Here is a 56,586-nt window from a genome sequence, read left to right on the forward strand (position 1 = left end):
CAGTGAAACGCCTTCGCGCCGATGATAGTGGACGGACGTCTGTGAAAGTAGGTCATCGTCAGGCTTTTATTCCGCAAAACCCCACAGGTAACCCTGTGGGGTTTTGTCTTTTATAGTGAGAACCCAAGGTGTTCGTGATATTAGGTGATACCTGATATCACTTGAGTAGTTGGGTGTTCGTTGCAGTGCTGAAGCAGTACCCAGAATTCGAGCGGTTGATGAGTCAGGCAACCCCTCAAGCAGTTACGCTTGACGACCATAGCAAGGTGGTACCACTCCTTCCCATCCCGAACAGGACAGTGAAACGCCTTCGCGCCGATGATAGTGGACGGACGTCTGTGAAAGTAGGTCATCGTCAAGCTCTTATCTCGCAAAGCCCCGCCGGTTCCCGGCGGGGCTTTGTTTTTGTGCCTTTGCCGCATGAAATTCGGCGCAAAAATTCGTGCGTCAACCTTCGGCAATCAGGCTGTGAGCCGCGCCAATGTTGAATGTGCACAAATAACAACGTCCGTGGGCGGGCGGAGTTTGTGCGGTAAGATTGACCGAGTCAATTCGTTGGAGCGTTATCGTGAGTGATCCCCAGACCCCTGTGCCCGGTACGACGTTAGACCTGCGCACGCTGACCCACGTGGCTTATGGCTTGTTCGCCTTGGGCTTCCTGACGAGCGGAATTCTGGGCATTGCGACGCTGGCTGCGGTTGTGCTGATGTACCTGAAGCGCTCCGATGCGGCCGGCACGGTATATGCCGCCCACTTCGACTGGATGTTGCGCACGTTCTGGTGGGCGATGTTGTGGCTCGCCATCAGCGGCATCGCGGTGTATATCTTCATCGGCTGGATCGGATTGATCGCGACGGTAGTGTGGGTGTTGTACCGGCTGATCAAAGGTTGGCTGGCGTTGCTGGAAGGCAGTGCACCAACCACGTACGCTTGACCTGTACAGCACGTTAAAAAGGCCGGCATATCGCCGGCCTTTTCATGTCTGCGCGTCGGGCATTCACTGATGCGTAAGCGTTTGCTGTGCGGCGCGTATCAGGCATGCCCTGCCGACCTTGCCGCTCATCCGTGGGGTAGGGCTCGGGATACGTCCATGCGTGCGGCTGGCGCCTCTTCTATGAGCCTTGCGAGCGCTCGTGCATACGGGGTGCATGCGCCACAAGTGGAGGGCGGTTGCCTTTCGCAGGCTGTAGCCACGAACCGCTTGAAAGGCAGCTTGAAAAGGCGGCTTGAAAAGACGCACTCAGCTTGCCGATCATGGAAGTTGATCGAATGGATATCATGCGGGAATTTGCCGTCTCCAAAGAACATGGAGGACCGGTTTGCGCGAAGGGTTGCGCTGAAAAATAGCGCTTGCGCGAAGAGGGTTGGGCTAGCCCGGCGGTGAGCCAGGGCGTCGCGACAATTCAGTAGGCAGGGACGTACGGGGTACGCCCTTTGCCTGCTTACTTCAGATGTGCGTTGACCAGTTTGGTCAGTTCGAACATCGTGACCTGATCCTTGCCAAAGATCGGAAGCAGCTTGGCATCGGCGTTGATGTTGCGCTTGTTGCTGGCATCTTGCAGGTTGTGCTTCTTGATGTATTCCCAGATCTTCTTGGTGACCTCGGTACGCGGCACGGCTTCCGAGCCGATGACAGCGGCCAATTCGGCGCTGGGGGTCAGGGGCTTCATGAATGCAGCGTTCGGCTTGCGCGCGGTCGCGGGTTTGGAGGTTGTGGCCATAATGCGGCGCTCCTTCTCTGGCTGTTGGAAAAATTGTCCTGCGGCCGGAGCATAACGTGTCTCTCTCGTAAAGACAAAGGCATTTATCCTCTGTAGCAACTAAAATGGGCGCACCGTCCCCTCTATCACGTCATTCTGTAACCTCCTATGTACGCACGATCTCCGTTGGAATCAATTCGGCTTTTTCATGACGAGTTGACAGCGCTGCGGCGCGATTTGCATGCACACCCTGAGCTGGGCTTCGAAGAAGTCCGTACCTCCGGGATCGTGGCCGGCGCGCTTGAGGCGCTGGGGATTGAAGTGCACCGTGGCATCGGAAAGACCGGTGTGGTGGGCGTTATCCGTGGCAAGCGTTGCGACAGCGGACGCATGATCGGCCTGCGCGCCGACATGGATGCGTTGCCCATGACGGAGGACAACGACTTTGGCCACAAGTCCACCAAGCCGGGCTTGATGCACGGTTGCGGTCATGATGGCCACACAGCAGTGTTGATCGGCGCGGCAAAGTACCTGGCGCAGACGCGCAATTTCGACGGTACGGCCGTGCTGATTTTTCAGCCAGCGGAAGAAGGGCGTGGCGGCGCACGTGCCATGCTCGAGGATGGCTTATTCGACACCTTTCCGTGTGATGCGATCTATGCCTTGCACAACTGGCCGGGACTCCGGCCCGGCACCATCGGCATCAATCCCGGGCCGATGATGGCGGCAGCAGACCGCTTCGAAATTCAGATTACGGGCCGGGGCGGCCATGGCGCACATCCGTATCAGACGATTGATCCGGTGACGATTGCCGGGCAGATCATCACCGCGTTGCAGACCATCGTGTCGCGCAATGTGAACCCGCTGGATTCGGCTGTGGTGTCGATCGGGTCCATGCAGGCGGGCCATCCGGGTGCGATGAGTGTGATCCCGCGCGAAGCCAAGCTGGTTGGCACGGTGCGCACGTTCCGAAAATCCGTGCAGGAGATGGTCGAGACGCGCATGCGCGAGTTGGTCACTGCCATCGCCAGCGCCTTCGGCGGCACGGCCGAACTCATTTACGAACGCATCTATCCTGCGACCTTGAACACGCCGCAGCACGCGAATCTGGTGGCCGATATCGCCACCGAGATGATCGGCAAGGAAAACGTGGTACGTGACTTGGTACCCTCGATGGGTTCCGAAGATTTTTCCTTCATGTTGCAGAGCAAGCCCGGCGCGTACTTCCGGCTGGGCCAGGGCGGCGCCGAGTCCGGCTGCGTGCTGCACAACTCGCATTTTGATTTCAACGATGCGGTCATTCCCCTGGGCAGCGCGATGTTCTGCGCGCTGGCAGAACGGGGCATGCCGCTGGCAGATTAAGAAGCCTTTCATGTCTACTCAAAACACGACTCAGCTCACCATCACCCGCCCCGACGACTGGCACCTGCACTTGCGCGATGGCGCTGCACTGGAAGCCGTGGTGGCGGATACCGCGCGTCAATTCGCACGCGCCATCATCATGCCGAACCTGAAGCCGCCGGTGACGACCACCGAGCAGGCGTTGGCGTATCGCGGCCGCATCCTGGAGGCGCTGCGCAAGGCAGGAGGAAACCCGGATGGTTTCACGCCGCTGATGACGCTCTATCTGACCGACAACACGTCCGCCGAAGAAATCTTCCGCGCGCACGAGTCCGGCCAGGTCTATGCCGTGAAGCTGTACCCGGCGGGCGCCACCACCAACTCGGACGCTGGCGTGACCGACTTGCTGGGCAAGTGCACGAAGGCGCTCGAAGCGCTGGAGAAGTGCGGCATGCCTTTGTTGGTGCACGGCGAAGTGACGGACCCGGCGATTGATGTGTTCGACCGTGAAGCGATTTTCGTTGAACGCGTCATGAAGCCGTTGCGCCGCGCATTCCCGGCGCTGAAGGTGGTGTTCGAGCACATCACCACGAAGGAAGGCGCGGAGTATGTGCGTGACGCCGAAGGGCCGATCGCCGCGACGATCACGCCGCAGCATCTGCTGTACAACCGCAACGCCATTTTCCAGGGCGGCGTGCGTCCGCATATGTACTGCCTGCCGATCCTCAAGCGTGAGACGCATCGCCTGGCTTTGGTCGAGGCGGCCACCAGTGGCAGCCCGCGCTTTTTCCTGGGCACCGACAGCGCACCGCACGCGCGTGGCCTGAAAGAGCATGCTTGCGGCTGTGCGGGTTGCTACACAGCGCTGCACGCGATGGAGCTCTACGCGACTGCGTTCGACGCCGTTGGCAAGCTGGACAAGCTGGAAGGCTTCGCCAGCTTCCATGGCCCGGACTTCTACGACCTGCCGCGCAACACCGGCACGTTGACGCTCGTGCGCGAGACTTACCAAGTGCCCGACGAGCTGGCATTCGGCAACACGACCCTGGTTCCGCTGGCGGCCGGCGAAGCATTGGCCTGGCGCGCTCATTGCTGAGCACCGGGCTTGCGCTGAAAATGCGCGGTCGACAATGAAAAACGGGGTGGACGGCAAGATGCGGTCCACCCCGAATTTTTTGCTATGTCGCAAAGCGTCTATATATATAGACGACCCACATAGACGACCTACATGACAACCTACACAGGCGTCCTACATAGACGACGGCTTCAAAGCGTGCCGTCGCGGCGTGCTTCCAGCAATTCCCAGCGTGCAAACTTCTCTTCCAACTCGCTTTCCAGCTTGGCGAGTTCACCGTTGATGCGTTCGACTTCCGCAGGGGCGTCGCGGTACAGGCTGCCGTCGGCCAGCTTGCCTGCGAGTTCCGCCTGCTGCGCTTCGAGCGCGGCGATGGCGTCTGGCAGGCCTTCAAGTTCGCGCAAGTCCCAGGCGTTTATCTTGGTGGCCTTGGCCGGCTTGGGGCGGGCAGCCTTGGCGCGCGCGGCGCTGTCGTCGGCTGGCTTGGCGGCAACGTCGGCGTCCTCGGCCGGAGCTGCCGGCGCCGGGCGTTGGGCGACCCATTCGTCGTAGCCGCCGACATAGTCGCGCCAGTGTCCGTTGCCCTCGTAGGCAATGGTCTGGGTGACGACGTTGTTCAGGAACGCGCGGTCGTGGCTGACAAGCAGCACGGTGCCGGCGTATTCCTGCAGCAACTCTTCAAGCAGTTCCAGGGTTTCGATGTCCAGGTCGTTGGTGGGCTCGTCCAGGACCAGTACGTTGGCGGGGCGCGCGAATAGGCGGGCCAGCAGCAAGCGGGCGCGTTCGCCGCCGGACAAGCTGCGCACCGGCGAGCCGGCGCGAGCGGGCGAAAACAGGAAGTCGCCCAGGTAGGTCATGACGTGCTTGCGCGTGCCGCCGATTTCAACCCATTCGCTTCCCGGGCTGATGATGTCGACCAGCGAGGCGTTTTCGTCCAGCTGCGCACGCATCTGGTCGAAGTACGCAACGGCCACGTTGGTGCCCAGGCGCGTGGTGCCGGTGTCCGGCTGCATTTCGCCCAGAATCAGCTTGAGCAAGGTGGTCTTGCCCGCGCCATTGGGGCCGATGATGCCGATGCGGTCACCGCGCAGGATGGTGGTGGTGTAGTCGTCCACCACGACCTTGTCGCCGAAGGTCTTGCCGACGTGTTCGAGTTCGGCCACGAGCTTGCCGGACCGTTGACCTTCGGCCAATGCCAAGGACACATCGCCGATCCGTTCGCGGCGTTCGGCGCGCTGGACACGCAGGCTTTCCAGGCGGCGCACGCGGCCCTCGTTGCGGGTGCGGCGGGCTTCGACGCCCTTGCGGATCCAGACTTCTTCTTGCGCCAGCAGCTTGTCAAAGCGAGCCTGTTCCAGGCGCTCGGACTCCAGCCATTGCGCCTTGCGCTCTTGCCATTGCGAGAAGTTGCCGGGAAAGCTCAGCAGGCGGCCGCGGTCGAGTTCGACAATGCGGGTCGTGACGGCATCAAGGAAGCGGCGGTCGTGGGTGATGATGACCGCGGCGCCGCGCCAGCTGCGCAGCATGTCTTCCAGCCAGGCGATGCCATCGAAGTCGAGATGGTTGGTGGGCTCGTCCAGCAATAGCAGATCGGGCTCTTCGACCAGGGCGCGCGCCAAGGCGACGCGCTTGCGGGTGCCGCCCGACAAGCCAGCGATCTGCGCATCCGCGGGCAGGCCCAGCTTTTCCAGCATGGAGCGCACGCGGGAGGGGCGCTGCCAGTCTTCGTGGTCGCCTTCCACATTGCAGACCACATCGAACACCGTGGCATTTTCGTCCAGTTCGGGCTCTTGTTCGACCGTGGCGACACGCAGTCCTGAGTTGCGGGCGATGTCGCCGTCGTCGGGCAGGGTGCGGCCATCGAGCAGTCTCAGCAGCGATGACTTGCCGGCGCCGTTGCGGCCAATAAGGCCGATACGTTCGCCGGCCTGGATGGCGAAATCGGCGTGGTCCAGCAGTGGGTGGTGGCCGTAGGCCAGCTGGATGTCGGTAAGGGTGATGAGAGTTGCGAGGGCCATGTAGGAGTTCGTGTGTGCGGCGTCTAAGCGGATCAGCGCGTATTGTCGCCGAAACCCCGTAAAGCTGTTTGACGACACTTCTGGCGCGCGCCACGGGGACAGAGCAGTGACCTGTAATAGAATACGAACCGCAAGGCGGGTCGGGCGATCGCGGTGGATGCGAATCCATCGAGGAAGGTCCGGACTCCATAGGGCAGGGTAACGGCTAACGGCCGTCCGGTTGCGTCTTCGGGCGCGGCTGAGGAATAGGGCCACAGAGACGAGACTGGGAAGCGGGCGTGCATGGCACGCACAGGTACGGCCATCTCCGTATCGCGCCCTTCGGCAACGAAGGGCGGCGTCGCAGGGTGAAACGCGGCAACCTCTATCCGGAGCAACATCAAATAGGCATGCGTGCGGCCCTCGGGTCGCGAAGGGCGGCTCCGTCCAAGCATGCGGGTAGGTGGCTAGAGCGGCTCAGCAATGATCCGCGCAGAGGAATGATCGTCCGCCAGGGCAACCTGGTGTACAGAATCCGGCCTATAGACCCGTCTTGCATCGAATTTTCCACGCGCGAGTTAGCCGGGCCGGGAGCCCGGCTGGCCTTGGCCGCGTCCGGCGCCTCTGCTTCCCCAATTTTTTCGCAGCCTATCGCGGCAAGGTCGGCGGGAAGCCTCGTCACTACGGGCGATACGGCCTCACGTAAAACAATGCAAAGTCATCCTTAGGCGCTACTTCTGAAGAAGGACTTGTAGAGTGTGCCGCAACCTCCTGATTTATTAGGAGGTTTTTCTTTTTGCGGATTTACATATTGATCTAAGTCCTTGTTGTGATTGAAAAAATTGCAACCACGCGCTTGACCGCCCCTGTGCCATACCGTAGAGTGGGAAATAGTAGGAAATTGTGCAATTAAGTGGGGTAAAAGTGGTGTTTCAGGGAAGCAGCGCGCTCACGCTGGATGCCAAGGGACGGATCTCGATTCCGACTCGGCATCGTGACGCGCTGATGTCGCAGGCCGATGGTCGGCTGACCCTGACGCGCCACCCTGACGGCTGCTTGCTGGTGTACCCGCGGCCGGAGTGGGAAAAGAAGCGCGAACAAATCGCCGCTTTTCCCATGACGGCTCGTGCGTTGCAGCGGCTGTTGCTGGGCAACGCTCAGGACGTCGAACTGGATGGCTCCGGCCGGGTCCTTATCGCTCCTGAACTGCGCAACGCTTCCGGTATGACGCGCGATGTGATGCTGCTCGGTCTGGGCGCGCACTTCGAGCTGTGGGACGCCGCTACTCTGGCCAGCCGCGAGGCTGAGGACTTGGCCAAGGGTATGCCGGATGTGTTGAACCAGTTTTCGTTCTGAAAAATTTATGGAATTCGAACATCGGCCCGTTCTGCTGGAGCCGACGGTGGACGCACTATTGCTGCCCGATTTCGGCGGCAAGGGCGCGACACGGTCGCACACGCAGACCGAGCCGGATACGGCTACGCGGGCGGAACGCGGTGTGTTTGTCGACGGCACTTTTGGCCGCGGCGGGCACAGTCGCGAACTGCTTGGGCGTTTGGGCAAATCTGCGCGGCTGGTGGTGTTCGACAAGGACCCCGAGGCGATCGCGGTAGCCAATGCGTTGGCGGCGGCGGACCCCAGGGTCACGGTTATTCATGGCGGCTTTGCCACCATGGCAGAAGAATTGCAGCAGCTCGGCATCGACAAGGTTGATGGCGTGATGCTGGATCTGGGCGTTTCGTCGCCTCAGATTGATGACGCAGAGCGTGGCTTCTCGTTCATGAGAGATGGCCCGCTCGATATGCGGATGGACACCACTCGTGGTCCCACGGTGGCGGATTGGCTGGCGCAAGCCAGTGTGGATGAGATGCGGGAGGTCATAGCGGATTATGGCGAAGAACGGTTTGCTTTTCAGGTTGCAAAGGCGATTGCTGCTCGCCGCGCAACAAGGCCGCTGCGCACCACGCTCGAGCTTGCCGAGTGCGTCGCCAGCGCCGTCCGCACGCGCGAAAAGGGGCAGCATCCGGCCACACGCACCTTTCAAGCTCTACGGATTTACATCAATCGGGAACTCGAAGAGCTCGCGCGCACCCTCGCGGCAGCTCTAGACCTGCTTGCCCCAGGGGGGAGGTTGGCGGTGATCAGCTTTCATTCGCTTGAAGACCGCATGGTCAAGCAATGCATCGTGGCGGCGGCTCGTCCGGCCGCCGCGCATGCACGCCTGCCGCTGCGCGAAAGCGAAATGCCCCAGCCCGTCCTGCGTTCCCTGGGCCGTGTTCAGGCCGAAGACGATGAAGTCTCCGGCAATGCCCGCGCCCGCTCCGCTGTCCTGCGCGTTGCCGAACGCACCGAAACGCCGCTGCCCCCCGAGGGCGGTTTCGCGTTTGTGAAGATCGGCTCGCTGCCCGGCAGCGACCTGGCTCCGCCGCCTCGGCGCGGCGGCAAAGGGGGGCGGCGCTAATGGGTCGTGTCAACCTGATCGTTGCGGCTTTACTGATGCTGTCGGCCATTTCCCTGGTCACCAGCCGGTATCAGTCGCGCCAGCTCTTCGTTGAGCTGGGACGCGATCAGGCGCAAGCGCGCGACCTCGAAACCAATTGGCGCCGCCTGCAGCTCGACCGCGCCGAACTCGCCCGCAACGCGCGGGTGGACGTCATTGCACGTGACGGCCTGAAGATGATCCCCATCGTTCCGGACCGCACGCTGTACTTGAATCAAGCGCCCGTCTCCGCAACCGGAGGCGCGCAATGAAACGCGTTCCCTTCTTCGACAACCCCGTACTGCGCGGGCAATTGCCCACCTGGCGCGCACGCCTGGTCCTGATCCTGCTGTTTGGCGGGTTCACGGTGCTGGCTGGCCGCGCGCTGTTTCTGCAAGGGTTGTCGACGGAGTTTCTGCAGCAGCAGGGTGAACGCCGCTACGAACGCACGCTGACGCTTGCCGCCACACGCGGCAAGATCACGGATCGCAATGGCGCCGTGCTGGCGTCCAGCGTGCCGGCGCGCGCTATCTGGGCCATTCCCGAAGACGCCAAGCAAGGCACGCCCGCGCAGATGGACGCGCTGGCCAAGTTGCTGGAAACGCCCGTGGCCGATCTGCGCCACCGCCTGGTCGACGAAGACAAGAACTTCGTCTACCTGAAGCGTCAGGTCGCCATGGATGTGGCCGACAAGATCAAGCAGCTGGGCATGCCGGGCATTCATCAGCAGCCCGAGACCCGCCGCTATTACCCGGACGGCGATGTGATGGCCCACGTGGTGGGTTTCAACAGCGTCGAAGATCAGGGGCAAGAAGGCGTTGAGCTGACCTTCAACCAGCAGTTGCAAGGCCGCCCCGGCAGCCGCCGCGTCATCAAGGACCGGCTGGGCCGCGTCATTGAAGACGTGCAGGCCGTCACGTTGCCGGTTGATGGCCGCGATCTGCGCCTGTCCATCGATACCCGCTTGCAGTACCTGGTGTTCAAGGAATTGAAGGACGCCATGGACAAGCACCAGGCCAAGGGCGCTACCGCCGTGGTCGTGGACGTGCACACGGGCGAGATTCTGGCGCTGGCGAACGTGCCGACGTTTGATCCCAACAAGCGCGAGTCCTTCCACGGCTCCAAGCTGCGCAATCAAGCCATTACCGATACGTTCGAACCCGGCTCGATCATGAAGCCGTTCACCGCCGCGCTGGCGTTGGACCTGGGCCGCATCACGACGTCGACCTTGTTCGAGACCGGCAATGGCCGCTTCTCGTATCAAGGCAGCACGATCAGCGACGTGAGCCGCAACGGTACGCTGGACGTGGCGGGCGTGCTGCGCAAGTCCAGCAACATCGGCATGACGATGATTTCCGAGAAGCTGGATTCCCGCGAGATGTGGGATCGCTTCACCGAATTGGGCCTGGGTCAGGCGCCCCAAGTGGGATTCCCCGGCGCGGCCCCTGGCCGCCTGCGTCCGTGGGACCGCTGGCGCCTGATCGAAAAGGCGACCATGGCCTACGGCTATGGCCTGTCTGTGTCGCTGTTGCAAGTGGCGCGCGCCTATACCGTGTTTGCCCGCAATGGCGACATGGTGTCGCTGACGCTGGTCAAGCGCGACAGCGACCCCACCAGCGTCAAGATCTACACGCCCAAGACCACCGCCATGGTGCGCGCGATGCTGGAAGCGGCGGCTGGCCCCGAAGGCACGAAGGCTGCTCAGGTGCAGGGCTATCGCGTTGCCGGCAAGAGCGGCACCGCGCGCAAGATCGTGGATGGCAAGTACAGCATGCAGCGTTACCGGAGCTCATACGTGGGCTTCGCTCCGGTGTCTGACCCGAAGATTGTCGTGGCGGTGTCCATCGACGAACCCACGGTTGGCGGTTATTACGGCGGCGCCATTGCCGCGCCCGTGTTCTCCCACATCGTGGGGGGGAGCTTGAGGCTGATGGGGGTGCGGCCGGACGCGCCTTTTGAATCCACGATTGTTGCTGGTCTCAAGGAGCCAGGCAGATGAGCGCCAAAGGCTTCCTCTCTACCCCTGTCGCCACGGTTGCTGAAACCGTGGCGTGGTTGCATGCGCGCGTCTCATTGACCGCGCACCTCAAGCTGGACTCGCGCGATATCGAGCCGGGCGATGTGTTCGTCGCCTGCCCGGGCCTGTCCAGCGATGGACGTCTCTATATAGATAAGGCGTTGGCGCTGGGCGCCAGCGCCGTGCTGTTTGAAGCCCCCGCCAACGACGCCATCCAGACCGCCGCGGCCGACACGCCGATGCTGCCGGTCACCGGCCTGCGCGCCTTGCTCGGCGAGCTGGCTGACACGTGGTATGGCCGCCCGTCGGCTGCGCTGGCGGTGGTGGCGGTAACGGGCACGAATGGCAAGACCTCGTCGGTGCAATGGATCGCGCACGCGCTGAGCCGCAACGACAAGCCTTGCGGCACCATCGGCACCTTGGGCGCCGTGCTGCCCGATGGCCGTACGCTGGGCGGTGACCTGACCACGCCCGACGTGCTGACCGTGCACCGCACCCTGGCCGCCATGCGCGACGCGGGGGCGCAAGCCGTGGCGATGGAAGCGTCGTCGATCGGTATTGAACAAGGCCGCCTGGACGGTGTGCGTGTGGCGCTGGCCGCCTTCACGAACCTGACGCGCGACCATCTTGATTATCACGGCACGATGGAACGCTACGAGGCCGCCAAGGCGCGCCTGTTCAATTGGCCGGGCCTGACCGCCGCCGTCGTCAACGCCGATGATGAAGCCGGCCGCCGCCTGATCGCAAGCATGCCCGCGGGCATGGCGATGGGCTACAGCCTGAGCGACGCGGCTGAGATTCCCGCCGCGATGCGCGCGCGTGATCTTCAGGCCACGTCGCAGGGCCAGATCTTTACGTTGGTGTCGCCGCACGGCGAAGCGCAGATCGTGACGCGTCTGCTGGGCGCGCACAATGTGTCGAACCTGCTGTTGGTGGCGGGCGTGCTGTACAAGCTTGGCCTGCCGTTTGCGCAGATCGCGCGTGAACTGGCCGCGACGGACCCCGTTGACGGCCGTTTGCAAACCGTGGAAACGGTGCCGGTTTCGACCCAGACGCCGGCAGGCCGCGGCGGCCCGCTGGTGGTGGTGGATTACGCCCACACGCCGGATGCGCTGTCGCGTGCGTTGACCGCATTGCGCGCCGTAGCCGTGGCGCGGTCCGGCCGCTTGATCTGCCTGTTCGGTTGCGGCGGCGAGCGAGATCCGGGCAAGCGCCCCGAGATGGGCCGCATTGCCGCAGAGCTGGCTGACCACGTCGTAGTCTCCAGCGACAACCCGCGCACGGAATCTGCTGAATCGATCGTCGAGCAGATCCTGGCGGGCATTCCCGCAGCCGCAAAGGCCGACGTTCAGGTGGATCGCGCACGCGCCATCATGCAGACCATCTGGTCCGCGTCGCCCGACGACGTGGTGCTGCTGGCCGGCAAGGGGCACGAGACCTATCAGGATATTGGCGGCGAAAAGCTGCCTTTTGATGACCGCGAGTGGGCACGGCTGGCGCTGCTGCTGCCGCAGGTCAAGGGCGTGTCGACAGACACCCGCCGCATCGGCACGGGTGAATTGTTCGTCGCGCTGGTGGGCGAGAACTTTGACGCGCACAACTATCTGGATCAGGCCGAAGGCCGTGGCGCATGCGCGGCGGTGGTGGCGCATGCCGTTGGCGACGCCAAGCTGCCGCAACTGGTGCTGGGCGATACGCGCGTTGCGCTGATGCGCATCGGCGCGGCCTGGCGCGCGCAGTTCACGCTGCCCGTGGTGGCCGTGACCGGCAGCAACGGCAAGACGACCACCAAGGAAATGATCTCGGCCATGTTGGCCGAATGGCAGGGCGAGGCCGGCCGTCTGGCCACCGCCGGCAATCTGAACAATGACATCGGCGTGCCGCTGACCCTGTTGCGCTTGCGCACCGAGCACCGCGCGGCCGTCTTCGAACTGGGCATGAACCACCCGGGCGAAATCGCGCAATTGGCCGCCATGGCCGCGCCCACGGTTGCGCTGGTGACCAACGCGCAACGCGAACATCAGGAATTCATGCACACCGTGGAAGCGGTGGCGCACGAAAACGGCGCGGCGATTGCGGCGCTGCCCGATGACGGCGTGGCCGTGTATCCCGGCGATGAACCGTACTCCGCCATCTGGGACGCCTTGGCCGAACCGCGCCGCGTGCTGCGATTTGGCTTGCAGCCCGGCCTGGATGTGTATGCGGAACATATTCTGGCCGATGTCGGCACCACGCGCTGCCGCGTCGTCACGCCCGTCGGCGTGGCCGATCTGGTGTTGCCGGTGCCGGGTTTGCACAACCTGCGCAACGCGCTGGCCGCAATCGCCAGCGCCATCGCGGCGGGTGCGCCGCTGGATTGCGCGGTGCGCGCCCTGGCGGGATTTGTCCCCGTTGCGGGCCGCATGCAGCACAAACATTTGAGTGACGGAACGTTGCTCATTGATGACACCTACAATGCCAACCCCGATTCCGTTCGCGTGGCCATCGACGTGTTGGCGCGCATTGCCGGCAAGCGTGTTTTGGTGCTGGGCGACATGGGTGAAATCGGGGACAACGGCCCCGCCTTGCATGCCGAGGTGGGCAATTACGCGCGCGAGCATGGGCTTGACGCGCTGATCACGCTAGGCGACGCCAGCCAGGCGGCTTCGGCCGCATTCGGTGTTGGCGCGCACGCCTGCGCATCGGTAGACGAAGTGGTTGCCGCCTTGCGCGGTTTGCGCGCGTCCTGCGTATTGGTAAAGGGATCGCGCTTTATGCGCATGGAGCGGGTAGTGACGGCTTTTTCTATGAATGACGCGACGGCGGCCAAGGGGCAGGGAGAGCACCATGCTGCTTGAAATCGCCCGTCTGCTTTCTGATGATGTACGCGCCCTGGGCGTGTTCGAATACATCACCTTGCGCGCCGTGCTGGCGTGCGCGACGGCGTTGCTGATCGGCCTGGTTGCCGGTCCGCATGTGATTCGCAAGTTGACCGAAATGAAGATCGGCCAGGCCGTGCGCGCCTACGGTCCGGAAACGCATCTGGTCAAGACCGGCACCCCCACGATGGGCGGCGTGCTGATCCTTATTTCCATCGCTATCAGCACCTTGCTGTGGGCGGACTGGACCAACCGTTTCGTGTGGGTCGTGCTGCTGGTGACGTTCGGCTTCGGCTGGATCGGCTGGATGGACGATTACCGCAAGGTGGTCTATCGCGATCCGGAAGGCATGCCCGCACGGCAGAAATTCTTCTGGCAGGCCACGATCGGCATCATCGCCGCCGTGTATCTGGCGTTTGCCGTGTCCGCGCCCGCCAACACTGAATTGTGGCCGCTGTTCAAGGCCTGGGTAGGCAGCGGCTTCACGATGGCGTTGCCCACGCGTGCCGACTTGATCGTGCCGTTCTTCAAATCGGTGAGCTATCCGCTGGGCGTGCTGGGTTTTGTGGCGCTGACGTGGGCCGTGATTGTCGGCACCAGCAACGCCGTGAACCTGACCGACGGCCTGGATGGCCTGGCCATCATGCCGACCGTGATGGTCGGCAGCGCGTTGGGCATCTTCGCCTACGTCGTCGGCCGCGTCGACTATTCCAAATATCTGCTGTTCCCGTATATTCCCGGCGCCTCGGAATTGATGGTGCTGTGCGCGGCGATCGGGGGCGCGGGCTTGGCATTTTTATGGTTCAACGCGTATCCGGCGCAGGTCTTCATGGGTGACGTCGGCGCGCTTGCGCTGGGCGGCGCGCTGGGCACCATCGCCGTGATCGTACGCCAGGAAATCGTGCTGTTCATCATGGGCGGCGTGTTCGTGGTGGAAACGCTGTCGGTGATGATCCAGGTGACCTGGTTCAAGTACACGAAGCGACGTTATGGAACAGGTAGACGCATATTCCGCATGGCCCCGTTGCATCATCACTTTGAAGTGGGTGGCTGGAAAGAAACCCAGGTGGTTGTGCGTTTCTGGATCATCAGCATGATGCTGGTGCTGATCGGCCTCTCTACGCTGAAGTTGCGATGAATACGATTGAACCCTCCCGCGCTGACGCGCCGCTCGTCCTGATCCTCGGATTGGGCGAGACGGGTGTCGCCGCCGCTCGCTGGTGCGCCCGATTGGGCGCCCGCTTGCGCGTGGCCGACACACGCGCCGAGCCGGGCGGCCTTGCCGCGCTGCGTGACGCGCTGGCGCAAAGCGATGTGGAATACCGTTTGGGCTGCGACGCGTCCTTTGACGTGGCGTTGCTGGATGGTGTGAACCAGGTGGTGCTGAGCCCCGGCCTGGCGCCCGCGCTACCGCCCGCCGCCGAGCTGCTGCGCGAGGCGAAAGCCCGCGGCATCGAAGTCGTCGGTGAAATTGAATTGTTTGCGCGCGCACTGGCCGATCTGGCCGAGACGCGTGAATACCGTCCGCGCCTGTTGGCCGTGACGGGCACGAATGGCAAGACCACGGTGACGGCGCTCACGCGTGACTTGATCGACGCCAGCGGCCTGACCGTTGTGGCGGCTGGCAACATCAGCCCGGCAGCATTGACCGCGCTGATGGATGCGCTGGACAACGACGCGCTGCCGCAAGTCTGGGTGCTGGAACTGTCCAGCTTCCAGCTGGAAACGACGCAGTCGCTGAAGGCGGACGCCGCCGTCGTGCTGAACGTCACCCAAGATCATCTGGACTGGCATGGCGGCATGGACGCTTATGCCGAGGCCAAGGCGCGCATCTTTAAGATGGCGCGCATCGCCATCGTCAACCGCGACGACCCGATGACGCTGCGCATGGTGCCGACGGTGAACGCGCTGAATGTGCGCACTTTTGGCCGCGACATGCCGGAACTGGTGGGCGATATGGGCCTGGAACTGGGGCAGGGCGTAGCTTGGCTGGTGGCTTCCGAGCCCAGCGATTTCGACGAACCCGCGCCGCCCGTGCGCCGCAAGAAAGATGCGCCCGAACCCGTGCGCGCCAACGGCCGCATGAGCCGCCTGATGCCGGTGGACGCCCTGCGCATCCGCGGCATCCACAACGCCCTGAATGCGCTGGCCGCCTTGCAACTGGCGCGCTGTCTGGACTTGGGCTGGGGCGCCATGCTGCGCACGCTGCGTGAATACGCGGGCGAGCCGCACCGCGCGGCCTTCGTGCGCCAGATTGGCGGCGTTGACTACATCAATGACAGCAAGGGCACCAACGTGGGCGCCACCGTCGCCGCGCTGGAAGGCCTGGGCCAACCGGTGGTGCTGATCGCCGGCGGCCAGGGCAAGGGCCAGGATTTTTCTCCGCTGATCCCGGTGGTGTCGCGTCATGCGCGCGCCGTGATGCTGATCGGTGTGGATGGCCCCGAAATTGGCCGCGTGCTGGCGCCGACGGGCGTCAACTGCATCACCGTTGAATCGTTGCATGATGCCGTGCGCGGCGCAGCCGAATTGGCGCAGCCTGGCGACGCCGTGCTGCTGTCGCCGGCCTGCGCCAGCCTGGACATGTTCCGCAACTACCCGCATCGCGGGCAGGTGTTCGTGGAAGAGGTCGAAGACCTGGCCCGCGACCGTGGAGAGGTGGCATGAGCCTGATCGCCGATCTCACCGCCAGCGTCAATGCCGTACGGCCCGGCCGTACCAAGATGCGCAACTTCGATCTGCCGCTGGTCATCGCGGCATCGACGCTGTTGCTGCTCGGCTTGCTGATGGTGTATTCGGCGTCGATCGCGCTGGCCGACGGCCCGCGTTACGCGTCCTATGGGCGTTATTACTTCGTGATCCGCCACGGCCTGTTCGTCAGCGCCGGGCTGGTCGCGGGCGCCGTGGTGCTGGCCATTCCCATCCGGGTCTGGCAGCGCATGGCGGTGCCGCTGTTCGTGGTGTCGATGATCTTGCTGGTGGCGGTGCTGATTCCCGGCATCGGCCGTGAAGTCAACGGCGCGCACCGCTGGATTCCGCTGGGTCCGCTGAACTTCCAGCCGTCTGAATTGATGAAGCTGGCGGCCTTGCTCTACGCCGCCGATTACACCGTGCGCAAGCAAGAGCACATGCAGGCGTTCGCCCGCGGCTTCTTGCCGATGGCGTTTGCGCTGGCCGGCGTGGGCATGCTGTTGCTGCTGGAGCCCGACCTGGGCGCGTTCATGGTTATCGTGGCCATCGCCATCGGCATCCTGTTCCTGGGCGGCATCAACGGCAAATACTTCAGCAGCCTGCTGGCCGTGCTGGTGAGCACGTTCCTGATGCTGATCTGGTTGTCGCCGTGGCGCCGTGCGCGCCTGTTTGCCTACCTGGACCCCTGGAACGAAGACAACGCTTACGGCAGCGCCTATCAGCTGTCGCATTCGCTGATTGCCTTGGGTCGTGGTGAATGGTTCGGCGTCGGCCTGGGCGCCAGCGTTGAAAAGCTGCACTACCTGCCCGAAGCGCACACCGACTTCCTGATGGCGGTGGTGGGCGAAGAGCTGGGCTTTATTGGCGTGATGACGGTGATCACGCTGTTCGCCATCATCATCTATCGCGGTTTCGATATCGGCCGTCAGGCCATCGCCATGGAACGCACGTTCGCGGGCCTGGTGGCGCATGGCGTGGCGATGTGGTTCGGCGTGCAGTCGTTCATCAACATGGGCGTGTGCCTGGGCCTGCTGCCCACCAAGGGTTTGACGCTGCCGCTGATGAGCTATGGCGGTTCGGGCGTGGTGATGAACCTGTGCGCCTTGGCAATGCTGATCCGGGTCGACGTGGAAAACCGCGTCATGATGCGTGGGGGGCGAGTATGACCGCGGCCCGCACCATCCTGATCATGGCCGGTGGCACCGGCGGACACATCATGCCGGGCCTGGCGGTTGCCGATGTGCTGCGCGAGCGCGGCTGGCGCGTGCTGTGGCTGGGCAATCCCGACAAAATGGAAGGCAAGCTCGTGCCGCCGCGCGGCATCGAACTGGTGCCGTTGCGCTTTCAAGGCGTGCGCGGCAAGGGCGCATCCGCGCTGCTGAAGCTGCCGTTCCTGCTGTTGCGCGCGTTCGGAGAAGCGTGGTCGCGTTTGTCGGATGTGCGTCCGGACGTGGTGCTGGGCATGGGCGGCTACGTGGCGTTCCCGGGCGGCGTGATTGCTGCGCTGCGCGGCACGCCGCTGGTGGTGCATGAACAGAATGCCGTGGCAGGCACCGCGAACAAGTGCCTGGCGAAGATGTCGCGCCGCGTGTTGAGCGGGTTCCCCGGCGTGCTGCCCAAGGGCGAAGCCATGGGCAACCCGGTGCGTGCCGACTTGTGCGCGCTGCCGGACCCGGCCACGCGCTACGCCAACCGCACGGGCCCGCTGCGCGTGCTCGTCGTGGGGGGCAGCTTGGGCGCGCAGGCGCTGAACACGACCGTTCCGCAAGCGCTGGCGCGCTTGCCGCAAGAGAGCCGTCCGATGGTCATCCATCAGGCCGGCGAACAACATTTGCCCGCGTTGCAGCAGGCCTATGCCCAAGCGAGCGTAGAGGCTGACTGCCGCGCGTTCATCGATGACATGGCGGGCGCCTTGGGCGACGCGGATCTGGTGATCTGCCGCGCGGGGGCCATGACGGTGTCCGAAGTGGCGGCCGCTGGCGTCGCCGCGCTGTTCGTGCCGTTCCCGCATGCCATCGATGATCATCAAACCGCCAACGCGCGCTTCTTAAGCGACGCCGAGGCCGCCTGGCTCCAGCCGCAGACCGCCTTGACGCCCGAGTGGCTGGCGGACTGGCTGGCCCAGCGTACCCGACAAGAACTGGAAGCCGTCGCCATCCGTGCCCGCGCGCATGCGCACCCGGAAGCGGCAGCGCATATCGCCGACGTCTGTGAACAAGCAGCGGGGCGTTCATCATGAAACACAGAATTCAACATATCCATTTTGTAGGCATCGGCGGCTCGGGCATGAGCGGCATTGCCGAAGTGCTGCTCAACCTGGGCTACACCATCAGCGGCTCCGACTTGAACGAGTCCGCTGTGACGCGTCGTCTGGCCAGCCTGGGCGTGAAGATCGCGATCGGCCACGTGGCCAGCAACGTCACGGGGGCGGGCGCCATCGTGACGTCCACGGCGGTGGCGGGTGACAACCCTGAAGTGATCGCCGCCCGCGCGTCGCGCATCCCCGTGGTGCCGCGCGCCATCATGCTGGCCGAGCTGATGCGTTTGAAGCGTGGCATCGCCGTGGCGGGTACGCACGGCAAGACCACGACCACCAGCCTCGTGGCCAGCGTGCTGGCCGCCGGTGACCTGGACCCGACATTCGTGATTGGCGGCCGGTTGAACTCCGCCGGCGCCAATGCGCGCCTGGGCCAGGGCGACTACATCGTGGTCGAGGCCGACGAGTCCGACGCGTCCTTCCTGAATCTGCTGCCGGTGATGGCCATCGTGACCAACATCGATGCCGATCACATGGACACCTACGGCCATGACGTGGCGCGCCTGAAAAGTGCGTTCATCGAATTCACGCAGCGCCTGCCGTTCTATGGCAGCGCCGTGCTGTGCTCTGACGATGCGAACGTGCGCGAGATCATGCCCTTCGTGTCGCGGCCGATCACCACTTACGGCCTGAACGAAGACGCACAAGTGCGCGCCTATGAAGTGCAGCCGGAAGGCACGCGCATGCGCTTCAACGTGCAGCGCACGCACCGCGATACGCTGCTGCCGCCGTTGCAAGTGGTGCTGAACCTGCCGGGCCTGCACAACGTGCGCAACGCCCTGGCCGCAATCGCCGTGGCAACGGAACTGGGCGTGTCCGACGACGCCATCTGCGACGCGCTGGCCGCCTTCAAGGGCGTGGGCCGCCGTTTCACGCAGACGGGCGAATTCCCCGTGCCGGCCAGCCATGGCGGCGGCACATTCACCGTCATCGACGACTACGGCCATCACCCCGTTGAGATGGCCGCCACGCTGGCCGCCGCGCGCGGCGCCTGGCCTGATCGCCGCATCGTGCTGGCGTTCCAGCCGCATCGCTACACGCGGACGCGTGATTGTTTTGAAGATTTCGTGCGCGTGCTGGGCACAGCCGACGCGGTGTTGTTGACCGAGGTCTATTCGGCCGGCGAGCCGCCGCTGGTGGCCGCCGACGGCCGCGCCCTGTCGCGCGCGCTGCGTGTGGCCGGCAAGGTGGAACCGGTGTTCGTCGAAGACGTGGCCGAGCTGCCCCAGGCAGTGGTGGACTTCGTGCGCGATGGCGATGTGGTGATTGTGATGGGCGCGGGTTCGATCAGCAAAGTCCCTGGCCAAGTAGGAGAGCTGGCATGAGCACGCAATTCGGCAAAGTGGGTGTCTTGTACGGCGGGCGTTCCGCCGAGCGCGAAGTGTCGCTGATGTCCGGCAAGGGCGTGCAGCAGGCGCTGGCCAGCGCCGGCGTGGACGCGCACCTGTTCGACACGGGGGAACGCAGCCTGGCCGAGCTGGCCGCCGAAGGCTTCGACCGCGTCTTCATCGCGCTGCATGGCCGCTATGGTGAAGACGGCACGATTCAAGGCGCGCTGGAATTGCTGGGCATTCCTTACACCGGCAGCGGCCCGATGGCGTCCGCGCTGGCCATGGACAAGACCATGACCAAGCGCGTGTGGCAACAGATTGGTCTGCCCACGCCTGATTTTGAAGTGCTGGACGCCGACACGGAACTTCGTCTGGTGCCCGACCGTCTGAGCTTGCCGCTGATCATCAAGCCGCCGCATGAAGGTTCCACCGTCGGCATCACCAAGGTGGTGGGCTATTCCGACATGAAGGAAGCCTACGCGGCTGCCGCGCGCTTTGACAGCGTCGTGCTGGCCGAACAATTCATCACCGGCCGCGAGCTGACCGTGGCCGTGCTGGGTGCAGGCAAGGGCGCACGCGCATTGCCCGTGATCGAGATCGCGGCGCCCGGCGGCAACTACGACTACGAGCACAAGTATTTCTCGGACGACACGCAGTACTTCTGCCCGGCGACGCTGCCGGACGGCGTGGCTGAGGAAGTCGCCGCCATTGCCGTGAAGGCCTATCAGGCGCTGAACTGCGAAGGCTGGGGCCGCGCCGACTTCATGCTCGACCGCAACAACCGGCCGTGGCTGCTTGAAATGAATACCTCGCCTGGCATGACCAGCCATTCTTTGGTGCCGATGGCCGCGAAGGCCGTTGGGATCAGCTACGCCGATCTGTGCGTGGCAATTTTGTCTGAGGCGTCGTGCAAAGTGCACAGCGCCGCGCGTAACGCTTGACCTGGATAATCCGTGTGGAACGACGCTCGTACTACCAACCTGATCGCCAACACGCTAGCCGTGCTGGCGGTTTGCGCCATGCTCATCGCGGGCGTGGTGTGGGTAGCGCAACGCCCGTTCTTCACGTTGACGGCCATCGAGCTGGAATCGATGCCGGACACCGAGCTGCACTATGTGTCGCCGCAAGCGGTGCGATCCGCCATCGCGGGGCGCTTCAAGGGCAACTTCTTCACGGTGGACCTGGACGACGCGCGCGAGATCTTCGAATCGGTGCCGTGGGTGCGCCATGCCACCGTGCGCCGGATCTGGCCCAATGTGCTGCGCGTGCGCATCGAGGAACAGCAGCCGCTTGCGCTGTGGAACGAGAACCAGATGATCAACACCTGGGGCGAAGCGTTCACGGCGAACACGGGCGAGGTGGACGACGAAACCGTACTGCCGCAGTTCTCCGGGCCCGAGGGCACGGAGCCGCTCGTCGTGCAGCGCTACGCCGAGCTGGCGCGCTGGTTCGCGCCGCTGGACATGCATGTCAAACAGCTGGAGCTCAGCCCGCGCTACGCCTGGCGGGTGGTGTTGTCCAACGGCATGATGCTGGACTTGGGCCGCGATCCGGGCGCCGATGCGCCGGACCCGCATGGCCTGCCCGGCGCGCTGCCGTTCGCGGCCCGAATTCAACGCTTTGTGCAGGCGTGGCCCGCCGTGTCGGGACGCCTGGAAGGGCGCACCATCACGCAGGCCGACCTGCGCTATCCGAATGGTTTCGCCCTGGCGCTGGCTCCGTTGCCCGCGTCGGAAACCAAATCCAAATCCACACCGAAACCTCCCAAGAAACGCTAACGCCATGACCCGTGACATCAAGGACCTTATCGTCGCCCTCGATATCGGCACCAGCAAGGTGGTGGCTGTGGTGGCTGAAATTTTGCCCGAAGGGCGATTCGAAGTGCTCGGCCTGGGCCAGCACGAATCGCGCGGCATGCGCAAGGGCGTGGTCGTCAATATCGAGACCACTGTGAATTCCATTCAGCGCGCGCTTGAAGAAGCCGAGCTGATGGCAGATTGCAAGATTCGCGACGTCTACACCGGCATTGCCGGCAGCCATATCCGCAGCTTCAATTCCAGCGGCATGGTCGCTGTGAAGGACAAAGAAGTCACCGCCACCGACGTTGCCCGCGTCATCGAGACCGCCAAAGCGGTGAACATCCCGACGGACCAGCAGGTGCTGCATGTGCTGACGCAGGAGTTCATCGTCGACGGCCAGGAAGACATCCGCGAGCCCATCGGCATGAGCGGCCTGCGCCTGGAAGTGCGCGTGCACATCGTGACGGGCGCGGTCAGCGCCGCGCAGAACATCGTCAAGTGCGTGCGCCGCTGCGGCCTGGAAGTGCAAGACCTGATCCTGCAACCGCTGGCATCCAGCCTGGCCGTGCTGACCGCCGACGAGAAAGAACTGGGCGTTGTGCTGGTGGATATCGGCGGCGGCACGACCGACGTCGCCATCTTCACCGGCGGTGCGATCCGCCACACCGCGGTGCTGCCGATTGCCGGTGACCAGATCACCAACGACATCGCCGCCATGCTGCGCACGCCGACGCCGGACGCTGAAGAAATCAAGCTGCGCTACGGCGTGGCCAAGCAGGTGCTGGCCAGCCCGGACGAGTCCGTGGAAGTGCCGGGCCTGGGCGACCGTGGCCCGCGCCAAGTGAAGCGCCAGGCGCTGGGCGCCGTGATCGAGCCGCGCGTCGAAGAACTGTTCACGTTGGTGCAGCAGGTGGTGCGCGATTCCGGCTACGAAGATTTGCTGGCTTCGGGCGTGGTCCTGACCGGCGGGTCGGCGCAACTGCCCGGCATGATCGAACTGGCCGAGGACGTGTTCCTGAAGCCGGTGCGCGTGGCGGTTCCCGAATATGAAGGCAGCCTGGCTGACGTGATGCGTAATCCGCGCTTCTCGACGGTGATGGGCTTGTTGCAGGAAGCACGGATGCAGCGTGTGCGCGGCCGCAAGGTCGCCGCCCAGACCGGCAATTTCAAGAGCCTGCTGGCGCGCATGAAGGAATGGTTTATGAATTGAAAGGTGCAGGTAGGGGCCTGCTCCTTGGTGTGACTCGCGGTTGTTTTGCGGGGCGCGCCAGAAAGAGGAGGCGTCTCAAACCCGTCGCGGACCTATGTAGTCGGCATCGGCTTTGAGGCGATTCACAAAATATAGGTTGTTGGGGAATTTTTGTGATTTGCAAAATCGGACTTGTGAGGGAGTCATCATGATGAACTTTGAGATGCTTGAGAACAACACCAAAGGGACCGTAATCAAGGTCGTTGGTGTGGGCGGTGCGGGCGGCAATGCTGTCGCGCACATGATTCGCAGCGGCGTGCACGGCGTGGATTTCATCTGCGCCAACACCGATGCGCAGGCACTGGCGGCGACCAACGCCCCGGTGCAAATTCGTCTGGGCCGTACTGGCCTGGGTGCGGGCGCCAAGCCCGAGCAAGGACGTGCGTCGGCTGAAACCGCGCGCGAGGAGATCCGTGCTGCGCTGAACGGCGCTCACATGGTCTTCATCACCGCCGGCATGGGCGGTGGCACCGGCACCGGCGCAGGTCCGGTCGTGGCCGAAGTGGCGAAGGAACTGGGCATTCTGACCGTGGGCGTGGTCACCAAGCCTTTCACGTTCGAAGGCAATAAGCGCCTGAAGATGGCCGAGGACGGTATCTCGGAATTGGCCAAGCACGTGCATTCGCTCATCGTGGTGCTCAACGAGAACCTCTATGAACTGATGGACGAGGACGCGACGCAGGAAGACTGCTTCCGTTCCGCCGACGACATCCTGCACAACGCTTGCGCGGGTATCGCCGAAATCATCAACGTCGAAGGTAACGTCAACGTCGACTTCGAAGACGTGAAGACGATCATGGGCGAGCAAGGCCAGGCCATGATGGGCACGGCATCGGCTTCGGGCGCAGACCGCGCTCGCGTCGCTGCCGAGCACGCCATTGCTTGCCCGCTGCTGGAAGGCGTGGACCTGAACGGCGCTCGCGGCGTGCTGGTCAACATCACCGCCAGCCGCACGCTGAAGATGCGCGAAACGCGCGAAATCATGGAAACGATCCGCAGCTACGCTTCGGACGACGCCACCGTGATCTTCGGTACGGCCTATGACGAGTCGATGGGTGAAAACCTGCGCGTGACCGTGGTGGCAACTGGCCTGGGCCGTGCGCAAGCGCGTCCGCAGCTGGTGCAGAACACCGCTGAGGTGCTGCGCACCGGTACCGACAACATGCCCATGGGCACGATGCCGGCCGGTCAAGGCGGCGATTACCGCAATCTGGACATGCCGTCGGTCATGCGCAATCCGCGCAGCCAGGCGTCGGCCCAGGTGCGTGCACTGGAAAGCTCGGGTATGGATCACTTCGACATCCCGGCGTTCCTGCGCAAGCAAGCGGATTGAACCTAAGAGCCGGTCACAGGCTCTAATCGCACTCCCTCATCTCCGGCTCGCCTGTCCCCGCGGGCGAGCCGGAGGCGGAGCGGTCCGTGTTTCCCTTGCACGGTTCAATTAAGGGACGGAGGTATCGGTCGATCCGGGCGCACGTTGGCGTCATGGGTCGGACAGCGTTACAATACGTCAGTTACGCCGGCAATCTGTTCTCTTCGTGCCGGCTTCTTGGCTCCAAAGCACCTAAGTCTCATGTTCCGACAACGCAGCATTCAGAATCTAGTCCGCACGACAGGCGTCGGCGTCCACTCCGGACGGCGGGTAGAACTCACCCTGCGTCCGGCACAACCCAATACCGGTATTGTTTTCCACCGCGTGGACCTGCCCGAGGTCGTAGACCTGCCCGCGCAGGCCACTGGCGTGGGCGATACGCGCATGGCGTCCGTCCTCCAACAGGGCAACGTCCGCGTCTCCACGGTGGAGCATCTCATGTCGGCATTGGCCGGCCTGGGTATCGACAACCTGCATATCGACCTCACTGCCGAAGAAGTCCCCATCATGGACGGCAGTGCGGCTACGTTTGTTTATCTGTTGCGCTCGGCGGGCATCGTCGAGCAGAACGCGCCCAAGCAATTCATCCGCGTCAAAAAGACGGTGGAAGTGCGCGAAGGCGAAGGCCGCAACGAGAAATGGGCCCGCCTGGAACCCCACGAGGGTTACGCGCTGGCGTTCTCGATCGACTTCCGCCACCCCGCCATTGATTCCACGGCCAATTTCGCCGAGATCGATTTCGCCACGCACTCGTATGTGCGCGAGATCGCCCGTGCGCGCACTTTCGGTTTCGTGAACGAAGTGGAAGCGCTGCGCTCGATGGGCCTGGCCCGCGGCGGCAGCCTGGACAACGCGATCGTCATGGACGAATACCGCGTGCTGAACAGCGACGGCCTGCGCTACGACGACGAATTCGTGAAGCACAAGATCCTGGACGCCATTGGCGACTTGTATCTGCTGGGCAAACCCTTGGTGGCGCGCTATGTGGCGTGCAAGTCGGGCCACGGCCTGAACAACCAGCTGGCCCGTGCGCTGCTTGCTCAGCAAGACGCCTGGGAACTGGTCACCTATGAATCGCAGGCTGAAGCGCCGCAGGCCTTCCGCCACGAATGGAAGCTGGCATAACGCCGCTTTCTGATCGGGCCTGAACCGGGGAGTGTCCCCGGTATCCTCATCAGGCCCCTGCTTAAGGATGGCGCTGGCCGCCATCCCTTAGCGCAAAGACCGCCATCCGGTTGCAAACCATCGGGTCTAAACCCCCCAGAACTTGGTTTCGCTTCGTTTCCGGGCGCCCCAGGCGCCGGACAGGGCCGGATAGCTTCAGCTACTCTTGTGATGCTTCAAGAGCTTGGCGACTGCGTCTGCCAACGGGCCGGGACGCAGCGTGTCATGTAGCGATTTGAACGCGCCCAGCGCGGTGTCTCCCAGCGGTTGCGCCTCTTTGGGGGGCAGCGGCTGACGGGCGCCGGGCTTCGGTAAACCCGCTTGTACCTTGACGGCAATTTCGTTAAGGTTCCAGCCTTGGTCGGCCAGGGCGCGCGCCACGCGCGGCGCCAATTGCCGCATCTTGGCGGCATGAGCGGCGCTGGGCACCACCAGATGCAGGCACTGGTTTTCCAGCTTGCCGACCTGGCAGACAGCACCTAGCGGGGCGGGCAGAACCGCCGCCACCGCATACTGAATTTGCAAGTGCTTGCGGGCAGTCGCCAACACTCCGGCGCCCCGCATGTCATGACCCAGCCATCCCAGAGCGGTATTTTCTTTCCGCCGGCTGGCACTGGAACGTTGACGGTATGAAGTGGGTCTATTCATCCCGGCTATAAAGATTTAGGAAGCACACCTTGAAAATCGTGATTATGCACGCCCGCGACGGGCGGGACGGGCATTTCACCCTGGGAGGAGCGCGACTGGCGTTGTTTCTCGGGGCCGCGCTCGTGACGGCAGCCATCTTTGGCGCCGCGCTACAACGATACCTTACTCCCATGCTGCCGGCGGTTCAGACCGTGGGGTGGCCGCTGGCCACTCAGCCGGGCCGGGACACTGATTTCCTACGCGGAAACATGAACTTGCTGGCCGCCAAGGTCGGCGCGTTGCAGGCCAAGCTGGTCAGCATCGACGGCCTGGGCCAGCGCGTGGCGAAAGTGGCCGGCGTGGCTTACACGGACCCGGAGCTGGCCAAGCAATTGGCCGTGGCCCAACCCGAAGCGCTGACGCAGCCCGAAGCCACGCAGGTCATGGATGACCTGTTCACCGACCATCCCCCGCCCAGCGCGGCGTCGGCCGAAGCCTTGGGCCGCCAGCTGGACGAAATCCAGGCGCGGCTTGCCCAGCAGTCCGACAACCTGAAGCTGCTGGATGCGGCGCTGACCAAGCGGTCGGCGGACCAGGCCCGCATGCCGACCGCGATGCCGATTACCGATTACCCCTATCTGAGCTCGTCTTACGGCTGGCGCCGCAACCCCGTGACGGGGCGCACGGCCATGCATGAAGGGCTGGATTTCGCGGCCCCGTCGGGGACGCCGATTCTGGCGGCCTCTGGGGGCGTGGTGCTGGAAGCCAAGTTCCAGCCCGGCTTTGGCAACATGGTCGAGATCGACCATGGTGATGGTTTGATCACGCGTTACGCACATGCGTCATCGCTGATGGTCAAGCAAGGGCAGCTTGTCGAGCGTGGCCAGCAAGTGGCTCGCGTGGGCAGTTCGGGGCGGTCTACCGGCCCGCATTTGCACTTTGAAGTCCGCCTTGCCGGACAGCCGCTGGACCCCCGATTGTTCCTGGGTTCGCAGCAACCCGCGCCGCCCGCGGTGGCGCAGGCAACGACAAATGAACCTGCGGCGCGCTGACCGGTCCAACAGGACAATGAAAGCACCCTGGTCATAGATCCAGGCTATTACGCTCCAGGTGCGTTAAACTGGTTCGTTTCCCAGCGGACCCCCGCTCAACCAATAACATCAAAAGTCACGGGCGACGCTGCCCAGGCCTTATGCAGGCGCGGCGTGGTACGTGCGGCCGACATACGCATGGTTTCTCTGCTCAAAAAACTCATAGGTAGCCGCAATGACCGGCTGCTTAAGCAGTATCGCAAGCTGGTAACCCAGATCAATGGGCAAGAGCCCAAGATTTCCGCGCTTTCCGATGCGGAGCTGGCGGCCAAGACCGACGAATTCCGATCCCGATACGCTCAGGGGACTTCCCTGGACGACCTGCTGCCCGAAGCCTTCGCCGTGGTTCGCGAAGCCGGCAAGCGGGTATTCGGTATGCGCCACTTCGACTCTCAGTTGCTGGGCGGCATTGCGCTGCACAGCGGCAAGATCGCCGAAATGCGCACGGGGGAAGGCAAGACGCTGATGGCGACGCTGCCCGTTTACCTGAACGCGGTCGCCGGCAAGGGCGTCCACGTCGTGACGGTGAACGACTATCTGGCCCGCCGTGATGCGGAATGGATGGGGCGCCTGTACCACTTCCTGGGCATGACCACGGGCGTGGTGGTGCCGCAGCAGCCGAACGAAGAAAAGAAGGCCGCGTACGCTGCCGACATCACGTACGGCACCAACAACGAATTCGGCTTCGACTACCTGCGCGACAACATGGAATACCGTGTTGAGGACCGCCGCCAGCGCGTGCTGTTCTACGCCATCGTCGACGAAGTGGACTCGATCCTGATCGACGAAGCCCGTACGCCGCTGATCATCTCCGGCCAGGCCGAAGATCACACCGAGCTCTACATCCGCATGAACGCGGTGCCGCCGCTGCTCAAGCGCATGGCCACCGAGCCCAAGCCGCAGGAGCCGGAACCCGAAGGTGATTACTGGGTCGACGAAAAGAGCCAGCAGGTCTATCTGTCGGAAGCCGGCCACGAGAACGCCGAAGCCATTCTGGCCCGCCTGGGCATCTTGCCCGAAGGCGAGTCGCTGTACGACCCGCGCCACATTGCGCTGATGCACCACCTGATGGTGGCTCTGCGCGCCAACAACCTGTTCTTCCGCGACCAGCAGTACGTCGTGCAAGACGGTGAAGTGGTGATCGTCGACGAATTCACGGGCCGCCTGATGGTGGGCCGCCGTTGGTCCGATGGCCTGCACCAGGCCGTCGAAGCCAAGGAAGGCGTGAAGATCCAGCACGAGAACCAGACGCTGGCGTCGATTACGTTCCAGAACTACTTCCGCATGTACGAAAAGCTGTCCGGCATGACCGGTACGGCCGACACGGAAGCGTACGAATTCCAGGAAATCTACGGGCTTGAAACGGTCATCATCCCGACCAACAAGCCCATGATCCGTAAGGATCAGAACGACCAGGTCTTCAAGACCGATCCGGAAAAGTACAACGCAATCCTGGAAGACATCCGCGATTGCCACGAGCGCGGCCAGCCCGTGCTGGTGGGTACTACCAGCATCGAAAACTCCGAGCTGCTGTCGGGCCTGCTGAAAAAGGCCAAGCTGCCGCACGAAGTGCTGAACGCCAAGCAGCACGCCCGTGAAGCCGAGATCGTTGCCGAAGCCGGCAAGCCGGGCCACATCACCATTGCCACCAACATGGCCGGTCGCGGTACCGACATCGTGCTGGGCGGCAGTGTGGATAAGCAGGTTGACCTGATCCGCGCCGACGAATCGCTGTCGGAAGCCGAAAAGAACGCACGCATCGAACAGGTGCGCGCGGAATGGAAGCCGCTGAACGAGCAGGTCAAGGCCGCTGGCGGCCTGCGCATCATCGGCACCGAGCGCCACGAATCGCGCCGTATCGACAACCAGCTGCGTGGCCGCGCCGGCCGCCAAGGTGACCCGGGCTCGTCCCGTTTCTACCTGTCGCTGGAAGATTCCCTGATGCGCATCTTCGCGGGCGACCGCGTGCGCGCCATCATGGAGCGCCTGAAGCTGCCCGAGGGGGAACCCATCGAAGCAGGCATGGTGACGCGTTCGATCGAAACCGCGCAGCGCAAGGTGGAAGGCCGCAACTTCGACATCCGCAAGCAATTGCTGGAATACGACGACGTGGCCAACGACCAGCGCAAGGTGCTGTATTCGCAGCGTAACGACGTGCTGGAAGCTGCCAGCGTCAGTGAAACGGTGAACAACCTGCGCGACGCCGCCGTGGTTGAGATGTTCAACACCTACGTGCCGCCGGAATCTGTGGAAGAGCAGTGGGACATCCCGGCCCTGCAAAAGGCCCTGGAAGCTGATTGGCACCTGCATCTGCCGCTGACCGAAATGCTGGAAAAAGAAACCAGCCTGACGGACGAAGAGCTGCGCGAACGCGTGGTCAACGCCGCGCGCGAGGCCTACCAGGCCAAGGTCGATCAAGTCGGCACGGAGTCGTGGTCGCAGTTCGAGCGTTCGATCATGCTGCAAGCGATCGACACGCACTGGCGCGAGCACCTGTCGTCGCTGGATTACCTGCGCCAGGGCATCCATCTGCGCGGCTATGCGCAGAAGAACCCCAAGCAGGAATACAAGCGCGAAGCCTTTGAACTGTTCTCGGGCATGCTGGACCGCATCCGCGACGACGTGGTTCGCGTGTTGATGACCGTGCGTGTGCAGTCGTCGGAACAGGTTGAACAAGCCGAAGCCGAAGCCGCGCAATCGCATGTGCAAAACGTGCAGTACCACCACTCTGATTACGACGAAGCATTGGCCCAGACGGAATCGGATGATGGTGCGCAGCCCGTGCGCAATGCGCTGCCCAAGGTCGGCCGCAACGATCCGTGCCCGTGCGGCAGCGGCAAGAAGTACAAGCAGTGCCACGGCAAGCTCGTCTGATCAGGAAATAACGCCATGCTGCATTCTGTCGGCCACACCGAATTCGACCACGCCGTCGTCATGGTGCGTGACCGGCTGGATGCGCTGGCGCCGCACTTCGAGCGCCAGGGCTTTCACCTGAGCGACAAGGCGGTGCACAACCTGGGCTCGTGCAATCGATTGATCGTGCTGGAAGGCACGTATGTTGAATTGCTGGGCTGGCCGGAAGGCGCGCCGCCGGCTCGCAAGGAAATCGCTGATTCTCCGTTCGGGCTGGAAGCGCTGGTGTTTCGCACCTATGACGCCGACGCCACGTATGAACGGCTGAAGGCGGCGGGGTTCGCCGTGAATCCGGTGCAGGAACTGACGCGCCCCGCGATGCTGGACGGCCAGGAAGTGCAGGCCCGTTTTCATACCGTGCGTTTTGCCGAGCAGCCCTTGCCCGGCATTCGCATGTATTTCTGCCGCCATCTGACGCCCGAGTGCGTCTGGTCTCCTGAATTGATGGCGCACCCGAACGGCGCACGCAGTCTGTTGCGTATCGACGCCCGCGCGGCGGATGCCCGTGCCGTGGCCGAGCGTCTGGCACTGGTGGCGGACGTTACCGCCGAAGCCGCCTCGGGCGGCTGGGACGTGCCGCTGGCCAATCTGCGTATTCACGTGCAGCAAGACGCAACGGCGGTTACGCCGGTGCTGTCCACGCTGACGCTGGAAAACCGCGACGGCGCCCACTACACGCTGGATACCGGCCTGTAAGAACCGCATCCTGCGGTTATCCATCCCCGTTTTAATTTCCATTCCGGTCAGGGATGCGCGCCTTTTGCCGTGCGCATTTCCGGGCAAACCCTGGTTGCGAAGCAAAGTGTATGCACTTTAGTATGCACTTCATCCCCCTTCGCCAGCCGCCCTGATGACCCATCCCCCTTCAGCCATCCGACCCGCTGCCCGGACGTCCGCCGGACAGGCGGAGCTGTATGGCGCCGTCAAGGCGATGGCGGTTCGGTTTGATTTCAAGCCGGGCGAACGCATCAACGAAGTTGAGCTGGCGCGCCGCTTGAATGTCAGCCGCACGCCGTTGCGTGAAGTGCTGAATCAATTGATGGTTGAAGGCTTTCTGACCCGCTCGGTGAACCGCGGTTTTATCGCCCGGCTGCTGGACGCCAAGCAGATCCATAGCCTGTATGAATACCGCGCGGTGCTGGAGGCCGGCATTGTGCGCGCGGCGTGCGAGCGCGCCAGCGACGAAGAACTGGCCGGCCTGCGCGCGTTCGTGGAACGGTCGCGCGATGTGCCCGAAGACAGCGACGCCACGCGCTTGTTGGAGCTGGACGAAGCGTTCCACCTGCATCTGGCGCGCCTGTCGCGCAACGAAGAATTCGTGCGCGCCCTGGAAAGCGTCAATGCCCGCATCCATTTCGTGCGCTGGATTGACATGCAGCAGGGCCGCCGCAGCCATACCCAAGGTGAACATCTGCGCATCGTGCAGGCGCTGGAACAGCGGGATGCCGATGGGCTGGCCGGGCTGATGAGCACGCATATCGGCCGGCGGCTGGACCAGATCACCGACGTCATACGCACCGGCTTTTCAACGATTTACATGCGGGACCAGGCCGAACCCGCCGCGGCAGCGCCGGCCAACACCACAACAGCAGGGGAAAAAAAATGACTCATACGATGAAGCGGATTGCAGCGAGCTTATGCGCGCTGGCCGCGGTGGGGGGCGCCATGATCGCCGCGCCCGCCGCCGCCGAAGAACGGCCATTGATCCTGGTCGTGCCGTACCCGCCGGGCGGCAGCACGGACATTTTGGCGCGCATCTTGCAGCCGCGTTTGTCGCAGCAATTGGGCGGACGCGCCGTTGTCGTGGAAAACCGCCCGGGCGCCGCCAGCCAGATCGCAACGGCTTTTGTGGCCCGCGCGGAGCCCGATGGCAACACCTTGCTGGTCAGCTTCGACAACCACGGCATCAACCCCGCCGTGAAGCCCAAGCTGCCCTACGACACGTTCAAGGACTTCGTCGCCATTTCGCAGACCGTGCGCTTTCCGCTGGTGATCGGCGCAAACCCGAACGTGCCTGGGGATAACTTGAAGGAGTTCCTGGCGGCAGCCGCCAAGGAATCGCCCAACAAATTCAACTACGCCTCAACCGGTGTCGGTTCGCTGAACCACCTGGCGCCGGAAGAGCTCAAGCGCCTGTCGAAGGTGGAGCTGTTGCACGTGCCGTATGGCGGCGGGGGGCCGGCCATTCAGGCGGTGGTGGGCGGTCAGGCCAACATGACGTGGCTGAGCTTTGCGGCGCTGCGTGGCCAGATTCAAGGCGGCAAGATCAAGCCGCTGGCTGTGGCGGGCGAAAAGCGCCTGCCCGAATTGCCGAATGTGCCAACCGTGATCGAGTCCGGCTTCCCCGGCTTTGTCGCCTATTCGTGGAGCGGCATGTTCGCGCCGAAGGGCACGCCGGAAGCCACGGTGAAGAAGCTGACGGCGGACTTCAAGGCGGTGCTGGCCGACCCGGAAATCAAGAAGAAGGTCACGGAAGCGGGCTTCGAGATCGTGGCGTCCGACGGCCCTGCGCTGGATGCGTACGTGAAGTCCGAGTACGACCGCTGGAGCGCCTTCATCAAGAGCAGCAACATCAATCTGGATAACTGAGCGGTGGCTGGCCGGACGGCTTGCCGTTCGGCCCCAACCGCGAAACACGTGGAGATGACATGGAAAATTTGACCGGCGCCGAAGCCATGGTGCGGATGCTGCAGCACAACGACGTCAAACATATTTTTGGCCTGTGCGGCGACACCAGCCTGCCGTTCTACGACGCGCTGTACCGCCTGGACCACGGCATGCAGCACATCCTGACGCGCGATGAGCGCAGCGCGGGCTATATGGCGGACGCCTATGCGCGCGTGACCGGCAAGGTCGGCGTGTGCGAAGGCCCCAGCGGCGGCGGCGCAACGTATCTGCTGCCCGGCTTGGTGGAAGCCAATGAATCGTCCATTCCCGTGCTGGGCATTACGTCGGACGTGGCGGTGGGCTCGCGTGGCAAGTACCCGCTGACGGAACTTGACCAGGAAGCCTTGTATCGCCCGCTGACGAAGTGGAACCGCACGATTGATCGCGCTGACCAGATTCCGGGCATGGTGCGGGCGGCGTTCCGCGCTATGACGACCGGCAAGCCGGGCGCCGCGCACCTGTGCTTTCCGTATGACGTGATGAAGCAGCAAGTGGATGCGTCGGACATTTGGGCGCAGCCCGAGCACGGCCAATTCCCGTCCATGCGCTTTGCGCCGGACCCGGCTGACGTGGCCCGCGCCGCGCAGCGCCTGATCGGCGCGCGTGCGCCGGTGATCATTTGCGGCGGTGGCGTAGTCATTGCCGGCGCCAGCGGCGCCTTGCAGGAACTGGCGGAAACGCTGAAGGCGGCGGTCTGCGTCACGGTCAGCGGGCAGGGCAGCCTGGCCGACACGCACCCGCTGAACGCAGGCGTGGTGGGTTCGAACGGCGGCGTGATGGCCACGCGTGACGTGGTGGCCGCCGCCGACGTGGTGCTGTTCGTGGGTTGCCGCGCGGGGTCGACGTCGACCGAGCACTGGCGCTTCCCGAACCGCGACGTGCCGATCCTGCACATCGATATCGACCCGATGGTGATCGGCGCCAACTACCTGACCGAAGTGGGTCTGGTGGGCGACGCCAAGCTGGCGCTGGAAGCACTGGGCGCCGAAGTGCAAGCGCGTCTGGCGCATCGCAACGCCGACGCGGTTGACGGCGCGGTGCTGGCTGGCCGCGCCAAGGCGGCCCGGCTCGCGCAACTAGAGCCGCTGGCCAACAGCCTGGAAGCGCCGATCCGCCCCGAGCGCGTCGTGCAATCGCTGAACCGCCTGCTGCCCGATGACGCCATCGTGTGTGCGGACCCCGGCACGCCTTGCCCGTATTTTTCGGCTTACTACGACGTGTCGCGCCCCGGCCGTCACTTCATCACCAACCGCGCGCACGGGGCGCTGGGCTTCTCGATGTCGGCGGCGCTGGGCGCCTGGGTTGGCCGGCCGCAGTCCAAGTGCGTGTCCGTGATGGGTGATGGCAGCTTCGGTTTCACCGTGGGCGAATTGGAAACCATCGTGCGTCACAAGGCGCCGCTCTTGATGATCGTGTTTTCGAACTCGGTCTACGGCTGGATCAAGGCCAGCCAGAAGGCGGGCTACGACCAGCGCTACTACAGCGTGGACTTCAACCGCACCGACCATGCCCGCATCGCCGAGGCTTATGGCGTGAAGGCGTGGCGCGTGGAAGATCCGTCCAAGCTGGACGCCGCGATCAAGGCCGCCATGGAGCACGACGGCCCGGCGCTGATCGACGTGGTGGCGCAGCCGTTGCAAGACGCCGCGGCGCCGGTCAGCCAGTGGATGGGCTGATGCGGCACTGCGTGGATGCGGCAGCGGTAGCGCAGTGATGCGGCATCAACGCATAAAGGGGCCCTTCGGGGCCCCTTTTTTTTGTGCCGGAGCGCGGCGCGCGCTCCTATACTGATCCGCTTCGGCGCGCAGGCGCGTGGTCTGCGGCACATCACAGGGGAATCGGGCATGGACTTGGGGATCAGGGGCAAGACGGCTTTGGTGTTTGGCGGCAGCCGTGGCATGGGCCGGGCGTGCGCCCTGCAACTGGCGCGGGAAGGCGTGGCGGTCACCATCGCGGCCCGCAATCCGCAGACGCTTGAGCAAGCCGCAGCCGAGATCTCGCACGAAACCGGCATCGGCGTGGGCTGGGTATCGGCCGATCTGACGCAAGCCGCCGGGCGCGATGCGGCAATGGCCGCGTGCCCGCACCCAGACATCCTGATCAACAATGCCGATGGCCCGATGCCGGGCGATTTTCGGGACTGGACGCGAGAAGACTGGATCGCGTCGCTGGACGCGATGATGCTCGGGCCGATCGACATGATCCGCCGCGTGGTCGACGGCATGATCGAGCGGCGCTTTGGCCGCATCGTGAATATCGTGTCGCGCAGCGTGAAGGCGCCGCATGCGGAGCTCGGCCTGTCCAACGGCGCGCGCTCGGGCCTGATCGGCTTTGTGGGCGGGCTGGCGCGCCAGACCGTGCGCCACAACGTCACCATCAACAACCTGCTGCCGGGGGCGTTTGCGACCGATGCGCAGGTGCGGCATATCCAGGGCATGCTGGAGCAGTCCGGCGGCAAGACCTTCGACCAGCTCTGGGACGAGCGCGGCCGCGCCAACCCCGCCGGGCGCTACGGACAGCCCGAAGAAATGGGCGCCCTGTGTGCGTACATCTGCTCGGCGCACTCCGGCTACATGACCGCGCAAAACATCTTGATCGACGGCGGCGGCTACCCCGGCACGTACTGAGGATTCCCCATGGACCAGACAGACATCAAGATCCTGGCCTTGCTGCAAAAGGACGCCACCTGTTCGGTTGCTGAAATCGCCGAGCAGGTGAACCTGTCCGTCACGCCATGCTGGCGCCGCATCCAGAAGCTCAAGGACGATGGCGTTATCGCGCGCAACGCCATCCTGCTGGACCCCCGGGCGCTGGGGCTGAACCTGACGGTCTTCGTGTCCATCAAGACCAGCCAGCACAACGAGAAATGGACGCAGAGCCTGATCAACGCGGTCATGGCGCTGCCCAACGTGGTGGAGTTTCATCGCATGGCGGGCGATATCGACTACCTGCTCAAGGTGGTCGTGGAAGACATGGCGGCGTATGACCGCTTTTACCGCCGGCTGATCGGCGCGGTGGATCTGCTGGATGTCAGCGCCAGCTTCTCCATGGAGATCATCAAAAGCACGACGGAATTGCCGTTGGACGCGGTGTAGCGGCCGGCGCGCAATTTTTTTTCTTGTGCGAGGGCTGCGGCGGATGCAAATTTCTTTCGGCGTGTTGCACAAGGCCCATCTCGCAATTCTTTTGCGCGGTGCTCGGCGTAGGATATCGCTCATTCCTGCTAGGGAATGAATCGGGATATCAGAGGACCCTATGTCGTTGGCAGTACCCGCCGGCTGTGCCGGTTTGGCCAAATCGCGGCAAGCGCTATCGGTGGACGACTTGTTGGCCGGCTGGAACGGCGTCGACGATTTATGGGTGTTCGCCTATGGGTCCCTGATCTGGCATCCCGGCTTTGCCTGGCTCGAGCGCCGGCTGGCCACGGTGCGCGGCTATCACCGTTCTTTGTGCCTGTGGTCTCACGACCATCGCGGCTCGCCCGATAACCCAGGCCTCGTGTTTGGCTTGAACCGGGGCGGTTGCTGCCGTGGCGTGGCGTATCAGATTGCGGCGGCTGACGTGCGCGACGTGTTCCAGGCGCTCTGGCGCCGCGAGATGGTGACGGGCGCCTACACCCCCCGTTGGCTCACGTGCCACACCGAAGCCGCACCCGTGCGCGGGCTGGTCTTCCTGCTGAACCGGGCTTGCGATGAATACGCCGCTGACCTGAGCGACGACCGCCTGCTCGCGTGCATACGCAACGCCGTCGGGCATTCCGGGCCGTGCCTGGATTACGTGGTGGAGACCGAGCGTGCGCTGCGCGCGCACGGCATTGACGATTGGCGGCTGGGCGATCTGGTCCGCAAGCTGGGCCACGCCTTCTGACGATTGGGCCTGCGCTTGAACGGTGCCAGCGGCCAAATGTTCTGACGTTCGGCCCTGCGCTTTAGAAGTGCCAGCGGCCGAACATGTACAGCACGTTGCCCGCGCCGGATGCGCCGGGAATGTAGGTGGCGTAGAACATGGCGTCTTTGTAGCCCGCGCCCACCAGCGGCAGGATGCCGGGGAACGGCACGTAGCTCATGATGTCGTGCCGCGCGGTAAGAAACACCGTGTAGCCCGCGCCCAGGCGGAAGTTCTCGCTGACTTGTCCGATCTTCAGGAAGCCGTAGCCGGCAATCGGTTCGACCTTGCTGTGCGAATCCAGGAACGCCATGGCGTACAGGCCCTGCCAGTCGCCGTCTTCGTCGTAGATGCTGCGGCCATAGCCGCCGCCCCACGCCAGTTCGTTGAAGCTGTCGATTTTCTCTTTGCTGTACATGGCGCGGTTGTGCCAGGCGTAGCCGGAAACGTAGAGGTCGTGGCCGCCTTCGGTCCAGATCTGGTCCAGGCGATTACAAGCGGACTGGGCCCAAGAGGGCAAATTTTCACAAGCTTGAGCGGTGGCGGCTAAAGTCGAGAGCAGCAGGCAAAGGATCGCTGCCCGGATGTTGGCGGTCATTACGGGAACTAAGGGATGAAGATGACAATTCCATGACTTTACATGGAGTCACGGGCATATCCCTGTCAGACCGCTGTCATGAAACGACGTTCGAATGCATCTGCCCGCTGAAAGCGGGCAGATGGCAAACATAGATTAAGAATTCTCTGTGGCGGTCAAGCTACAGCAGGAACAGCGTGGCCAGACCCAGGAAGATGAAGAAGCCAAGCGAGTCGGTGGCGAACGTCAGCAGTACCGACGAACCCATCGCAGGGTCTTTACCGAAGCGGGCGCGCAGCATCGGCACCAGCACGCCGACGGACGCGCCGACCAGCATATTGCAGATCATCGCCGCCATCATGACGAGTGCGATCGAGATCGAATGCGAGATCACCCACGCGAACAGGGCGGCCACCAGGCTGCCGCACAAGCCCACCAGCAAGGTCACAAACAGCTCGCGCTTGACCAGCTGCCACAGGTTGCGTCCGGTGATCCGGCCCATGGCCAGCGCCCGGATGATCAGCGTCATGGTCTGGTTGCCGGAGTTGCCGCCAATGCCGGCCACGATGGACATCAGGAAGGCCAGGATGACGATCTGGCTGACCGTGCCTTCGAATTGGGATGCCACGAAAGACGCCGTGGCGGCGGTACAGAGGTTGAACAGCAGCCAGGGGGCGCGGTTGCGCAAGGCGGTGCTGACGGGGGCAAAGATGTCTTCTTCTTGCAGACCCGCGCGCGACAGCGCCTGTTCTTGCGAGTCTTCACGCATCACGTCCACCACGTCGGCGATGGTGACGCGGCCGATCAGGCGGCCCTGGTCGTCCATCACGGGGGCGGACACCAAGTCGTAACGTTCAAAGGCGCCGGCGGCGTCAGCGTCGGAATCCAGCGGGTTCAGCGCCAGGAAATCCGAATTCATGACGGCGCGCACCTCGGTTTCGGGTTCGCTGACCAACAGGCGCGACAGCGGCAGAATGCCTTGCAGCTTGTCCTGGCGGTCCACCACGAAAATCTGGTCGGTGTGGTCGGGCAGCTCGTGCAGGCGGCGCAGATAGCGCAGCACCACTTCCAGCGTGACGTCTTCACGCACCCGGACCATTTCGAAGTCCATGATCGCGCCCACGCTGTCTTCCGGATAGCCCATGGCTTCCAGCAGCTGTGCGCGTTCTTCTTCGGTCAGGCCCTTTTGCACTTCCGCCACCACGTCGGGCGGCAGGTCGGGCGCCAGGTCGGCCAGCTCGTCGGCGTCCATGTTGCCGGTGGCGGCGACCAGGTCTTGCCGGTCCATCGCTTCAATCAGCGATTCCCGCACCCAGTCTTCGACTTCCAGCAGCACGTCGGCGTCGTGCTCGGGGCTGACCAGCTTCCAGATGGCCTGGCGTTCGTCCTTGGGCAGCGATTCCAGGATGAAGGCGATATCGGCCGGATGCAGGCCGTCGAGCAGCGTCTTGAGTTCGGCCTCGTGCTGGCGGTGCACCAGGTCTTCGACCAGCGTGGCCTTGGCGTCGCCTTCTTCTTGGCGATGCACCAGATCGGCCACCAATTGCTGGCGGCGCAGGCGTTCCTGCACTTCGGCCAGGGCGATCTGTGCGTCTTCCGGGTCGAGGCGGCGGGGCGTCGCGGGCGGTTTCTGCGCGGCGGCGGACTGCGTCATGCGTTACGGCTCAAAGAGTGGGGAGGGGGCGGCTGCGCCGCGCTTCGTCGGTGGCGACGTATGTCAGGGTGGCCTCGGTGACCTTGACGACTTCGGCGTCCAGGCGCTGGCGTTCCGCGTAGACCTCGACCGACACCGTGATCGACGTCTTGCCGGTCTTGACGATGGCGGCGTAGAAGCTGAGGAGGTCGCCCACGAACACGGGCTCTTTGAACTGAAAGGCGTTGACCGCGACGGTGGCCACGCGGCCAGCGGCGCGGCGGGCCGCTGGAATGGAGCCGGCGATGTCGACTTGGGACATGATCCAGCCGCCAAACACGTCCCCGTGGATATTTGCGTCGGCCGGCATCGGCATGACGCGCAATACCGCGTCGCGATCGGCGGGCAAGGTCGTAAACGGGGATTTGTTGCTGGAGGTCATGCGGCCGACTCCACTGCTAGGGAACCAGCCGATTATGCAGGAAAAAAGCGACTGCGGCGTGCATGGACGAACGGCCGCCGCGCTTTGCAGCGGCGGCCGCGCGGATCAGGTGGCCAATTTGACGATGCCGTAGCCGCCAACCAACAGCCACGCGTACAGGATCAGGCCCAGGGCCATCACGCGGGGGCCGGCTTTCTTGATCTGGGCAAAGCGGGTTTCGATGCCCAGCGCCGTCATGGCCATGGTCAGCGCAAAGACATCCAGGCGGCGGATGGCGGCGATGGCGTCGGCGGGAATGATGTCCAGCGAATTGATAATGGCCAACACCAGGAAGCCGACCGCGAACCAGGGAATGGGCAGTTTGGCGCCCTTGGCCTGGCCGCCCGCCTGGCTGGCGGCGCTGCGCAGGTACATGCCCAGCACCAGCAGCACCGGCACCAGCAGCGCCACGCGGGTCATCTTGACGATGGTGGCGACTTCGGTGGTGGCGGGATCGATATTGCTGGCCGCGCCGACAACCTGCGCCACTTCATGGATGGTGCCGCCGATATAGATGCCCAGCGCCTGGGTATCCAGGTTGAGCCAGCCTGCGTGATAGAGGATGGGGTACAGGAACATGGACAGCGTGCCGAACAGCACCACGGTGGCCACGGCCACGGCGCTCTTGTGCGGGGCGGCGCGCAAGGTCGGTTCGAACGCCAGCACGGCGGCCGCGCCGCAGATGGCGCTGCCCGCCGCAGTCAGCATGGCCGTGTCGCGATCCAGGCCCAGCATGCGCTGGCCGACCACGGTGCCAATCAACAGGGTGCCCAGCACCACGGCCACAGAGACCGCCAGCCCCGGCAAGCCCACGGCCGCGATCTGCTGGATGCTGATGTTCAAACCGTAGAAAGCGACGGCGATGCGCAGCAGGCGCCGCGCGGTGAAGTTCACGCCCACGCCCCAATCCGCCGGCATGGTGCCGCGCAGGAAGTTGCCATACAGCATGCCGCAGACAATGCCGACCACCAGCGGCGAAAAGCCCAGCTGGCGAATGGCGGGCAGGTCCGCCAGCTGCATGACGGCCGCAGCCATCAGGCCGACGAACAGCACGCCGTTGAGTTTGTCGCGCCAAGGGGTGGCGGTGGGGGCGCCAGCCGTTGCTGCGGCAGCCGATGCTGCGGCAGCCGATGCTGCGGCGGCCGATGCCGAGGCTGCGGGCGCCCCAGCTGTCGAAGCGGGAAGCGGTACTGCGGTGCTGGTGGTGGTGCTCATGGTGGCCCTTTGGGCATATCTAAATAACTTCCCGAAATATTAGATGTGCCACTACTATTTGAAAAATCTTTATTTTGAATATGTAATATCGGAAATTCTGATAATTAACTGCCTATGACCCCTGATCAATTGCTGACCTTCGCCTGCGTTGCCGATACCGGCAACATCAGCCGCGCCGCGCAAGTGCTGCATTTGTCACAGCCCGCTGTGTCGGGCCAACTGCGCATGCTGCAAGAATGGTTTGGCGAACCGCTCTACCGCCGCAGCGGCCACGGCATTGCATTGACCGAGGCTGGCGAACGGCTGGCCGAGCAGGCCCGGCAACTGCGGCAGGTGTATCGGCAGGCGCAGGCGGTGCGGGAATCGTGGCGCGGCCTGGAAACCGGCGCGCTGCGGTTAGGCGCCAGCACCACGCCCGCCAGCTATCTGTTGCCGCGCCTGGTCGCCGATTTCCGCCACAACTTTCCCGCGGTCAGCCTGCACCTGTCAGATGGCAACACGCGCGAAATCGTCGAGCGGCTGCCCGCGCTGGATCTGGCGTTTATTGAAGGGGATGTGCCCACGGGCCTGCCGGCGGATACCGCGGTGCACGCTTGGCGGCAGGACGAAGTCGTGGCGATCGTGCGGGCGGATCACGCGTTGGCCAGCAAGGGCGCGGTGACATTGCGCGACCTGGCCGCGTCGCCGCTAGTGATGCGCGAACCCGGCTCCGGCGTGCGCCGTCTGGTCGAACGCGCGTTTGCGGATGCCGGGCTGGCGCCGTCGGTGGGGCTTGAGCTGGCGGGGGTGGAAGGGGTGAAGCAGGCGGTGCGCGCGGGGCTGGGGGTGGGCTTTGTATCCGTCATGTCGATGCGGCATGAGGACGGTGCGCTGGCGGCATTGCGCTTGTTGCCCAAGCCGCTGACGCGCACGCTGAGCATTCTGGTGCCGCATGCGGATGCCGCGGCCCGCGCCGCCGAACGCTTTTTGGCGATGTGCCTGGCGGTCGGGGCGGCGGAGGGCGGGTAGGGCGCGTAAAGGGTAGGGCGCGTAAAGCTCAGGCCTTGGCCAGACGCTTCAACGCCAATTGGACCCAGTACGTGCCGCCCAGCGGCAGCAGGTCGTCGTTGAAGTCGTAGCTGCCGTTGTGCAGCATGCAGGGGCCCAGGCCGTGGCCGCTGTCGCGGTGTTCGCCCGTGCCGTTGCCGATCCAGACATAGCAGCCCGGCAGTTCCTGCAGCATGAACGCGAAGTCTTCCGCGCCCATCGTGGGCTGCACATGGTCGTTGACGTTGGCCTCGCCCACGATGTCGCGCATCACATCGGCGCAGAACGCCGCTTCTTCAGCGTGGTTGATGGTGGGCGGGTAATTGCGCTGGAACGTGAATTGCACGTCGCAATCCATGGCGGCGCAGGTGTGGCGCGTGATCTCTTCCATACGGCGTTCGATCAGGTCCAGCACGTCCAGCGTGAAGGTGCGCACCGTGCCGCGCAATTCGGCGTGATTGGGCACGACGTTGTCGGCGCTGCCGGCGTGAATCTGCGTGATGCTGAGCACCGCCGCGTCCAGCGGATTGCGGTTGCGCGTGATGATGGTCTGCAGCGACTGCGCCAGCTGCACGGCCGCCATGACCGGGTCGATGCCCAGGTTGGGCATGCCAGCGTGCGTGCCCTTGCCCTTCACGATGATCGAAAACTCGTTGCTGGACGCCATGATGGGGCCGGGCGTCACGCCGAATTGGCCGGTTTTCATGCCGGGCCAGTTGTGCATGCCAAACACCGCTTCCATCGGGAAACGCTTGAACAAACCGTCGTCGATCATGCGCTTGGCGCCGCCACCGCCTTCTTCGGCGGGCTGGAAAATCACGTAGACGATGCCAGCAAAATCACGATGTTGCGACAGATATTGCGCCGCAGCCAGCAGCATGGCGGTGTGGCCGTCGTGGCCGCACGCGTGCATCTTGCCTTCGTTCTGGCTGGCGTGCGCAAAGGTGTTGACCTCTTGCATGGGCAACGCGTCCATGTCGGCGCGCAGGCCCACGGCGCGTTCGCCCGGCTGATTGCCGCGAATGACGCCAACGACGCCCGTGCCGCCCAAACCGCGGTCGACCTCGATGCCCCATTCTTCAAGCTTGGCCGCGACCACATCAGCGGTGCGGAATTCTTCGAATGCCAGTTCAGGATGCGCGTGGATGTCGCGTCGGATCTTGGAAATGTCTTGATGCCAGGCGACGATGGGTTCGAGCAGTTTCATGGGGAAAGTCAGGCGGAATTGGGGAACGCAACAAGGTTATCATCAATCAAAAATCTATTTAATGGAGACAAATACCATGACGCGTCCGTGGCTTGCCCATTACCCGAAGGGGGTTCCGGCGGAGATCTCCACTGAGGGTTATTCCTCGTTGGCCGACCTGCTTGACCGGGCCTGCAAACAATATGCGTCGCGCATCGCCTGCACGGCGATGGGCAGCGACATCACCTATGCGCAGCTGGATCAATATGCGCGCGGCTTCGCAGGCTGGCTGCAAAGCCTGGGCCTGCCCAAGGGCGCGCGCGTGGCGCTGATGATGCCAAACGTGCCGGCGTATCTGGTCGGCATGCTGGGCACGTTGCGCGCCGGGCTGGTCGTGGTGAACGTGAACCCGCTGTACACCGCAGACGAACTCGAGCGCCAGCTGCAAGACAGCGGCGCATCCGTCATCCTGATTCTTGAGAACTTTGCCAATACCTTGCAGGCGGTGAAGAACCGCGGCCAGCTCAAGCACATCGTGGTAACCGGCCCGGGTGATTTGCTGGGCGGGCTGAAGGCGCCTCTCGTCAACTTTGTGGCCCGCCACATCAAGAAGATCGTCAAGCCCTGGCGCATCGACGGCGCACACAATTTGCCGGCCGTGCTGCGTGATGGCGCGCGTGCGCCGTTCACGCCACCCGCCTTGTCGATGGACGATGTGGCGGTGCTGCAATACACCGGCGGCACGACGGGCGTGCCCAAGGGCGCGATGCTGTCGCACCGCAATCTGGCGGCCAACGTGTTGCAGACGGAAGCCGTGGCGCAGCCCGTGGTGCACGATCTGGCGCACACGCAGCTCACCATCATCAGCGCACTGCCGCTGTACCACGTGTTTGCCATGACGGTATGCGGCCTGTACGGCCTGCACGCGGGCATGCGCAACGTGCTCATCATCAACCCGCGCGATCAGCCGTCGCTGATCAATGCGTGGCGCAAGGTGCCGATCAATCTGTTCCCGGGCGTCAACACGCTGTTTAACGCGCTGGCCCATAACGAAGACTTCGCGAAGCTGGATTTTTCGGCGTTGCGACTGACCTTGGGCGGCGGCATGGCGGTGCAGCAGTCGGTGGCGGAGCGTTGGCTGAAGATTACCGGCCGGCCGCTGATTGAAGGCTATGGCTTGTCCGAGACCTCGCCCGTGGCCACGGTGAACCCCACCGACGCCACCGCGTATTCAGGCTCGATCGGCTTGCCGCTGCCTTCCACCGATGTGGCCATTCTTGATGACGCCGGCCATGAAGTGCCGCTGGGCGAGCGCGGTGAAGTGGGCATACGCGGGCCGCAGGTGATGCTGGGGTACTGGCAGAAGCCCGAAGAAACGCGGCAATCGATGACGGCCGATGGCTACTTCCGTACGGGCGACATCGGCATCATGGACGCGCAAGGCTACACGCGCATCGTCGACCGCAAGAAAGACATGATTGCGGTGTCCGGGTTCAAGGTCTATCCGAATGAAGTCGAGGCCGTCGTGGCGCAAATGCCGGGTGTTCTGGAGTGCGCCGCCATCGGCGTGCCAGACGAGCACTCGGGTGAAGCCGTGAAGGTGTTTGTCGTGAAGAAGGATGCGTCGTTGACCGAGGCCCAGGTGCAGGACTGGTGCCGCGAAAAGCTCACGGGCTACAAGCGCCCGCGCTTCGTGGAATTCCGCGAAGAATTGCCCAAGAGCAACGTGGGCAAGATCCTGCGCCGCGAACTGCGTCCCGACGCGCCGGCCAAGGCGCCCCAGGACGCTGCGGCCGCCTGACGGGCCTTATGCCGCGTCAGACGGCGGGTTGTCCAGGTGCGGGGCGACCATGTCATGCAGGGCGCGTTCGATAGCGGGGTTGCCCGCTACGACGCGTCCGCCGATCGGCCAGGGGTCAAGTTTGTGCATGTCTGTGCAGGTGCCGCCCGCTTCGCGCAAGATCAGCGTGCCAGCGGCCACATCCCACGGCGCCAGGCCCATTTCCCAATACCCGTCGTAACGGCCGCAGGCGGTCCACGCCAGGTCCAGCGCGGCCGCGCCCATGCGGCGCACGCCGCGCGCACGCTTGATGGCGTCGTTCAGCATGGGCATGTATTGGTCGGCGAACGAAAAGTCGCGGAAGGGGAAACCGGTGGCCAGCACCGAATCTTCAATCGTCTGCGTGCGCGAACACTTGATGCGCCGGCCGTTCAGCCAGGCGCCCATGCCATACACCGCGGTGAACAGCTCTTCGCGGTTGGGGTCGTACACCACGCCGATGACGGGGGTGTCTTCCTTTAGCGTTTCCGTGGCCGACACCGCCGTGCCTGCGTGGGCGATCAACGCAATCGATACGGCATAGTGCGGGATGTCGTGCAGAAAGTTGGTGGTGCCATCCAGCGGGTCGATGTACCAGGTGGCGATGCCTTGTGGCTTGCCGCCCGTTTCTTCGGCGACGATGCCGAACTTGGGCGTTCGCGTTTGCAGCTCCTGGATAATCACGGCTTCGGCCTCGCGGTCCGCTTGGGACACGAGATCGTTGCGCGCCTTGCGGTCGATCACGAGATCGGCGCGATGGTGCGCGTAGGATTGCAGAATGGCCGCGCCAGCATGCGCCGCCGTGACTGCCGCATCGATCGCGGCGCACAGGTCGATGGGCTGGGCCAGTGAGCGGGGCTGATCATAGGTATCCATGTAAACCAGTGTAAGCCCAGCAATGCGTCAAACCCGTGGCAGTGGCGCGAAAGGCGGATACCGCGTGGCGTCCAGCCAACGCCCGCGCGGGCGCCGATCGATCATTCGCGCTTGTCTCAACTCTGATTATTTCCTCGGAATTCCATGTCCTCGTCTTATCTGCCCCTGACCCCCGCCGTGACGGACATCAATGCCGACGGCACGCTGTTCAGCCCCTTGTATGACGATGTGTATCACTCGCCGTCGGGGGCGTTGGGGCAGGCGGAACATGTGTTTCTGCAAGGCAACGGCCTGCCCGAGCGCTGGCGGGGGCGCGACGGGTTTACCGTGTGCGAGACAGGGTTCGGCCTGGGGCTGAACTTTCTGGCGCTGTGGAACGCCTGGCGCAATGACCCGCAGCGGCCTGCCGCCCTGCATATGGTGTCGATGGAGGCGCATCCCTTCACACGCGCGAACCTGGTGGCGCAGTTGGCGCGGTATGCGCCCGCGCCGCTGGCGGAGCTGGCGCAAGCGCTGTCGGCGCAATGGCCGGCGTTGCTGCCTGGCCTGCACCGGCTGGAGTTCGAAAATGGGGCGGTCACGCTGACCCTGGGTTTTGGCGACGCGCAGGGGTTGGCGCGGCGCTTGAACGCGCGGGTGGATGCCTTTTTTCTGGATGGCTTCGCGCCCGAACGTAATCCCCGAATGTGGGCCACGCCGCTGTTGCGCGATCTTGCCAAGCTGGCGGCGCCCGGGGCAACGGTTGCCACCTGGGTCTGCACGGGCGAGTTGCGGCATGCCTTGCAGGGCGCCGGATTCGACGTGGCGTGCGCGCCGGGGTATGGCGGCAAGGGGCACATGACCGTGGGCACGGTTCGCACGCCGGGCTGCGCGGCAGCGGCCTTGCGCGCGACAGTCAGGCATGCCGTGGTGGTGGGGGCGGGGCTGGCGGGTGCGGGCATGGCGCAGTCGCTGGCGGGGCGGGGATGGCGCGTCACCGTGCTGGATGCCGGCCGGGCGCTGGGCGCGCCCGCGCATGGGGGGCACGTGGCGGCGGCGCTGACCCCCGTGATTGCGCGTGACGACAACGCCCGGGCGCGGCTGTCGCGCGCAGGCAGCCAGCGCGCCGAGGCCCGCTGGCTAGGGCTGGCCCATGGCGCCGCGCCGCGTGTCTGCGGCACCGTCCAGGTCGAGCGCGATGCGGGCAAGTCCGCAGCGCTGGCCGGCACCTTGGAAACGCTGGCGTTTCCGTCTGATTGGGTACGCATGGTGGACCGCGACGAGGCCAGCGCGTTGGCAGGTCTGCCGCTGGCGCGTGGCGGCGTGTTCTTTGCGCAGGGGATGCTGGTGCAGCCGAATCGTCTGATCGATGCGCTGCTGCAAACGCCGGGTGTGACGGTCGTGCCCGCCAAGGCAGCGCGGTTGGAACCGGTTGGGCAGGGCTGGCGCGTGCTGGATGAGCAGGGCCTGGAAATCGAGCATGCCGAAACCGTCATCCTGGCCAACGCCTTTGGCGCGCAGGGGGTACTGGCCGACAGCGGTCTGCTCGACCCCTTGCCGCGCATTGCGCAAATGCATGCGCTGGCGGGCGAAGTCACCCTGGTGCCCGCGGCCTCGCTTGCCGGCGGCCCGCGTTGCATTGTGGGGGGCGAGGGCTATCTGCTGCCCGATGTGGGCGCGGGTTGCGTGGTGGGCAGCACGTACATGCACGGCGCCACGCAGACGCAGGTCAGTGCGGAAGGCCAGCGCGTCACGCTGGACAAGGCGGCCGGCCTGCTGAGTGGTCACTTTCCGGACTTTGATGCCTTGGTGCCGGGGACGTTGCCGGGCTGGGCCGGATGGCGCGCGGTGTTGCCGGGGCGCTTGCCTGCCGTGGGCGAGTTGCCGCATGCTAAGGGCGTGTGGCTGGCCGTCGGCTATGCCTCGCGAGGGCTGTCTTGGTCGGCATTGATGGGTGACGAGATTGCCGCTCGGCTGACAGGCGAGCCCGGTTTGCTGGAATCCGATCTGGCCCAACTTGTTTCACCGCGATGAAAAAAAGTCGGGAGCTTGAGGAGGCTGTCAGTCAGGTGGCGTAGAATTGCAGTAATTGCCAGGATTTGGCGCCAAATAGGCCGCTTTGGGCTCAAAATTGGCGTTTCGGCCACGCACGGCATCAGCGCCGATTCGTGTCAGCCGAGGGCTTTATGCCCCCTTTTTTGGATGAGATTGCCGTCCAAAAGAGGGACCGAGTTTATTTCAAAGCTCAAATCCGTCAAAATAGCGTCTTTTGATGGTTTTTGGCTTAAGCCGGGGGATGCTCTGTGCCGCCCAAGTTCGACTTTGCCCATACTACCCAGCTCGATAATATCGAGCTGCTGACGTCCCGCCCCAGTCGCTTCGATTTCGATGCGGGCGATGGGTTGCACCTGGTAGTCGAGGCGCATGCGCCTGGTGTTTTTCGCCTGCGCTGCGGCGAGGCGAACCACCTGAATGATGACAAGCCCAGTGCGCGTGCGCGCGCTGTGGCCGAGATGCTGCTCGCCCGCCAAGAGGCCGTGGGCGAAGCCGCCATTGCTCCCCGCGAAGGGGGCGACGGTTGGCGCATCACACAGGGCGATGTTGCCCTGGAAATCCAATCGAACCCTGTGCGCGTTGCGATCTATCGCAACGAAGAACGGGTGTTTGAATCCGAGGTTTCCGCGCATACGCCCGCATTCGGGCATAACGCGCTGGACCAGGACGACAGCGCGGTCTGGACGGCGGGGTTCACCCTGCAGGCCGACGAGCGCGTGTTCGGCCTGGGCGAAACCCCGGGCGATCTGAACCGCCGCGAAGAATCGGTCGTTTCCGATGACCCCGAGCACCGCGCCTTGCCGTTGGCATGGAGCCCGCGAGGCTGGGGCGTCTATGTGAACACGATGCGCCGCATTGAACATTCGGTGGGCGTCGCGCCTGCGGATTCGGCCTACGTGCTGACCGTGGACGACGCCGTGCTGGACTTGTTCCTGTTCGCCGGCGAACCCGCTGAAATCCTGAACCAGTACACCGCACTGACCGGCCGAGCCGGCCAGCCCGTGTTGTGGGCGATGGGCGCGTGGCTGCAACAGGCCGCAGGCGAAATGCCCACGCAGACGGTCGCTTTGGTGGCCCGCATGCGCGAAAACCAGATTCCGGTTGACGCCGTGACGCTGGCGCAGCCGGCGGCCTGGGGCTTTCAAGCGGACAAGGCCGTGTTCGAATGGGACGCTCAGCGTTTCCCGGACGCCAAGCAGATGCTGGCCCTGTTCCACAAGCACAACGTGCATGTCGCGGCCTCCGGTTTCCCCGGCGTGCTGAAGACCAGCCCGCTGTTCGAAGAACTGGAAGACCGTGGCTGGCTGCTGGCCAAGGACGACGGTTCCGCACAGGTGTTTGACGGCAACGCCGCCACGTCGGGCCAGCCTTACGGCCTGCTCGACCTGACGTATCGCGACATCTACAACCTGTGGGTCGAGCGCCATCGCCAATTGGTGGATGACGGCCTGGACGCGCCCGCGTGCGACGCCCAGATCGCCATTCCCGATGGGGTCACCGCCCGCAACAGCGAAACCGGCCCCGCGCTGCGCAGCATGTATCCGCTGCTGGTGCGCCGTGCCTTGTTTGACGCCGTCGCCGGCCTGAAAGTCCCGCCGGAAGGCGTGGTGCCCAGCGCTGACCTGTTCCCGGCCGCGCAACGCCTGCCGTGGCAGGTGGGGCCGCAGGCTGAAAACACCTGGGACGGCTTGCGCCATACCTTGCGTACCGCCTTGTCGATTGGCGCCAGCGGCCTGCCCGTGCAGGTGCATGGCATCGGTTCGGCCTCGCGCGACCGCTCGGGCATGACGTCCGAGCTGTACCTGCGCTGGCTGACGGTGGGCGTGTTCTCGGCAAACTTCTCGTTCCAGGGTGTTGAAGGCTTGATGCCTTGGGACTTCGGCGAAGAAACGCTGGCGCAAGCCCGTACCTGGATGCAATGGCGCTATCGCCTGGTGCCCTATGTGTTGGGCGCCATCGAAGATTCGGCCCGCACCGGTTTGCCGGTGCAGCGTTCCATGGCCCTGTCGTTCCCGAACGATCCGCATGCCCACGAATGGGACTTGCAATACCTGCTGGGCCCGGCCCTGCTGGTGGCGCCGGTCACCGAACCGGGCAAGCAGGTGCGCGTGTATCTGCCCAAGGGCGAAGCCTGGTGGGATCTGAACACGGGTCACCGCTATGAAGGCGGCACCACCTGGACGATCGACTGCGAGCTGGGCCAGTTCCCGGTTTTCGGCCGCGAAGGGCACATGCTCTGTCTGGGACCGGCCGCGCAGCATACCGGCGAGTTCAATTCGGCGCGCATTCTGGACGAAGTCTGGATGTTCGGCATGCCGGTGCATAACCCGGTCGTCATGCGCAACAAGATCCGCGTGATGCAAATGCAGGGCTCCAGCTACATCAAGGGTCTGGAAGGGCTGCGGATTTCGCCGTCCGAAGGCCTTGAGGTCAAGCGCCGGGGCGCGGAAGTCCGCATTTCGCGCGCTCGCTGACAACGACGTGGCCGGTTGACCGGCCACCGTTATAAAAGGGGCAGTCAGGAAGGCTTTCCTTCCTGACTGCCCTTTGCGCCTTTTTGGTTGCCGCCAGATCGCAGCAGGGGTCATAGGCGCCGTCGGGGACGCCGCAAGGCGATAACGGCGCACTATATTACTTATAGTTATTAAAAATGGAAAAAACGGTCGTTCTCTTTAGAAGAGAAAAGATACAAAATCGCTTGCCATGATTCACATCGAGAACCTATCCAAGACCTATGCCACGCCGCATGGACAATTCCAGGCGCTGCGAGGCATCAACCTGCACATCGAGCAGGGCGAGGTCTTCGGCATCATCGGCCCCAGCGGGGCCGGTAAAAGCACGCTGGTCCAGTGCATCAATTTGCTTGAGCGCCCCAACGAAGGCACGATCGCCATCGGCGGGCAGCAGCTCACTGGCCTGAACGAAGCGCAGCTGCGAGCCCAGCGCCGCCGCATCGGCATGGTGTTCCAGGGCTTCAACCTGCTGGCGCGCCGCACGGTCTACGGCAACGTGGCCTTGCCGCTGGAAATCGCCGGCGTGGCCAAGGCCGAGATCCCGGCGCGCGTCGAACGCCTGCTGGCGTTGGTGGGCCTGGAGCATCTGCGCGACCGTTATCCCAGCCAGATCAGTGGCGGCCAGAAGCAGCGCGTGGGCATTGCGCGCGCGTTGGCCAACAACCCGGACGTGCTGCTCAGCGATGAAGCCACGTCCGCGCTGGACCCGGAAACCACGCACAACATTCTGGCGCTGCTGCGCGACATCAACCGCAAGACGGGTGTGACGGTCGTCATGATCACGCACCAGATGGAAGTGGTGCGCGAAGTCTGCGACCGCGTCGCCGTCTTGTCGCAAGGCGAAGTGGTGGAAGTTGGCAGCACGCGCGAAGTGTTCGCGCAGCCGCGCCACGAAGTGACGCGCGGCATGGTGTCGGCCGCCACCGCGTCCGACCTGACCGACGCCACGTTGGCCGCCGTGAAGGAACGCATCGCCACGCTGGCCGCCGCCAAGCCGGGCCAGGCCGTGCGCCTATTGCGCCTGTCCTTGACCGGCACCGATGCGTCGGGCTCGTTCCTGTCCGACCTGGCTAAGCAGTTTTCGTTGGACGTGGGCCTGGTGCAGGCCCGCGTTGAAGATATCCAGGGCGTGGCCGTGGGCACGATGTTCGTGCTGGCCCAAGGCGCGCCCGCCGCGGTCAAGGACGCGATTGCCGCGTTGGCCGCCCGTGACATTACCGTTGAAGAAATAGCTCATGAGTCCGCAACTGATCGACCTGCTTATTACGTCGCTGCTTGACACCTTGTTGATGGTGGGTGTGGCCAGCGCCATCGCGGTGGTCATCGGCATTCCGCTGGGCGTGACGCTCACCGTGACCGCGCGCGGCAACATGCTGGAGAACCAGCCCGTCAACCACGTGCTGGGCGCCATCATCAACGCCACGCGTTCGGTGCCGTTCGTGATCCTGATGGTTGCCATCATCCCGTTCACGCGCCTGGTTGCGCAGACCTCCATCGGCACCACGGCCGCCATCGTGCCGCTGTCGGTGGCCGCGATTCCGTTCATGGCCCGCATTGCGGAAAACGCCATGCGCGAAGTGGACCCGGGGCTGATCACCGCGGCGCGCGCCATGGGCGCATCGCCGATGCAGATCATCATGAAGGTGCTGCTGCCCGAAGCCTTGCCCGGCCTGATCGCCGCCACCATCGTTACCGTGGTCAGCCTGATCGGCTATTCGGCCATGGCCGGCGCCATCGGCGGCGGCGGCTTGGGTGACCTGGCCATCCGCTACGGCTATCAACGCTTCCAATCGGACGTCATGGCTGCGGTCGTGATCGTGCTGATCGTATTGGTCCAGGCGATCCAAAGCCTTGGCGACCGCTTCGTGCGCCGCATGTCGCATCGCTGATTACTAAGACGCCCATTCTTTCTTCTCTCTACTTCCGTTATTCGGGAACTCGCATCATGAGCATCAAGGTTTTGAAGTCGCTGGCCGCGTTCGCCCTGGGCGCCGCCGTTTTCGCCCAGCCCGCGCTGGCTCAGGACAAGCCGCTGAAGGTTGGCGTGACCGCCGGCCCGCACGCCCAGATCTTTGATGTGGTGAAGGCCGAAGCCGCCAAGCAGGGTCTGAATATCCAGATCATCGAATTCACCGACTACGTGCAGCCCAACGTTGCACTGGCCTCGGGCGACCTGGACGTCAACAGCTACCAGCACCAGCCGTACCTGGACAACGCCAACGCCGACCGCGGCTACAAGCTGGTCAGCATTGCCAAGACCGTGATTTTCCCCATCGGCATCTACAGCAAGAAGATCAAGTCGCTGGCTGAGCTGAAGGATGGCGCGCGCATCGCGCTGCCGAACGACCCGACCAACGGCGGCCGCGCGCTGTTGCTGCTGCAAGCCAATGGCCTGATCAAGCTGCGTCCGGAAGCCGGCCTGAAGGCCACGCCGATCGACGTCGTCGAGAACAAGAAGAAGCTGCGCTTCATTGAACTGGACGCCGCCCAACTGCCGCGTTCGCTGGACGACACCGACGCGTCGGCCATCAACACCAACTTCGCGCTGGAAGCCGGCCTGAACCCGACCAAGGACGCCATCGCCCAGGAATCGCCGGATTCGCCGTACGCCAACGTGCTGGTCGTGCGTGAAAAGGACAAGGACCGCCCCGAGCTCGCCAAGCTGGTCAGCATCTATCACAGCCCGGCCGTGAAGCAGTTCATCGAAACCAAGTACAAGGGCGCCGTGGTGGCCGCCTGGTAAGTCCAGGTTCACCCCAGCCCCAAGAACGGCTGCCTTGCGCGGCCGTTTTTCATGGACGATGAAGCGCGCACATTTGGAATGTTCATGGCGGATCTTCGTCAAACCTTTTGACAAGTTAAAAAAAATCCGCCATAATTTCTGGCTTCGGTCGGGCTGATAGCTCAGTCGGTAGAGCAGCGGACTTTTAATCCGTTGGTCGCGAGTTCGAGTCTCGCTCAGCCCACCACCAAACACCCGCAGTATCAAGAACTTACGCCGCTATCACTAGCGGCGTTTTTTCTTTCTGTTCCGACTTTGACCAAAATTCGACCGTGTTCGAATGGTGGGCCAAGTGCGACGGGGCCAAATGGGCATAGCGTTGAACCATGTCCAGCGTCTCCCAACCCCCCAGATCCTTTAGGACCATGAGTGGTGTTCCGGCTTGTACATGCCAGCTGGCCCAGGTATGGCGAAGGTCGTGGAAATGAAAGTCGTCAATCCCGACCTCGGCGCACGCACGACGCAAGCAGCGAGCATCGACCTGGCTGATCTTCCGCACCACACCATCTCTTGATGGCCGTTCGAAGACAAACCTCTTGGCTTTGGGAACCCGGCGCTGCAGCACTGCCATCGCGTCCGCGTTGAGGGGCACCGACCTGGCATAGCCCGATTTCGCCTCTTCCGCAATGACCCATGCGTTTCGCTGGGGCATATCCACGTTGCTCGGCCTGAGCGAAAGCAATTCGTCTTCCCGCATGCCAGTCGCCACGGCAACGAGGCTGACATCGCGCATCCACTCAAGCGTCATCGCGCTTATCAGCCGACCGATGACGGATGGGGGCTCCCATCGCACACGATTATCGGGTTCAACGAACTCCGAAAATTTCGGGCACTTGTCGATCCAGTCCCAGTCTTCACATAGCTTGAGCATCCTGCGAAGCGTGGCTAGGTAGCGGTTTTTGGTCGCTGCACTTACCGGCGTGGGTTTGCGATGCTTATGGGTAGTATGCGTCGGCAGTTTGTCCGCGATCTCGTCGAATTTTAAAGAGCGAATGGCACGTCCAGAGAACTGACTACGCCAGTACGCAACGTGCCGGACCTTGCTGTCATAGTCGCGTAGTCCGTCCCAAAGTCGAAGACAACGCACCGCGGCCTCTTCAAAAAAGCGGTCGGGTTGCTCGCCAAGCTTGGCTTGACGCCAGAGGTCGGCTTTCAGCTTGTCGTGGTATTCCTGCGCGGCTTGCCTGTCCGTCGTTCCAGAAGAACATCTAACTCGCGGGACGCCTGGGACGCGGATATCAACTTGCCAAATACCTGAGGTTTCATCTTTGCGGATGGGCATTGTGCATCTCCCACAACCCGCAGCGATAGCTGGGTGACATTGTTGTTCTTTTCCGAAAATGCAGCAAGACGCGAAGGCCAGATGCGCCATGCGCCCCTCGCTCTAAGCTGAAAACCGAGCTCTTTGCGATAGCTGAAGATGGTGCTGTAAGAGATGTTGAGGCGCATTGCAGCTTCTTGCAGCGTGAGCGCCGTTTCATCCATGTTCTCTGCCGGAGGCATGGAAGACATACGAACTCCTTTATCGGGCCGTGAATGTATCGGGGTGTGCCAGGAAAGGTAGGATGCTATTGGCGCCGCTGGCGGATCGCATCCTTGAACTCCGGGAGTTCGGCTTCCAGTTTGAACAGCAACGCGAGAATAGCCATGGCGACTGCGCCCAGACCCTCCTCGCCTTTGAGAATTGCGGTCGCTGCGAAAATCGACCCCAAGATGGTTAAGACGCTGGACGCAAGCAGCGAAATGAACTTCGTCATAATGGAAAGAGGTCCTTCAAAGTTTGGGCAGAAGAACGGAGTAGGCGAAATAGCCGAACCCGATAATGGCTTCGCTGAGCACCAGGAGCCAGGCTGCTCGCGTCTTCGCTACTGGTGCGTATCCCACTGTGCCGACGAACACCAGGGTGAAAATTCCAAAAATACCGGTCATTCCGTTGACCTCATTTGGATAGCCCAAGCATGCGAGAGAAGACAGGACTGCATTCAGGTTGTCCAGAGGCGCACGAGTAATAAATCACCCCCACTGCTGCGAGGCCAATCCCGATACCAAGTGCAGCGCATATCAGCATTTCCCGCTTGGTCTGCGCGCGCATGACGCGATTCTGTAAGGCCATGGCCGATAACAAAAGCGGAAACGAGATAGCAAAAGTGAGCACGCTCATGCTCTCCAAATTGATTTCTTTGGGACTGCTTAATAGGGCATTGCCTATGCAGGTGTGCGGTTTGCGTGAGCCTGCTACAGCGACAGAATGTAGTAGGTCGATGCCGCGAAGATGACGCATACGCCGAGGCCGCGTGCGGACTCTCTTAGCCCAGAGAAGGCGATGGAGAGACACAGCACCAAGCCGGCCGTCGCGAATGAAAAGATGACGAAGAGAAGTTCCAATCCAACCTGACCCAGCTTAGGGAGCAAGCCCGAATTCAGCACGACTCCGTAGAGCGCCGAGGCAGCCAGGTAGTTAACCCATACGAAGGCGGCTCTCCAGGAACCCCGAATTCCGGCATTCACGAATCCCGCAAACGTCACGCCTAAGAGCAAGCAGAGGGCCAGGACGGTTGTGTGTTGGATCATTGGTCCTCCTGGTGTGAAATGAGCGGGGAGGGGAAATCCGGAACGGGATCTCCGATTGAAGCGTTCCACGCCCACCAACCGCCCTTTCCGTATGTCTCGTCGTAGTGCGCGCCTTTTTCGACCTTGCGCGCCAAGTACTCGGGCGTGTTCATGCCCCATACCTCCAATGGTGCTGGCGTCTGCCTGTCGCGCAACCAAAAGTCTGGGAAGGCTGCGTCCTCGCCAGCATCAAACCGCAGCGGCTTTTCGAACCGACGCTTTTCGGCCACGAGCTTTTCAGCGACCAGAGCCTCGTAGCCTGAATCGACTGGTATCCAGTCGCGCGTTGTCTGCATCAGGGCGATATCGACAACCTGCGCGCGCATGCTGCCGCCAGAGGACTTGGGTGGATCAGTTTGTACGACAGCGATGACGGCATTCCCAGCCCGCCACGAGTCGATTTCTCGGGCAAAGCGGCGCTCCAACGGTTCCCAGACGTTCTCATCGAGGTTCAGGTACGGGATTCCATGAAACCCCGCTATAGGCAGCGTGGCGCTTCCATCCATTCCCTCTTGGTGCTGTGCGAGAGGTGCAATTACAACCAGGCGCCGTCGTTGAGTAACCGCCTCCAGAGCCTTGGCCTTGTTGTGTCCAGCTTGCTGCCCGCTCGCGGTTGGCGTGGCAATCACGAGGTTCTGCGCTAGTCGCACACGCCCCGCGTACGTAGTCATTGCCGAACGCATCAGGTGGTAATGCACCACTCCAAGATTGCGCTTTCCTTCCATGCCCGGCGACCACGCGTGCAGTCCAGCCTGCGTCCAAAGAAAGTGCAGGAGACCGAGCAGTGTCATGCTGGCTTGACCGGTTCGCGGGCGCGTTGCAGGCATCGGCGGCGTAGCGGCGGACGAGGCGTCCCCTTCTTCTGGGGCGGCTGTCGCACGCTGTTGAAGCCCGACCTTCAGCTTAATCTTGACCGCGCCGTCGTCGAGTTCCTGGACCACTCCGCGTCGGTATGAACCAAGACCGGACATGCTGGGATCTACGCCGTAGTAAACGCAGTCTTCGCTGTGCTCTGATCCTGTTTCCGGAAAGCGGGCAAGGTGGAACCGATCAGAGTTGGAACGGCTGTGGATCGACAAGCGCCGTTCGCCCGATCCAGGGCAAGTACACCTCACGTCTGCCTTGCCATGCGCCATCAACAGTACGCGTTTCCAGCCGTCCTTGAACTGATCAGCCGTTTGAAACTCCGACGAGTACGGTCGGGTCATTCCGGCTAGCGTGACCTCCACGGTATATATCTTTCGATCCATCAGTGGTCTCC

At 63.5% G+C, this 56,586-nt stretch carries 51 protein-coding genes, 1 tRNA gene, 1 rRNA gene and 1 other RNA gene (1 of these 54 only partly in view); 37 read left to right on the forward strand and 17 right to left on the reverse strand.

Translation table 11 applies throughout. The features are described from left to right. Positions 1 to 248 precede the first annotated feature (248 nt). A 5S ribosomal RNA gene (gene rrf / locus HV765_RS29705) occupies positions 249 to 361 on the forward strand. 207 nt (positions 362 to 568) lie between these two features. After that, complete coding sequence (locus HV765_RS29710) at positions 569 to 934, forward strand: DUF4870 family protein (protein WP_054420429.1); 366 nt, start codon at positions 569 to 571, stop codon at positions 932 to 934. Between the two features lie 508 nt (positions 935 to 1,442). Here HV765_RS29710 and HV765_RS29715 read toward each other — a convergent pair. Continuing rightward, positions 1,443 to 1,721: an SWIB/MDM2 domain-containing protein gene (locus HV765_RS29715; RefSeq protein ID WP_008160134.1), complete on the reverse strand. Its 279-nt coding sequence runs from the start codon at positions 1,719 to 1,721 to the stop codon at positions 1,443 to 1,445. A gap of 147 nt (positions 1,722 to 1,868) precedes the next feature. Between HV765_RS29715 and HV765_RS29720 the strand changes: the two genes are divergently transcribed. Further along, the gene (locus HV765_RS29720) at positions 1,869 to 3,062 is read left to right on the forward strand and encodes a M20 aminoacylase family protein (protein ID WP_006226253.1); all 1,194 of its coding nucleotides are present in this window, start codon (positions 1,869 to 1,871) and stop codon (positions 3,060 to 3,062) included. Between the two features lie 10 nt (positions 3,063 to 3,072). Continuing rightward, positions 3,073 to 4,137: a dihydroorotase gene (gene pyrC / locus HV765_RS29725; protein WP_420840197.1), complete on the forward strand. Its 1,065-nt coding sequence runs from the start codon at positions 3,073 to 3,075 to the stop codon at positions 4,135 to 4,137. 170 nt (positions 4,138 to 4,307) lie between these two features. Here the strand turns inward: pyrC and HV765_RS29730 are convergent, their stop codons facing one another. Then, positions 4,308 to 6,134 carry an ATP-binding cassette domain-containing protein gene (locus HV765_RS29730; protein ID WP_054420431.1) on the reverse strand — a complete coding sequence of 609 codons (1,827 nt, stop codon included), beginning with the start codon at positions 6,132 to 6,134 and terminating at the stop codon, positions 4,308 to 4,310. A 132-nt stretch (positions 6,135 to 6,266) separates the two neighbouring features. On the opposite strand from HV765_RS29730, the gene rnpB reads away from it, so the two are divergent. The 16 genes from rnpB (at position 6,267) to lpxC (ending at position 25,351) form a co-directional block, all read left to right on the forward strand. Then, positions 6,267 to 6,672: RNase P RNA component class A (gene rnpB / locus HV765_RS29735), an RNA gene on the forward strand. A gap of 368 nt (positions 6,673 to 7,040) precedes the next feature. Next, on the forward strand, positions 7,041 to 7,469 hold the full coding sequence (gene mraZ, locus HV765_RS29740) for a division/cell wall cluster transcriptional repressor MraZ (RefSeq protein ID WP_006226256.1): 429 nt from the start codon (positions 7,041 to 7,043) through the stop codon (positions 7,467 to 7,469). A 7-nt stretch (positions 7,470 to 7,476) separates the two neighbouring features. Further along, positions 7,477 to 8,574, forward strand: coding sequence for a 16S rRNA (cytosine(1402)-N(4))-methyltransferase RsmH (gene rsmH, locus HV765_RS29745; RefSeq protein WP_054420432.1), 1,098 nt, complete (start codon positions 7,477 to 7,479; stop codon positions 8,572 to 8,574). Continuing rightward, positions 8,574 to 8,864, forward strand: coding sequence for a cell division protein FtsL (ftsL, locus tag HV765_RS29750; protein ID WP_054420433.1), 291 nt, complete (start codon positions 8,574 to 8,576; stop codon positions 8,862 to 8,864). The genes rsmH and ftsL overlap by 1 nt, the downstream gene beginning before the upstream one ends. Beyond that, complete coding sequence (locus HV765_RS29755) at positions 8,861 to 10,591, forward strand: peptidoglycan D,D-transpeptidase FtsI family protein (protein WP_054420435.1); 1,731 nt, start codon at positions 8,861 to 8,863, stop codon at positions 10,589 to 10,591. Before ftsL ends, HV765_RS29755 begins: the two co-directional genes overlap by 4 nt. Next, positions 10,588 to 13,446 (forward strand): bifunctional UDP-N-acetylmuramoyl-L-alanyl-D-glutamate--2,6-diaminopimelate ligase MurE/UDP-N-acetylmuramoyl-tripeptide--D-alanyl-D-alanine ligase MurF, encoded by a 2,859-nt coding sequence (gene murF, locus HV765_RS29760; RefSeq protein ID WP_175171826.1) that lies wholly within the window; start codon positions 10,588 to 10,590, stop codon positions 13,444 to 13,446. Before HV765_RS29755 ends, murF begins: the two co-directional genes overlap by 4 nt. Beyond that, positions 13,436 to 14,605, forward strand: a complete 1,170-nt coding sequence (mraY, locus tag HV765_RS29765; protein ID WP_054420438.1) for a phospho-N-acetylmuramoyl-pentapeptide-transferase — start codon at positions 13,436 to 13,438, stop codon at positions 14,603 to 14,605. Before murF ends, mraY begins: the two co-directional genes overlap by 11 nt. Next, a complete protein-coding gene (murD, locus tag HV765_RS29770; protein ID WP_175171827.1) occupies positions 14,602 to 16,134 on the forward strand; it encodes a UDP-N-acetylmuramoyl-L-alanine--D-glutamate ligase in 1,533 nt (510 codons plus the stop codon). Before mraY ends, murD begins: the two co-directional genes overlap by 4 nt. Next, positions 16,131 to 17,324 carry a putative lipid II flippase FtsW gene (gene ftsW, locus HV765_RS29775; protein ID WP_054420441.1) on the forward strand — a complete coding sequence of 398 codons (1,194 nt, stop codon included), beginning with the start codon at positions 16,131 to 16,133 and terminating at the stop codon, positions 17,322 to 17,324. Before murD ends, ftsW begins: the two co-directional genes overlap by 4 nt. Beyond that, positions 17,321 to 18,397: an undecaprenyldiphospho-muramoylpentapeptide beta-N-acetylglucosaminyltransferase gene (murG, locus tag HV765_RS29780; protein WP_175171829.1), complete on the forward strand. Its 1,077-nt coding sequence runs from the start codon at positions 17,321 to 17,323 to the stop codon at positions 18,395 to 18,397. Before ftsW ends, murG begins: the two co-directional genes overlap by 4 nt. Continuing rightward, positions 18,394 to 19,800, forward strand: coding sequence for a UDP-N-acetylmuramate--L-alanine ligase (murC, locus tag HV765_RS29785; RefSeq protein ID WP_054420445.1), 1,407 nt, complete (start codon positions 18,394 to 18,396; stop codon positions 19,798 to 19,800). Before murG ends, murC begins: the two co-directional genes overlap by 4 nt. Beyond that, positions 19,797 to 20,747, forward strand: coding sequence for a D-alanine--D-alanine ligase (locus tag HV765_RS29790; protein ID WP_054420446.1), 951 nt, complete (start codon positions 19,797 to 19,799; stop codon positions 20,745 to 20,747). The genes murC and HV765_RS29790 overlap by 4 nt, the downstream gene beginning before the upstream one ends. Positions 20,748 to 20,759: 12 nt before the next feature. Then, positions 20,760 to 21,584: a cell division protein FtsQ/DivIB gene (locus HV765_RS29795; RefSeq protein WP_054420453.1), complete on the forward strand. Its 825-nt coding sequence runs from the start codon at positions 20,760 to 20,762 to the stop codon at positions 21,582 to 21,584. A 4-nt stretch (positions 21,585 to 21,588) separates the two neighbouring features. Beyond that, complete coding sequence (gene ftsA / locus HV765_RS29800; protein ID WP_006217473.1) at positions 21,589 to 22,815, forward strand: cell division protein FtsA; 1,227 nt, start codon at positions 21,589 to 21,591, stop codon at positions 22,813 to 22,815. A 187-nt stretch (positions 22,816 to 23,002) separates the two neighbouring features. Next, complete coding sequence (gene ftsZ / locus HV765_RS29805; RefSeq protein WP_054420454.1) at positions 23,003 to 24,187, forward strand: cell division protein FtsZ; 1,185 nt, start codon at positions 23,003 to 23,005, stop codon at positions 24,185 to 24,187. 240 nt (positions 24,188 to 24,427) lie between these two features. Then, the gene (gene lpxC, locus HV765_RS29810; RefSeq protein ID WP_054420456.1) at positions 24,428 to 25,351 is read left to right on the forward strand and encodes a UDP-3-O-acyl-N-acetylglucosamine deacetylase; all 924 of its coding nucleotides are present in this window, start codon (positions 24,428 to 24,430) and stop codon (positions 25,349 to 25,351) included. Positions 25,352 to 25,546: 195 nt separating this feature from the next. Here the strand turns inward: lpxC and HV765_RS29815 are convergent, their stop codons facing one another. After that, positions 25,547 to 25,954, reverse strand: a complete 408-nt coding sequence (locus HV765_RS29815; RefSeq protein WP_082386878.1) for a DciA family protein — start codon at positions 25,952 to 25,954, stop codon at positions 25,547 to 25,549. A gap of 128 nt (positions 25,955 to 26,082) precedes the next feature. Here HV765_RS29815 and HV765_RS29820 point away from each other — a divergent pair, with 128 nt between their 5' ends. From HV765_RS29820 to HV765_RS29860, 9 genes are all read left to right on the forward strand, one after another. Then, positions 26,083 to 27,069, forward strand: coding sequence for a M23 family metallopeptidase (locus HV765_RS29820; RefSeq protein WP_054420459.1), 987 nt, complete (start codon positions 26,083 to 26,085; stop codon positions 27,067 to 27,069). Between the two features lie 177 nt (positions 27,070 to 27,246). Next, positions 27,247 to 29,982: a preprotein translocase subunit SecA gene (gene secA / locus HV765_RS29825; protein WP_054420460.1), complete on the forward strand. Its 2,736-nt coding sequence runs from the start codon at positions 27,247 to 27,249 to the stop codon at positions 29,980 to 29,982. A gap of 15 nt (positions 29,983 to 29,997) precedes the next feature. Further along, the gene (locus HV765_RS29830) at positions 29,998 to 30,717 is read left to right on the forward strand and encodes a VOC family protein (protein ID WP_175171831.1); all 720 of its coding nucleotides are present in this window, start codon (positions 29,998 to 30,000) and stop codon (positions 30,715 to 30,717) included. 154 nt (positions 30,718 to 30,871) lie between these two features. Then, on the forward strand, positions 30,872 to 31,627 hold the full coding sequence (locus HV765_RS29835; protein WP_175171832.1) for a GntR family transcriptional regulator: 756 nt from the start codon (positions 30,872 to 30,874) through the stop codon (positions 31,625 to 31,627). Beyond that, positions 31,624 to 32,610, forward strand: a complete 987-nt coding sequence (locus tag HV765_RS29840; RefSeq protein WP_054420463.1) for a tripartite tricarboxylate transporter substrate binding protein — start codon at positions 31,624 to 31,626, stop codon at positions 32,608 to 32,610. Before HV765_RS29835 ends, HV765_RS29840 begins: the two co-directional genes overlap by 4 nt. Positions 32,611 to 32,669: 59 nt before the next feature. After that, complete coding sequence (locus HV765_RS29845; RefSeq protein ID WP_175171834.1) at positions 32,670 to 34,364, forward strand: thiamine pyrophosphate-binding protein; 1,695 nt, start codon at positions 32,670 to 32,672, stop codon at positions 34,362 to 34,364. Between the two features lie 168 nt (positions 34,365 to 34,532). After that, positions 34,533 to 35,315, forward strand: coding sequence for an SDR family NAD(P)-dependent oxidoreductase (locus HV765_RS29850; RefSeq protein WP_054420466.1), 783 nt, complete (start codon positions 34,533 to 34,535; stop codon positions 35,313 to 35,315). 9 nt (positions 35,316 to 35,324) lie between these two features. After that, positions 35,325 to 35,783, forward strand: coding sequence for an Lrp/AsnC family transcriptional regulator (locus HV765_RS29855; RefSeq protein WP_006226278.1), 459 nt, complete (start codon positions 35,325 to 35,327; stop codon positions 35,781 to 35,783). A gap of 160 nt (positions 35,784 to 35,943) precedes the next feature. Then, entirely contained in the window at positions 35,944 to 36,555 is a 612-nt protein-coding gene (locus tag HV765_RS29860) for a gamma-glutamylcyclotransferase (protein WP_175171836.1), read from the forward strand. Between the two features lie 61 nt (positions 36,556 to 36,616). On the opposite strand, the gene pagP is transcribed toward HV765_RS29860, so the two are convergent. The 4 genes from pagP to HV765_RS29880 form a co-directional block, all read right to left on the reverse strand. Then, entirely contained in the window at positions 36,617 to 37,171 is a 555-nt protein-coding gene (pagP, locus tag HV765_RS29865) for a lipid IV(A) palmitoyltransferase PagP (protein WP_175171838.1), read from the reverse strand. 160 nt (positions 37,172 to 37,331) lie between these two features. Beyond that, positions 37,332 to 38,804, reverse strand: a complete 1,473-nt coding sequence (mgtE, locus tag HV765_RS29870) for a magnesium transporter (RefSeq protein ID WP_054420471.1) — start codon at positions 38,802 to 38,804, stop codon at positions 37,332 to 37,334. 10 nt (positions 38,805 to 38,814) lie between these two features. Then, on the reverse strand, positions 38,815 to 39,225 hold the full coding sequence (locus HV765_RS29875) for an acyl-CoA thioesterase (protein ID WP_054420472.1): 411 nt from the start codon (positions 39,223 to 39,225) through the stop codon (positions 38,815 to 38,817). Between the two features lie 105 nt (positions 39,226 to 39,330). Beyond that, positions 39,331 to 40,479, reverse strand: coding sequence for a YeiH family protein (locus tag HV765_RS29880; protein ID WP_254600772.1), 1,149 nt, complete (start codon positions 40,477 to 40,479; stop codon positions 39,331 to 39,333). Between the two features lie 114 nt (positions 40,480 to 40,593). Here HV765_RS29880 and HV765_RS29885 point away from each other — a divergent pair, with 114 nt between their 5' ends. Beyond that, positions 40,594 to 41,487 (forward strand): LysR family transcriptional regulator, encoded by an 894-nt coding sequence (locus tag HV765_RS29885; protein ID WP_054420473.1) that lies wholly within the window; start codon positions 40,594 to 40,596, stop codon positions 41,485 to 41,487. Positions 41,488 to 41,515: 28 nt separating this feature from the next. On the opposite strand, the gene HV765_RS29890 is transcribed toward HV765_RS29885, so the two are convergent. Then, positions 41,516 to 42,712 (reverse strand): M20 aminoacylase family protein, encoded by a 1,197-nt coding sequence (locus HV765_RS29890; protein ID WP_175171839.1) that lies wholly within the window; start codon positions 42,710 to 42,712, stop codon positions 41,516 to 41,518. A gap of 76 nt (positions 42,713 to 42,788) precedes the next feature. Here HV765_RS29890 and HV765_RS29895 point away from each other — a divergent pair, with 76 nt between their 5' ends. Then, positions 42,789 to 44,492 carry an AMP-binding protein gene (locus HV765_RS29895; protein ID WP_175171841.1) on the forward strand — a complete coding sequence of 568 codons (1,704 nt, stop codon included), beginning with the start codon at positions 42,789 to 42,791 and terminating at the stop codon, positions 44,490 to 44,492. Between the two features lie 6 nt (positions 44,493 to 44,498). Here HV765_RS29895 and HV765_RS29900 read toward each other — a convergent pair whose 3' ends face one another. Then, complete coding sequence (locus tag HV765_RS29900) at positions 44,499 to 45,386, reverse strand: inositol monophosphatase family protein (RefSeq protein ID WP_054420479.1); 888 nt, start codon at positions 45,384 to 45,386, stop codon at positions 44,499 to 44,501. Positions 45,387 to 45,530: 144 nt separating this feature from the next. Here HV765_RS29900 and mnmC point away from each other — a divergent pair, with 144 nt between their 5' ends. Next, a complete protein-coding gene (gene mnmC, locus HV765_RS29905; RefSeq protein ID WP_175171843.1) occupies positions 45,531 to 47,399 on the forward strand; it encodes a bifunctional tRNA (5-methylaminomethyl-2-thiouridine)(34)-methyltransferase MnmC2/FAD-dependent 5-carboxymethylaminomethyl-2-thiouridine(34) oxidoreductase MnmC1 in 1,869 nt (622 codons plus the stop codon). Positions 47,400 to 47,536: 137 nt separating this feature from the next. Here the strand turns inward: mnmC and HV765_RS31965 are convergent, their stop codons facing one another. Further along, positions 47,537 to 47,791: a hypothetical protein gene (locus tag HV765_RS31965; RefSeq protein WP_254600780.1), complete on the reverse strand. Its 255-nt coding sequence runs from the start codon at positions 47,789 to 47,791 to the stop codon at positions 47,537 to 47,539. Between HV765_RS31965 and HV765_RS29910 the strand changes: the two genes are divergently transcribed. From HV765_RS29910 to HV765_RS29930, 5 genes are all read left to right on the forward strand, one after another. Further along, positions 47,714 to 49,894 (forward strand): glycoside hydrolase family 31 protein, encoded by a 2,181-nt coding sequence (locus HV765_RS29910; protein WP_254600777.1) that lies wholly within the window; start codon positions 47,714 to 47,716, stop codon positions 49,892 to 49,894. The genes HV765_RS31965 and HV765_RS29910 overlap by 78 nt on opposite strands. 229 nt (positions 49,895 to 50,123) lie before the next feature. Beyond that, positions 50,124 to 51,212, forward strand: coding sequence for a methionine ABC transporter ATP-binding protein (locus tag HV765_RS29915; protein WP_175171847.1), 1,089 nt, complete (start codon positions 50,124 to 50,126; stop codon positions 51,210 to 51,212). Beyond that, positions 51,169 to 51,822: a methionine ABC transporter permease gene (locus HV765_RS29920; protein WP_054420487.1), complete on the forward strand. Its 654-nt coding sequence runs from the start codon at positions 51,169 to 51,171 to the stop codon at positions 51,820 to 51,822. The genes HV765_RS29915 and HV765_RS29920 overlap by 44 nt, the downstream gene beginning before the upstream one ends. A gap of 56 nt (positions 51,823 to 51,878) precedes the next feature. Further along, entirely contained in the window at positions 51,879 to 52,676 is a 798-nt protein-coding gene (locus tag HV765_RS29925) for a MetQ/NlpA family ABC transporter substrate-binding protein (protein WP_054420489.1), read from the forward strand. Between the two features lie 150 nt (positions 52,677 to 52,826). Further along, positions 52,827 to 52,902 (forward strand) — tRNA-Lys (locus tag HV765_RS29930). Positions 52,903 to 52,926: 24 nt separating this feature from the next. Here the strand turns inward: HV765_RS29930 and HV765_RS29935 are convergent. The 7 genes from HV765_RS29935 to HV765_RS29965 form a co-directional block, all read right to left on the reverse strand. Next, positions 52,927 to 53,997 (reverse strand): tyrosine-type recombinase/integrase, encoded by a 1,071-nt coding sequence (locus HV765_RS29935; RefSeq protein WP_175171849.1) that lies wholly within the window; start codon positions 53,995 to 53,997, stop codon positions 52,927 to 52,929. Positions 53,998 to 54,283: 286 nt separating this feature from the next. After that, a complete protein-coding gene (locus HV765_RS29940; protein WP_050448755.1) occupies positions 54,284 to 54,472 on the reverse strand; it encodes a hypothetical protein in 189 nt (62 codons plus the stop codon). A gap of 16 nt (positions 54,473 to 54,488) precedes the next feature. Then, positions 54,489 to 54,644 carry a hypothetical protein gene (locus HV765_RS29945; RefSeq protein WP_175171850.1) on the reverse strand — a complete coding sequence of 52 codons (156 nt, stop codon included), beginning with the start codon at positions 54,642 to 54,644 and terminating at the stop codon, positions 54,489 to 54,491. 10 nt (positions 54,645 to 54,654) lie between these two features. Next, positions 54,655 to 54,876 carry a hypothetical protein gene (locus HV765_RS29950; protein ID WP_175171851.1) on the reverse strand — a complete coding sequence of 74 codons (222 nt, stop codon included), beginning with the start codon at positions 54,874 to 54,876 and terminating at the stop codon, positions 54,655 to 54,657. A gap of 74 nt (positions 54,877 to 54,950) precedes the next feature. Further along, a complete protein-coding gene (locus HV765_RS29955) occupies positions 54,951 to 55,286 on the reverse strand; it encodes a hypothetical protein (RefSeq protein ID WP_175171852.1) in 336 nt (111 codons plus the stop codon). Beyond that, positions 55,283 to 56,575 (reverse strand): DUF1173 family protein, encoded by a 1,293-nt coding sequence (locus tag HV765_RS29960; protein ID WP_254600773.1) that lies wholly within the window; start codon positions 56,573 to 56,575, stop codon positions 55,283 to 55,285. The genes HV765_RS29955 and HV765_RS29960 overlap by 4 nt, the downstream gene beginning before the upstream one ends. Beyond that, on the reverse strand, positions 56,575 to 56,586 hold the final stretch of the coding sequence (locus tag HV765_RS29965) for a hypothetical protein (protein WP_175171853.1). The gene runs 570 nt beyond the window's last position; 12 of the gene's 582 nt are visible here — the last part of the coding sequence; its start codon lies off the right edge, out of view; its stop codon occupies positions 56,575 to 56,577. The genes HV765_RS29960 and HV765_RS29965 overlap by 1 nt, the downstream gene beginning before the upstream one ends.

This window comes from Achromobacter kerstersii, assembly GCF_902859595.1.
Lineage (GTDB): Bacteria > Pseudomonadota > Gammaproteobacteria > Burkholderiales > Burkholderiaceae_B > Achromobacter > Achromobacter kerstersii.

Bases quoted from the DNA above. Each gene is read 5' to 3' on its own strand.
- HV765_RS29840 (WP_054420463.1), top strand. From the start codon at position 31,624: ATGACTCATACGATGAAGCGGATTGCAGCGAGCTTATGCGCGCTGGCC.
- HV765_RS31965 (WP_254600780.1), bottom strand. From the start codon at position 47,791: ATGCGCCTCGACTACCAGGTGCAACCCATCGCCCGCATCGAAATCGAA.
- secA (WP_054420460.1), top strand. From the start codon at position 27,247: ATGGTTTCTCTGCTCAAAAAACTCATAGGTAGCCGCAATGACCGGCTG.
- HV765_RS29925 (WP_054420489.1), top strand. From the start codon at position 51,879: ATGAGCATCAAGGTTTTGAAGTCGCTGGCCGCGTTCGCCCTGGGCGCC.
- HV765_RS29830 (WP_175171831.1), top strand. From the start codon at position 29,998: ATGCTGCATTCTGTCGGCCACACCGAATTCGACCACGCCGTCGTCATG.
- HV765_RS29935 (WP_175171849.1), bottom strand. From the start codon at position 53,997: ATGCCCATCCGCAAAGATGAAACCTCAGGTATTTGGCAAGTTGATATC.
- HV765_RS29960 (WP_254600773.1), bottom strand. From the start codon at position 56,575: ATGGATCGAAAGATATATACCGTGGAGGTCACGCTAGCCGGAATGACC.
- murF (WP_175171826.1), top strand. From the start codon at position 10,588: ATGAGCGCCAAAGGCTTCCTCTCTACCCCTGTCGCCACGGTTGCTGAA.
- HV765_RS29950 (WP_175171851.1), bottom strand. From the start codon at position 54,876: ATGAGCGTGCTCACTTTTGCTATCTCGTTTCCGCTTTTGTTATCGGCC.
- murG (WP_175171829.1), top strand. From the start codon at position 17,321: ATGACCGCGGCCCGCACCATCCTGATCATGGCCGGTGGCACCGGCGGA.
- HV765_RS29875 (WP_054420472.1), bottom strand. From the start codon at position 39,225: ATGACCTCCAGCAACAAATCCCCGTTTACGACCTTGCCCGCCGATCGC.
- HV765_RS29945 (WP_175171850.1), bottom strand. From the start codon at position 54,644: ATGACCGGTATTTTTGGAATTTTCACCCTGGTGTTCGTCGGCACAGTG.
- HV765_RS29885 (WP_054420473.1), top strand. From the start codon at position 40,594: ATGACCCCTGATCAATTGCTGACCTTCGCCTGCGTTGCCGATACCGGC.
- ftsZ (WP_054420454.1), top strand. From the start codon at position 23,003: ATGATGAACTTTGAGATGCTTGAGAACAACACCAAAGGGACCGTAATC.
- HV765_RS29790 (WP_054420446.1), top strand. From the start codon at position 19,797: ATGAGCACGCAATTCGGCAAAGTGGGTGTCTTGTACGGCGGGCGTTCC.
- rsmH (WP_054420432.1), top strand. From the start codon at position 7,477: ATGGAATTCGAACATCGGCCCGTTCTGCTGGAGCCGACGGTGGACGCA.
- HV765_RS29920 (WP_054420487.1), top strand. From the start codon at position 51,169: ATGAGTCCGCAACTGATCGACCTGCTTATTACGTCGCTGCTTGACACC.
- murC (WP_054420445.1), top strand. From the start codon at position 18,394: ATGAAACACAGAATTCAACATATCCATTTTGTAGGCATCGGCGGCTCG.
- HV765_RS29715 (WP_008160134.1), bottom strand. From the start codon at position 1,721: ATGGCCACAACCTCCAAACCCGCGACCGCGCGCAAGCCGAACGCTGCA.
- HV765_RS29730 (WP_054420431.1), bottom strand. From the start codon at position 6,134: ATGGCCCTCGCAACTCTCATCACCCTTACCGACATCCAGCTGGCCTAC.
- HV765_RS29890 (WP_175171839.1), bottom strand. From the start codon at position 42,712: ATGAAACTGCTCGAACCCATCGTCGCCTGGCATCAAGACATTTCCAAG.
- murD (WP_175171827.1), top strand. From the start codon at position 14,602: ATGAATACGATTGAACCCTCCCGCGCTGACGCGCCGCTCGTCCTGATC.
- ftsW (WP_054420441.1), top strand. From the start codon at position 16,131: ATGAGCCTGATCGCCGATCTCACCGCCAGCGTCAATGCCGTACGGCCC.
- HV765_RS29815 (WP_082386878.1), bottom strand. From the start codon at position 25,954: ATGCGGGGCGCCGGAGTGTTGGCGACTGCCCGCAAGCACTTGCAAATT.
- HV765_RS29915 (WP_175171847.1), top strand. From the start codon at position 50,124: ATGATTCACATCGAGAACCTATCCAAGACCTATGCCACGCCGCATGGA.
- lpxC (WP_054420456.1), top strand. From the start codon at position 24,428: ATGTTCCGACAACGCAGCATTCAGAATCTAGTCCGCACGACAGGCGTC.
- HV765_RS29850 (WP_054420466.1), top strand. From the start codon at position 34,533: ATGGACTTGGGGATCAGGGGCAAGACGGCTTTGGTGTTTGGCGGCAGC.
- HV765_RS29855 (WP_006226278.1), top strand. From the start codon at position 35,325: ATGGACCAGACAGACATCAAGATCCTGGCCTTGCTGCAAAAGGACGCC.
- HV765_RS29820 (WP_054420459.1), top strand. From the start codon at position 26,083: ATGCACGCCCGCGACGGGCGGGACGGGCATTTCACCCTGGGAGGAGCG.
- HV765_RS29860 (WP_175171836.1), top strand. From the start codon at position 35,944: ATGTCGTTGGCAGTACCCGCCGGCTGTGCCGGTTTGGCCAAATCGCGG.
- HV765_RS29940 (WP_050448755.1), bottom strand. From the start codon at position 54,472: ATGACGAAGTTCATTTCGCTGCTTGCGTCCAGCGTCTTAACCATCTTG.
- HV765_RS29900 (WP_054420479.1), bottom strand. From the start codon at position 45,386: ATGGATACCTATGATCAGCCCCGCTCACTGGCCCAGCCCATCGACCTG.
- mraY (WP_054420438.1), top strand. From the start codon at position 13,436: ATGCTGCTTGAAATCGCCCGTCTGCTTTCTGATGATGTACGCGCCCTG.
- HV765_RS29835 (WP_175171832.1), top strand. From the start codon at position 30,872: ATGACCCATCCCCCTTCAGCCATCCGACCCGCTGCCCGGACGTCCGCC.
- HV765_RS29845 (WP_175171834.1), top strand. From the start codon at position 32,670: ATGGAAAATTTGACCGGCGCCGAAGCCATGGTGCGGATGCTGCAGCAC.
- HV765_RS29880 (WP_254600772.1), bottom strand. From the start codon at position 40,479: ATGAGCACCACCACCAGCACCGCAGTACCGCTTCCCGCTTCGACAGCT.
- HV765_RS29720 (WP_006226253.1), top strand. From the start codon at position 1,869: ATGTACGCACGATCTCCGTTGGAATCAATTCGGCTTTTTCATGACGAG.
- pagP (WP_175171838.1), bottom strand. From the start codon at position 37,171: ATGACCGCCAACATCCGGGCAGCGATCCTTTGCCTGCTGCTCTCGACT.
- HV765_RS29955 (WP_175171852.1), bottom strand. From the start codon at position 55,286: ATGATCCAACACACAACCGTCCTGGCCCTCTGCTTGCTCTTAGGCGTG.
- ftsA (WP_006217473.1), top strand. From the start codon at position 21,589: ATGACCCGTGACATCAAGGACCTTATCGTCGCCCTCGATATCGGCACC.
- HV765_RS29755 (WP_054420435.1), top strand. From the start codon at position 8,861: ATGAAACGCGTTCCCTTCTTCGACAACCCCGTACTGCGCGGGCAATTG.
- HV765_RS29895 (WP_175171841.1), top strand. From the start codon at position 42,789: ATGACGCGTCCGTGGCTTGCCCATTACCCGAAGGGGGTTCCGGCGGAG.
- mgtE (WP_054420471.1), bottom strand. From the start codon at position 38,804: ATGACGCAGTCCGCCGCCGCGCAGAAACCGCCCGCGACGCCCCGCCGC.
- pyrC (WP_420840197.1), top strand. From the start codon at position 3,073: ATGTCTACTCAAAACACGACTCAGCTCACCATCACCCGCCCCGACGAC.
- ftsL (WP_054420433.1), top strand. From the start codon at position 8,574: ATGGGTCGTGTCAACCTGATCGTTGCGGCTTTACTGATGCTGTCGGCC.
- mnmC (WP_175171843.1), top strand. From the start codon at position 45,531: ATGTCCTCGTCTTATCTGCCCCTGACCCCCGCCGTGACGGACATCAAT.